The following is a 43,809-nucleotide window of genomic DNA, read 5'->3' as shown; positions in this document are numbered from 1 at the left end:
CCGCCCCCTCCGACGGGCACATCCCCGGAACCGGCAGAACCGGGTCGGGATCAGTGCGCGGCGAGGCGGGCGCGGAGCGCGTCGGCGACGGCCCGCTCACTGCGCTGCTCGGTGGCGTACGCCAGCCGTGCCGCCTCCTCGGCGCTGGCCAGCGCCTCGGCCGGGCGGCCGCAGGCGGCGAACGCCTCGGCCAGCACCATCCGCGCGATGACCTGGCTGCGCACGTCCTCGGCCGGGGCCGACACCGCCCGCTGCGCCCAGTCCAGCGCCTGCTCGCGCTGGCCGTGGGCGAGCAGCGCCGACGCGTACCGGGCCATGGTCTGGCGGCGGGAGAACAGCAGCGACGGGGTGTTGGCGGCGGTCGTGGCGACCGGAGCGAGCAGCCCCACCGCGGTCGCGGCGTCGCCGGCCGCGAGCCGGGCCATGGCGAGCAGCACCCGGGGCGCCACCTGGGCGGGGGCCTGCGGGTTGTGCGGCTCCACGGTGGTCAGCACCGACCGGGCCTCCCGTTCGGCCGTCCCGGCGTCGCCCATGTCCAGCGCCACGAAGCCGCGCAGCGTCCCGGCCATCCCGGTGAGCAGGGGGTGCGCGGTGCGGTCGGCGTACGCCAGGGCGTCGGTGAGCAGGTCGGCGGCGTGCTCCGGCTCGCCCAGCCCGCGCGCCACCACGCCGCGCACCACCAGCGCGAAGCCCTGCCCCCAGTCGTCGCCGACCTCGGCGAACTCCCGGTACGCCCGGCGTGCCGCCCGGTCCGCCTCGGCCAGCTCGCCCAGCTCGGCGGTGGCGTACGCCTCGACGGCGCGCAGCGTGCCCACCGCCCACGCCTCGCCGACCCGCTCGCCGAACGGCAGGAACACCTGCGCCATCCGGCACGCCTCGCGGAGCCGACCGGCGAGCAGCCGTGCGAACGCGGTGGTGCCACGCAGCCAGGCCCGGCCGTACGGGTCCTTCAGCTCGGCGAAGAGCCGGGCGGCCCGGCCGAGCACCGCGTCGGTGCCGGCGAAGTCGCCCCGGGTCGTGGTGACCCAGGCCAGGTTCTGCAACGACCAGGCCTGCCCGCGCGGGTCCTTCGCGGCGAGGCTGACCTGGTAGGAGGCCGCCAGGCGGCTGCTCGCCTGGCCCAGCCGGCCGGCGATGAAGTCGGCCATGCCGAGTCGGCGCATCGCCGAGGCGCGCATGGTCGGCAGGTTGGCCGCCGTGGCCACCTGCAACGCCTCCTGCCAGCTCCGCTCGGCCCGGGCGGCGTCACCCAGCGTCTGGTGGGCCTGCCCGGCCAACAGCAGGGCGCTGGTGCGGGTGGCCGCCGCGTCCCCGGCGTTCGCGGCGATCTTCTCGGCGAAGGCGAGCGCGTCGGCCGGGCGGCCGATCTGGAGCAGCGCGCGGGCGTGCACCACCCGGTCGGCCAGCGGCACCCCGTCGCGGGCCAGTTCGGCGGCGCGTTCGGCGTACTCGACGGCCATCGCCGGCTCCCCCGACCGCAGCGCGCGGCGGGCGGCCCGGCACAGCGCGGCCACGCCCAGCGGGGCCACCGCCCGGGCCGGCGAGTCCGGACGGAGCTTGACCGCGTCGGCGAGCGCGGCGGCCCGCTCGACGTGCTGGGCGACGAAGTCGTCCCGGGCGGAATCGGTGAAGCCGCCGGGTGGCGCGGTGGGGCCGTCGGCGCTCTCCGGGGCGGCCCAGCGGGCCAGCGCGGCGTGCCGCTCGGCCAGCTCGGCCTTGCTCACCCCGGCGTACGCGGCCTCGCGCATGAGCGGGGTGGCGAAGGCGAACCCGGTGCGGGTCCGGTGCAGCATGCGGCGTTGCAGCAGCTCCTCCACGGCCCGGTCCAGCTCGACCGCGGCCACCGCGGCCGGCCGGCCGTCCCGCCCGAGGCGCTGCTCGCGCAGCGCCTCCAGCGCACCGCCGGGCACGATGTCGCCGACCACCGCGGCGTCCCGCAGGACCGAGCGGGCGTCCGGCGGCAGGGCGTCGATACGCGCGGCGAGAACGGCGGCCAGGTCGCGGGAGAGCAGCCGGCTGCCCAGCGAGCCGGGCGCGAGCCGCCAGCCGACGTTGGCGTCCCGCCCCGGGCCGGCGGTCAGCGCCCCGCGCTCCATGAGCAGGGTGACCAGCTCGGCCAGGTAGAACGGGTTGCCCTGGGCGGTGGCGAGCAGCCGGTCGGCGTCGGCCGTGGACAGCTTGCCGCCGCTCAGATAGCTGGTGAGCAGCCGGGAGGCGTCGGCGCCGCGCAGCGGCGGCAGCGCGTGCACCTCGGCGTCCGCGACGCGGGTCAGCGCGCCGGCGGTCCGCACCAGCTCGGGCCGGCCGAGCAGCAGCACCAGCACCGGGCCGCTGAGCCGGTTGAGGGTCAGCGCGAGCGCCTTGATCGTCTCGGCGGTGGCGTCGTGCAGGTCGTCCACCACGATCACCAGCGGCGCCTCCAGGGCGAGCGCGCTGAGCAGCTCGGCGACCGCGTTGGGCACGGCCTCGGCGTCCGGCGGCGGGGCCGCGGCGTTCCACTCGCCGTTCTCGGTGGCGGCGGGGAGTTCGGCGTACCCGAGCAGGGCCAGGAGCTGGTCCACGGCGAGCGGGGGCAGGTCGCCGGGGAGCCGGCCGAGGCGCTGCCCGAGCCGGCGCAGCCGTTCCTCGACGGCGGGCCGGGTGAGCGCCGTGGCGGCGTCGTTGGGCAGGCCGACCGCCGCCCGGACCAGGTCGGCCAGGGGGGCGAGCCGGCGCCGCTCGCCGAACGCGGCGCAGCGGACGGAGAGCACGCGGGCGCCGGTGTGCGCGGCGTACCGGCCGGCGCCGACGTCGTAGCCGGCGGCGAGGCGTTCCACCTCGGCGGCGAACCGGGACTTGCCGATCCCCGCCTCGGCGGTCATCAGCAGCACCCGGGGCTCGCCCCGGTCGATCACCTCGGCGAGCCGGCCGGCGACCCGGCCGATCTCGGTCTCCCGGCCCACGAAGGGCGCCTCGTCGCCGAGGCCGGACCGGGTGCCCGGAGCGTCCAGCAGGCCCAGCAGCTCGTACGCCTCGACCGGCTCGCGCTTGCCCTTGAGCCGCAGCGGGCGCAGCGCCCGCCAGGAGGCGACGTGCCGGGTGGCGGCGGAGGTGCGCCCGCCGGCGTAGACCGCGCCGACGGCGGCGGCGTCGGCGAGCCGGGCGGCGGTGTTCACCGTGTCGCCGATGACCGTGTATTCGATCGCGGCCTGGATGCCGGCGATCACGTCGCCGGTGTTCAGGCCGACCCGAAGGCCGAGCGGCGCGCCGCCGCCCCGCTCGTCGTCGAGGACCCGGCGGACCGCCCGCTGCATGGAGAGCGCGGCCCGGACGGCGCGCTCGGCGTCGTCCTCGTGGGCCACCGGCGCGCCGAAGACCGCCATGATCCCGTCGCCGGTGAGCTTGTCGACGTGCCCGCCGAAGGTCTTGACCGCGCCCGCCAGGGCGGCCAGCACCCGGTCCGTGACGGCGCCGACCCGCTCCGGGTCGAGGTCCTCGGACCAGGAGGTGAAGTCGGAGAGGTCGCCGAAGAGCACGGTCACCACCCGCCGCTCGGCGGCGGGCAGCGTGGCGGCGGCCGGCAGGGCGGCCCCGCAGTTGTGGCAGAACCGCGCGCCGGGTACGGCGACGGTTCCACACACCGGGCAGGTCACGGCTGCTCCAACCCCGTACCCCCGGCGCCGGATTCCCGGGGGCTCACCCCGAGGTACTCCAACTGGGCCCGCACCGACCACTCGGCGGCCCACCACAGCGACCGGTCGACGTCCGCGTAGACCCGCTCGACGACCTCGGGCGCGGTGGTCGCGCCGGCGGCGACCGCCGCACGGACCTGGTCGAGCCGCGCCCGCCGGTGGGCCAGGTAGAACTCGGCCGCCACGCCGCAGTCGGCCAGCGCCGGGCCGTGGCCCGGCAACGCCGGGACCCCCCGGTACGTGGCGAGCAGCTCCAGGCTCGACAGGTAGTCGCCGAGGTGCCCGTCCGGGTGGGCGACCACGGTGGTGCCCCGCCCGAGGATGGTGTCGCCGGTGAGCACGACCCGCTCGTCGCCGTGCCCGACGAGGAAGCAGACCGAGTCGGCGGTGTGCCCGGGGGTCGTCAGCAGGCGGATGTCCAGGCCGGCGTCGAGCGCGGTGGCCGGGGTCAGCGGCGTGCCGCCGACGGTGTGCGCCGGGTCGGCGGCGAGGACGGGCACCCCGCCGAGCAGCTCGCTGAGCCGCGCCGCGCCCTCGGTGTGGTCGGCGTGCCCGTGGGTGATCAGCACGAAACCGACCGGGCCGTGCGCCGCGAGCGCGGCCAGGTGCTCCTCGTCGGCCGGGCCGGGGTCGACCACCACGGCGTGCTCGGCGCCCGGGGCGCGCAGCACCCAGGTGTTCGTGCCGTCCAGCGTCATCGGCCCCGGGTTCGGGGCACGCACCAGCGTCACCCACCCCGGCAGCTCGTCCGCGAGCGCCCCTGCGGCTCCGGTCACAGGCCCCATGGCAGCGATCGTACGACCCCGCCCGCCACTCCCCGCGATCTTGCCGTGCCGCCAGGGGTTATGTCCCCTTGCGGGTCGTCTGCCCCTCCGGCACCGGCAAGATCACGGGTACGCAGCGTCAGGCGACCTCGACGATGACCTCGACCTCGACGGGGGCGTCGAGGGGAAGCTCGGCGACGCCCACGGCGCTGCGGGCGTGCCGGCCGGCCTCGCCGAAGACGGCGCCGAACAGCTCGGAGGCGCCGTTGACCACGCCGGGCTGGCCGGTGAAGCCGGGCGCGCTGGCCACGAAGCCGGTCAGCTTCACGATCTTGACGACGTTCTCCAGCCCGACCAGCGAGTCGATCGCGGCGAGCGCGTTCAGCGCGCACCGCTGCGCCAGGTCCTTCGCCTGCTCGGCGGAGACGCCGTTGCCGACCTTGCCGCTGGCGAGCAGCTTGCCCTCGGCGATCGGGAGCTGGCCCGAGACGTAGACGTGCTGCCCGGACTGGACGGCCGGCACATAGCTGGCCAGCGGCGACGCCACCTCGGGCAGGGTCAGGCCGAGTTCCGCGAGCTTCGCGTGCGGTCCGTTACTCATGCCATGCCGTCCTTCGTTCGCGACTGCGGGGCTCGCAAACCCGGCTCACTCCTCGCGCTCACGGCCTCAGCCCTTCGGACGCTTCAGGTAGGCGACGAGCTGCTCCGGATTCGGGCCGGGAACCACGGAGACCAGCTCCCAGCCGTCCTCGCCCCAGTTGTCGAGGATCTGCTTGGTCGCGTGGACCAGCAACGGGACCGTGGCGTATTCCCACTTCTGCATCGGGTGAAGGCTCCCTTGCCTGGCATGGACTGCGGTCAGGCACAGCCTACGGTCCGCCGCCGTTACGGGGACGCGGGACGCTGCTCGGGCGTACCGGGGGGCTCGCCGCAGGGGCCCTCGTGCTCGTACCGCTGGGGGCACCGGCTGCGGTCGGGCAGCAGCAGGTCGCAGAAGACCCGGTGCCGGTTGTTCTGGTCGTCGGCCGTGGAGACCGTGGTCTCGCCGGCGTCCAGCTCGCCGAGGAAGCCCAGCGAGGTGGCCACGGTGCCGGCGAGCGCGGTGGCCGCCGCCAGGTCGGGGACCCGGACCGGCAGGTGGATGACGTAGCCGGGCTCCTCCTCGTCGCGGCCCCGACCGGCCGGCCGGGCCAGGGCGCGCACCACCTCGGTCGGCGGGCGGTAGGACCGCTCGTTGAACGGCGCTCCCGCGCCGGGCCCCTCGGCGTCGCCGGGCCCTCCCGCCCGCTCGCCGGGGAACTGGGCTCGGGGAATGTTCTCCGCGTCGCGCATCCGCTGCCTCCGGGCCTCGTACCTGTTCACCGTCACCACCATCCGGCTCGGAACCCGTCGCCGGTCCGGCCCCCGCGTCGCGACGAACGTAGGACCTGGGAAGAGTCCCGGCAACGGGACGCGCACAACCGGTCACCTCCAGTCACATATGCGACACATTCCCTCATCCGGGAGAGCGGCGGCAAGCACCCGTCCGGCGCGGCGCGGCACGGCGTACGCGGGGCTGGCAAGCCGTCCGCCGACCGCTACCCTTCCGGTCTGGGTGAGCGCCCGTGCTCACCCGCCACGCTCGATCACGTGTCCGTCGCCTGGGGCGGCGTCGGCGCGCCGCACCCCGGGGGAACGACATGACCCAACCGCCCATCGGTGGCGCCGCCGGCTCGCCCGGAGGTCCCGCCCACCAGGAACCGCCCGCCGGCGCCACGCCGGCACCCGGCGCCCTGCCGACGCCCGGCTCCCCGCCCTACCCGCAGCCGGCGGCCCCGAAGAAGCGGCGCGGCCTGCTCATCGCCTCCATCGTGCTGGCCGCGGCGATCCTGCTCTGCGGCGGTGGCGGCACGGCCGCGTTCCTCACCCTGCGCCAGGCCGAGGACGGCCAGGGCGCCAAGGAGCCGACGGTCGCGGTGGACGGCTTCCTCACCGCGGTCTACAAGGACCGGGACGCCCGCGCGGCGGCCACCTTCGTCTGCTCGGCGTCCCGCGACGACGAGAAGATCGCCGCCAAGGTCGCCGAGGTGCAGAAGTACGCCGGGCAGTACCAGAGCGCGCGGTTCCGCTGGACCACCCCGAAGGTCGACAACCAGACCGGGGACCGGGCGACGGTCAGCACCAGGGTCACCATGACGACGGCCGACGAGAAGACGGCCGACCAGGAACTGCGTTTCACCGTGGTGCGGAAGACGGGTTGGTGGGTCTGCGAGGTCGCCTGACGGCGGCGGCTGGATAGGCTCGACGGGTGGCAGCGACTGAGCAGCCGGCCGAGTCCGCCGGCAGATGGCCGGCCCGCCTGCACGTGGTGACCGGCAAGGGCGGCACGGGCAAGACCAGCGTGGCGGCGGCGCTGGCCCTCGGGCTGGCCGCCGGCGGCCGGCGCACCCTGCTGGTCGAGGTCGAGGGGCGGCAGGGCATCGCCCAGCTCTTCGGCACCGATCCGCTGCCCTACGAGGAGCGGCACCTGACCGACGCGCCGGGCGGCGGCGAGGTGCGTGCCCTGGCGGTCGACGCCGAGGAGGCGCTCCTCGAATACCTGGACATGTTCTACAAGCTCGGCGCGGCCGGCCGCGCGCTGCGCAAGCTCGGCGCCATCGACTTCGCCACCACCATCGCCCCGGGCCTGCGGGACGTGCTGCTCACCGGCAAGGTCAAGGAGGCGACCACCCGGACGACCGGGCAACGCCGGGCGTACGACGCGGTGGTGCTGGACGCGCCGCCGACCGGGCGGATCGGCCGCTTCCTCAACGTCACCGCGGAGACCGCCCGGCTGGCCAAGATGGGCCCGATCAAGACCCAGAGCGAGGGGGTCTCGGCGCTGCTCCGTTCGCCGATGACCGCGGTGCACGTGGTCACGCTGCTGGAGGAGATGCCGGTCCAGGAGACCGTCGACGCCATCGCCGAGCTGACCAAGCTCGGCTTCCCGGTCGGCCGGGTGATCGTCAACGGAGCCCGGCCCCCGGTGCCGGCCGACCGGCCGGTGACCGCCGCCGAGCTGAAGCGCGGGCTGGCCGCCGCCGGCCTGCCGACCGACGCCCGGACCGTGTCCGGCCTCGCCGCGGAGGCCCGTGACCAGCAGGTACGCCGGGAGCTGGAGGACTCGCTCCGCGCCGACCTCGTCGAGCTGGGCCTGCCCCTGACCGAGCTTCCACTGCTGCCCGCCGGGGTCGACCGGGCGGGGCTGGAGACGCTGGCCGAGACGCTCGTCCGGGCGGATTGACTCACACCTGCGGCCGGCACGGAGCAGAGAGACCCTCGAGACCGATACGCTCGATTGGTGCCTTCCGAAGACGCGGCGCCACCGCTGGACGTCGACCAGATCCTCGCCGATCCGGGCGTACGGATCGTGGTCTGCTGCGGGGCGGGCGGAGTGGGCAAGACGACCACCGCGGCGGCGCTGGCGCTGCGGGCGGCCGAGCGGCACGGCCGGCGGACGGTGGTGCTCACCATCGACCCGGCCCGCCGGCTGGCCCAGTCGCTCGGCCTCACCGAGCTGGACAACACCCCACGCCAGGTCAAGGGGATCGACGTCGAGTCCAGCGGCGGCCAGTTGCACGCCATGATGCTCGACATGAAGCGCACCTTCGACGACGTGGTGCTCCAGCACACCGACCCGGCGAAGGCGGCGGAGATCTTCGCCAACCCGTTCTACCAGGCCATGAGCTCCACCTTCGCGGGCACGCAGGAATACATGGCGATGGAGAAGCTGGGTCAGCTGCACGCCCGGGGCGAGTGGGACCTCATCGTGGTGGACACCCCGCCGTCCCGCTCGGCGCTCGACTTCCTGGACGCGCCGGCACGGCTCTCCCGCTTCCTCGACGGGCGGATGCTGCGGCTGCTGCTCGCACCGGCCCGCAGCGGCGGGCGGAGCATGTTCAGCCTGGTGACGGCCAGCTTCGGGATGTTCTCGAAGGTGGTGCAGAAGGTGGTCGGCGCGCAGCTGCTCACCGACCTGTCCGGCTTCGTGGCCGCGCTGGACTCCATGTTCGGCGGGTTCCGGCAGCGGGCCGAGCAGACGTACCGCATCCTCCAGGCCCGGGAGACGGCGTTCCTGCTGGTCGCGGCGCCGGAGCCGGACGCCGTCCGCGAGGCCGCCTACTTCGCCGGCCGGCTGGGCGCCGAGCGGATGCCGCTCGCCGGCCTGGTGCTCAACCGGGTGCACCGGCCGGCGGTGCCGGACCTGTCCGCGGCGGACAGTCTGGCCGCGGCCGAGCGGCTGGCGGGTGCGGGCGGGCACGAGCGCACCGCCGAGGTGCTGCGGGCGCACGCCACGCTCGCCGAGCAGGCGGCACGCGAGGAGCGGGTGGCGGCCCGGTTCACCGAGGCGTTCCCGGCGGTGCCGGCGGTGTCGGTGACGGCGCAGCCCGCCGACGTGCACGACGTCGACGGGCTGCGGACGATCGGCGAGGCGATCAGCCGGCACTGAGCGGCGCGACCGACCGGCGCGTCGGTCAGTTGGCCGTGGTCACGAGGACCTTGTCCCGACCGGCCTTCTCCTTGGCGTTCTTCTTCATGGCCGCCTCGAACATCTTGCGCCAGCTGGTGACCTGCGGATGGCGCCGCAGCAGCGCCCGGCGCTCGCGTTCGGTCATGCCACCCCACACACCGAACTCGATCCGGTTGTCGAGCGCGTCGGCCAGGCACTCGTACCGAACTGGGCAGCTCCGGCAGATCCTCTTCGCCACGTTCTGTTCGGCGCCCTGTACGAACAACGCGTCCGGGTCCCCGTTCTGACACGCCGCCAGTGACGGCCAGTCAGTGATCATGCCCATCTGTACACGTCCCCCCTTGCTGTACCTACCGACTTCGCGCGACCAGCCGTCGAATTTCCCCCCGGTCGTCCGGGCCGGCCTCCCCAGGGCGGCGCGGACGACGTGTGGCTGCTGTCGCCGCCACCATCATGCTGTGTAGTCGCCTGATTACGCAACGTTGTCGGCGAAATCCATCATTCCGGACACTCCCGGCTTCCCGGGCTTTCGCCCGCCGTCTACCCCGCCGGGGTAGGTGAAAACGCTGCGCCACTCCTCCGTTCGGAGGAGACTTCTGCCAGGTTTCACGCAACCACGCACCGGGGTTCGTGCGTTTAGCACAACGAGGCCGGCGCGCGCAGGAAATGGGGAAACTTCCCCGCGCGCCCCTCGTTCCCTACTCGCGTACCCTGTCGAGGTGACCTGGATGCGGAAACGTGACCACAACGTGCTGACCAACGCCGCATCGCTACTCATCTGTGGCCTGTTGGCCGGCGTGGTGGTCGCCGCGGCGGCCTTCCCCGCGGTGGCGATGTCCGGACTTGCCGCCAAGGCGGGGGCCGAAACCTTCGGCGCGCTCCCCACCGAACTGACGGTGGCCCGGGCCCCGCAGATCACCTACCTGCTGGCCTCCGACGGTAGGACGCCGCTGGCCACTATGTACGACGAGAACCGGCGCGACGTGAAGCTCAAGGACATCGCGCCGATCATGCAGAAGGCCATCATCGCGGCCGAGGACCACGACTTCTACAAGCACAACGGCGTGGACCTCAACGGTGTGGCCCGGGCGTTCGTCAACAACCAGTCCGGGACGAACTCGCGGCAGGGCGCGTCGACGCTCACCATGCAGTACGTCCGGCTCGCCATCTCCTACTCGGCCACCCACCCGGCCGACGTGGTGGCCGCGACCGAGGACACCAGCGCCCGCAAGCTCCGCGAGATGCGCTACGCGCTCCAGATCGACAAGGAGCTCTCCAAGGACGAGATCCTGGAGCGCTACCTGAACATCGCCGCCTTCGGCAACGGCGCGTACGGCATCTACGCCGCCAGCCAGGTCTACTTCAACAAGCCGCCGAGCAAGCTCGACATCCAGGAGTCGGCGATGCTCGCCGGCCTGGTGAAGGCGCCCACCGCGTTCGACCCCACCACCACGGCCGGCTACCCGGACGCGGTCGGCCGGCGCGACTACGTCATCGACAACATGGTGCAGACCGGCGCCATCACCAAGGAGCAGGCCGACCAGGCCAAGCAGATCAAGCTCAAGGTGGCGAAGAAGCGCACGCCGAACGGCTGCGTCGCCACCAACACCCGCTCCTGGGGCTTCTTCTGCGACTACTTCTACCGCTGGTGGCTGCAGCAGGAGACCTTCGGCGCCACCTCCTACGACCGGGAGCGGCGGCTGAAGAGCGGTGGCTACACCATCACCACCTCGCTCGACGTGCAGGCGCAGAAGGGCGCGGACAAGGCGGTCCGCAACCAACTGAAGGAGGACGCGACGGCCGCCCGGATGGTGGCCGCCGTCGAGCCGGGCAGCGGGCGGGTCCGCGCCATCGCGGTCAACCGGAACTTCAAGCTCGACGACCCGGACCACCCGCAGAACAAGATCTCCAGCGACCCGAAGAAGGCCAAGAAGAAGATCCGGGGCAGCCGCCCGAACACGGTCAACCCGCTGGTCAGCGGCGGCGGCGGCATCACCGGCTACCAGGCCGGCTCGACGTTCAAGATCTTCACGCTGGTGGCGGCCCTGGAGAAGGGCTACCCGCTCAGCTACACCATCAACGCGCAGCACCAGTTCAAGTCGGAATACATTATCGACTCCGGCAACCCGGCCGCCTGCAAGGGCACGCACTTCTACTGCCCGCAGAACGCCGGGAAGTCGATGGCGGGCGTGCACAACATGTGGAGCGCCTTCGGCGCCTCGGTCAACACCTTCTTCGTCGAACTCCAGCAGCGGGTCGGCGCGGAGAACGTGGTGAAGGCCGCCGAGAAGCTGGGCATCACCTTCCGCGCCTCCAACGACGCCAAGTTCGCCTCGAACAAGGACGCCGCGCACCAGTGGGGCGCGTTCACCCTGGGCGTCTCGCAGACCACTCCGCTGGAGCTGGCCAACGCGTACGCCACCCTGGCGGCCGACGGGAAATACTGCGAGCCGATCCCGGTCCAGGAGATCCGGGGCCCGGACGGCGAGAAGCTGGACATCGCCAACCCGCGCTGCGAGCAGCGGATCAGCACGCAGGTGGCCCGGGCCGCCGTGGACGCGGCGCGCTGCCCGGTGGGTGACCGCTCGTCGACCTCGAAGTGCAAGAACGGCACCGCGGGCAACGTCCGCGGCATCGTCGACGCCCCGGTGGCCGGCAAGTCCGGCACCACCGACGGGGACAAGACCTCCGCCCTGGTCGCCATGACCAGGCAGTACGCGGTGGCCGGCATCGAGGCCGACCCGGACTGGCCGCAGACCAACCAGCGGATGAAGCACAACGAGGTGGCCTGGGGCATCAACCCGGCGGTCTACCAGACGCTCCGCGACGCCATGAGGGGCAAGGAGCGGATGAACTTCACCCCGCCGAGCGGGAAGATCATCGAGGGCGACCAGCGCTCGATCCCCGGGGTGAAGTGCGAGTCCGTCGAAACCGCCAAGTCGCGGCTGCGCGGCGCGGGCTTCGAGCCGGTGGTCTCCGACGGCAAGGTCCCGTCGGAGTGCCCGGTGGGCACCGCGGCCGGCACCAGCCCGGACGGGCGCACCATCAAGGGCGGCGTGGTGATGATCGAGGTGAGCGCCGGCGGTGGCCAGCCGAAGCCCGGCACCAGCACCGGCCCCGGCGGGCCGGCGGTCCCACCGCCGCCCAACCAGGGCCGCCCGGGCCGACCGCGCGGCTGACCCGAGCAACGCCAGCGGGCGGGCACCCCACCGGGTGCCCGCCCGCTTCGTCGTCGAAGGGGTGCGGTCAGAGACCGAGCTGGCGGCGGACCTCCGCGGCGACCCGGCCACCCTCGGCCCGACCCGCCACCGCGGCCTGCGCCGCCTTCATGGCCGGGCCCATCTGCGCCTTGCCGGTGAAGCCGCCCGCGGCGAGCGCCCCCGAGACCAGCTCGGCCAGCTCGCCGTCGGAGAGCTGCTTCGGCAGGTAGCGCTCCAGCACCTCACCCTCGGCGGTCTCCTTGCCGGCCTGCTCCGCGCGACCCGCGTCCGCGAAGGCGGTCGCCGCCTCGCGGCGCTTCTTCGCCTCCTTGGTCAGCACCGCCAGCACCTCGTCGTCACTCAGCTCGCGCTTCTCCCGGCCGGCGACCTCGGCGTTGCCCACGGCCGCGAGGGCCATCCGCAGCGTGGAGGTGGTCAGCTCGTCGCGCGCCTTGAGGGCGGCGCGCATGTCGGCGGTGAGGCGGTCCTTCAGCGTGCTCATGGACGGTCAAACTACCCTGAACGCCATGCGAAAGCGCACACTATTCCGGCTCACGGCCGGCACCGTCGCCGCCGGGGCGGCCACCCTGGCGTACGCGTCGCTCATCGAGCGCAACATGTTCACCCTGCGCCGGTACGACGTACCGGTGCTCCCGACCGACGCCGAGCCGCTGCGCGTACTGCACCTGTCGGACCTGCACATGATGCCCGACCAGCGGCGCAAGCAGGACTGGGTGGCCTCGCTGGCCGCCCTCGACCCCGATCTCGTGGTGGTCACCGGGGACAACATGGCCCACCCGGAGGCCGTGCCGGGCGTGCTGCGCGCCCTGCAGCCGCTGCTCGACCTGCCCGGCGCCTTCGTCTTCGGCTCCAACGACTACACCGGGCCGGTCCTGAAGAACCCGTTCACCTACTTCCTGCCGGACCGGGAGTACACCGAGGGCGTGCCGCTGCCGTACGAGGAGCTGCGCGACGTCTTCACCGGCGCCGGCTGGGTGGACCTCAACAACGCGCGGACCACCCTGAAGGCCGGGGGCCGGGAGATCGAACTGGCCGGCGTGGACGACCCGCACATCGAGCGGGACGACTGGGCGGCCGTGGAAGGGCCGGTCAGCACGGGCGCGGCGCTCTCCATCGCCCTGGCCCACTCCCCGGAGCCGGCCGTGCTGGACCGGATGGCCGCCGACGGCTTCGGGCTCCTGCTCGCCGGGCACACCCACGGTGGACAGGTCTGCGTGCCCGGCTACGGCGCGCTGGTCACCAACTGCGGGTTGCCCCGGTCGATGGCGCGCGGGCTGCACCGCTGGCCCGGCTCCGACTCCTGGCTGCACGTCTCGGCCGGCCTGGGCACCCATCCCACCGCGCCGGTGCGCTTCGCCTGCCCACCCGAGGCGACCATCCTGACCCTGATCCCCCGCTGACCGCACCGGCTCGCAGATCTTGGTGGGAAACGGCCCCTTGAGGGGCCGGTAGCTACCAAGATCTGGGCCTGGGTCGGCGCGGGGGGTACGGAGTTTGACCATCGGAGCGGGTGGGCTACTATTTGTCGGCACGCCTCGGGGTGTGGCGCAGCTTGGTAGCGCGCTTCGTTCGGGACGAAGAGGTCGTCGGTTCGAATCCGGCCACCCCGACCAGAGGTAAGAGGCCGTATCCGGTTCACCGGGTGCGGCCTCTCTGCTTTGCGATCCCACCGGACACTGTGCCGGGGCTCACGGCAGCCCGTAGCCGAACCGGCGCCGGATCGCAAGCGTCTCGCCACGGGCAGTTGATCCGTCTTCCTGGCAAGGTTGATGCATGGCCGCCATGATCCGATCCCGCCTGACCGATTGGACCACCCTCCTACCCCTGATCGCGGTCCTGGTGCTCGCGGCCACCTGGGGTAGGGACCTGGCCGGCCCGCTGATCGTGGTGGTGGCCGCGCTGCTCGCCGGTGCGGTGCTCGCCGCCGTGCACCACGCCGAGGTGGTGGCGCACAAGGTGGGCGAGCCGTTGGGCTCGCTGGTGCTCGCCGTGGCGGTCACCGTGATCGAGGTCGGTCTGATCGTCACGCTGATGATCAGCGGCGGCGACAAGACGCAGGCGCTGGCCCGGGACACCGTCTTCGCCGCCGTGATGATCACCTGCAACGGGATCCTCGGCCTGTCGCTGCTGCTCGGCGCGTTGCGCCGGCGGGTGGCGGTGTTCAACCCCGAGGGCACCGGCGGGGCGCTGGCCACCGTGGCCACGCTCGCCACCCTCAGCCTGGTGGTGCCGACGTTCACCAGCCGGCCCGGCCCGCAGTTCTCCCCCGCGCAGCTCGCCTTCGCGGCGGTCGCCTCGCTCGCCCTGTACGGCCTGTTCGTGATGGTGCAGACCGGCCGGCACCGCGACTACTTCCTGCCGGTGACGCAGGAGGGCAGCATCATCCCCGAGGACGCCGACGGCGACGGGCACGCCGACCCGCCGTCCACGCGTACCGCCCTGGCCAGCCTGGTGCTGCTCGTGGTGGCGCTGGTCGCGGTGGTCGGCGACGCGAAGACCATCTCCCCGGCGATCGAGGCGGGTGTGGAGGCGGCGAACCTGCCGCAGGCGTTCGTCGGCGTGGTCATCGCCCTGCTGGTGCTGCTGCCGGAGACCCTTGCCGCCGCCCGGGCGGCCCGCCGGGACCGGGTGCAGATCAGCCTCAACCTGGCGCTCGGTTCGGCCATGGCCAGCATCGGCCTGACCATCCCGGCCATAGCGCTGGCCTCGATCTGGCTGGAGGGCCCGTTGCTGCTGGGCCTCGGCGGCACCCAGATGACGCTGCTCGCGCTGACCGCGGTGACCGGCGTGCTCACCGTGGTGCCGGGCCGCGCGACCGTGCTCCAGGGCGGTGTGCACCTGGTGCTGCTCGCCGCGTTCGTCTTCCTCGCGGCCAGCCCGTGACCGTCCTGGACGGTGCGGGCGACCTCGGCGAAAGCGGCTGACAGGTAGTCGGCCAGGGGCCGGCCGGTGGCCGCCAGCAGGTCGGCGACGAGCAGCGGGGCGTGCCGGGCGATCGCGGCCGGGTCCGGCGGCGCGTCGTCGTCGCCCGGGTCGTAGACGCCGAGCGCGCCCGCCAGCAGCACGAGCAGCACGTGCGGGTCGACGTCGGGCCACCAGGCCGCGGTGGACCGGACGCACCGCTCCAGCACCTGACGGACGTCGTCGCCGTCCAGCCCGTCCGGGTGGCTCTCCTCGAGCAGCAGCCGGACCACGCCGCCGAGCACCAGCCCGGCCCGGTCGGCGGAGGCGAGCCGTTCCACCGCGGGCGCGTATGTCTCACCGTCCCGTTCGGCGGCGGCGGTCACGGCCCCGGTGGCGGCCTCGGCGATCTCCCGGGCGGAGGCGGGGAGGTGGCGCCAGGTCGTGGTCACCGGGCCAGCATGGCAGACCCCACCGACAGGGCGCCGACACCGTCGGGCAGCACAGTCAGCCCGTCGGCAGATGAGACGCACCTCACCCCGTGAACGGCTGGGTGAGGTGGACCACCCGAAAACCGTTCGCCGCCTGTCGTACCCCGGCAACAGAATCCAGCCATGCTGCGCCGCGCCCTGCCCGCCCGTCCCGAAGCCCGCCGCCTCCTGATCGGCACCCTGCTGTCGGCCGTCGGGCGCGGCCTCACCCTGCCGTTCCTCTTCATCTACCTCACCGACGTCCGCGGGTTGAGCGATGCCCGCGCCGGTCTGGTGATCGGCTGGTTCGGCGCGGTGACGCTGGCACTGTCGCCGCTGGGCGGCACGCTGATCGACCGGTTCGGCGCCCGCCGGGTGGTGCTGCCCTGCCTGGCCGTCGAGGCGATCGGCACCGGCTCGCTGGCGCTGGTCGACTCGACCGCGTCGGCGTTCGGCGTGATGACGCTGATCGCGGTGGGCAGCTCGGCGATCTGGTCCGGCCAGAACACGATCCTCGCCTCGCTCACCGGCGACGGTGAGCGGCAGCGGGTGTTCGGGTTGAACTTCGCGCTGCTCAACCTGGGCATCGGCGTGGGCGGCCTGATCTCCGGCGCGGTGGTCGACGTGGCCCGGCCGGTCACCTTCCAGGCCATCTACGTGCTGGACGCGGTGAGCTACCTCATGCCGGGCCTGATCCTGCTGACCCTGCCGCACGTCGGTCACCGGCTGGTCCAGGAGCGGGCGGCGGACGCCGCGCCGGGGGCTGGGGGTTACCTCGCCGTGCTGCGGGACCGGCCGTTCCGCCGGCTGGTCATCTTCGGCCTGGTCCTCACCACCTGCGGCTACGCGCAGATCGAGGTGGGCTTCGCCGCGTACTCGGTGCGGGTGGTCGAGGTGTCGCCCCGGGTGGTGGCGTGGGCACTCGCCGGCAACACCGTGATGATCGTGCTCTCCCAGCTGCTGGTGATCCGCCGGATGGAGGGCCGGAGCCGGACGGGCGCGCTCGCCGCGGTGGGCGCGGTCTTCGCGACCGCGTGGCTGGTCCTGGGCGCGGCCGGCCTGGTGGGCACGGGCAACGCGCTGCTCGCGGCGCTCGGCGTGGTGGCCTGCTCGGCGATCTTCGGGTTCGGCGAGACGATGCTGTCGCCGGTGATGCCGGCCCTCACCAATGCGCTGGCCACCGACGAGCTGCGCGGCCGGTACAACGCCATGAGCTCGATGATCTTCGGGATCAGCGGCGTCATCGGCCCGGTCACCGCGGGTCCGCTGATCGGCGCGGCACACGGCCGGCTCTGGGTGGCGGTCGTGGTGGGCGGGTGCCTGACCGCCTCGGTGCTGGCCCTGTCGTTGCGCCGACTGCTCACCGGCGCCCAGGACGGCCGCATCGCCGCCGTGGTCGGGGAGCCGGCGCCCGCGCACGCCTGAGCGCTGCCGCGACACACGGACGGGCCCCGGAGCATCCGCTCCGGGGCCCGTTCGTCGTACGGGTCGGCCGTCAGGCGGCCGGGACCTCCGCCGTGGTCTGGATCCGGTCCAGCGCCGGCGCGGAGACCGGCGACTTCTCGGTCAGGTACGCGGTGAAGGCGTCCAGGTCGATCAGGCCGGTGACGGCGTTCGTGCCACCGGTGAGGACACTGAAGCCGTCGCCACCGCCGGCGAGGAAGTTGTTCACCGTGACCCGGTAGGTCGCGGTGTCGGTGACCGGGGTGCCGTTGATGGTGAGGCTGCCCCGGACCACGCGGGTGCCGGTGCACGGCGACGCGGCCGGCGCGGTGGTGCCGTTGACGTCGACGACGTAGTGCACGGTCGAGGACGCGTACAGCACCTTGGCGGTGGTGAACTGCTGCTCCAGCATGCAGTAGAGCTGCGCGCCGGTCAGGTCCAGCGTCACCAGGTTGTTGGCGAACGGCTGGACGGTGAACGCCTCGGCGTAGGTGACCGGGCCGGCGTCGAGGTCGGCGCGGACACCACCGGGGTTCATGAACGCGGCGACGGCGTTCTGCTCGTTGTCGGTGGCCGCGAGCTGGGCGTCGGCGATCACGTTGCCGAGCGGCGACTCACCGGTCTGGTACGTCGGCTTGCCGTTGACGTCGACCCCGGTCTGGTACAGGTTCTCCTGGGTCTTGGTGAGCACGCTGGTGGTCTCGCCGACCACCTTGTCGGCCACCGGGCCGAGGGCGGTCTTGTAGTGGGTGATCAGGTCGTTCGTGGCCTGGTTCGAGTCGACGGTCCGGGTCACCACGACGTTGTTCGCCGACGCGCTGACGATGTCCTTGCTGCGCCGGTCGATCTTCAGGTCGATGTCGGTGACCAGGCGACCGAAGGAGCTGGCGCTCGTGACCAGCTTGCCGTTGATGTTGCAGTTGTACGCGGCGTGGGTGTGCCCGCTGACGATCACGTCGATGGACGGGTCCATCCGGTTGGCGATGTCGACGATCGGGCCACTGAAGCCGACGCAGTCGTTTATGCCGCCGCCGTTCTGCACGCCGCCCTCGTGCAGCAGCACGACGATGGCCTGCACGCCCTGGGCGCGCAGGATGCGGGCGTACTTGTTGGCGGTGTCCGCCTCGTCGACGAAGGACAGCCCGGCGACGCCCTGCTGGCTGACGATCTGCGGGGTGCCCTCCAGGGTCATCCCGATGAAGCCGATCTTGACGCCGTCGATCTTCTTGATGCCGTACGGCGGCAGCAGCGGCTTGCCGGTGGCGGTCTTGAAGGCGTTCGCCGAGAGGTACTGGAACTTGGCGCCCTTGAACGGGGTGCCGTCGGCGCAGCCGTCGACCGGGTGGCAGCCGCCGTTCTGCATCCGGAGCAGCTCGGTGGCGCCCTCGTCGAACTCGTGGTTGCCGACGCTGGTGAACTCGAGCCCGGCGAGGTTCATCTCCTCGACGGTGGGCTCGTCGTGGAACGCGGCGGAGAGCAGCGGCGAGGCGCCGATCAGGTCACCGGCGGCGACCGTGATGGTGTGCTCCCGCTCCTTCTTCGTGGTGCCACGCAGCGCGTCGAGGTGGGCGGCCAGGTATGCCGCGCCACCGGCGGGCTGCCCGTCGATGGTGCCGCTGGAGCCGGTCGGCGGCTCCAGGTTGCCGTGGAAGTCGTTGATGGCGAGCAGCTTGACGTCGATCGGCTTCGGACGGGCCTCGGCCTGGTCGGGGTGTACGGCGACCGCGGTGAACGCGGTGGCGGCGAGTGCGGCCAAACCGACGGCGGCCCGGCGGCGCATCCCGGGGACGGACATGGAACTCCTCGTGAGATACCGGCGCGTGGTGTCCGGACGATGGTTCGCCCGGGTGACCCTGATCCGTGCCGTGACAGGGGTCGATCGCGGAAGGCGGCAGTCGGGGGACACCGCCCCGCCGGGGGCAAGCTTCTCATCCGGCGGCCGGGAGGTCGACCGGAGAGCACACGGGAATGGTGAATATGGACGGCGACCTGTACCGGCCTGCCCGACGAGTCGGACATGACGGGCAGGTGAAATCCTTCACGGCTCTCCGCTGTCGCGGTCCGGCGCCCACGGTGCCGGCCCCCAGGGACCAGGGAGCCGGCGCCGCGCGTCGGGTGGACCAGCAGGAGGGTGCGGCGCCTGCTGGTCCACGAACAACCGCCGGCGGGCACGCCCGTCGACGCTGCCAATGTCACCGAGGAACGCTTGCGCCGACAACCTCTGCGCAGGCAAATACAACCACCGGGCGGCCGATCCCGACCGAACGGCGGCCCGTTCTGCCGGTCCGCCCGGTAGCGCTCCCGGTCAGGCCGCCGACGCCTCCGCGACCAGTCGCCGCACCCCCGAACGGGACCAGTGTCCGGCGACTCCGGGCCGCGCCGCCAGGTACCCGGTGGTGCGGCCGACGTCCCAGCCGTGCGCCTCACGCAGCCCGCGGGCGAGCATGCCCAGGTAGACGGGGGCGGGCGGGGCCCACTCCACCTCGGACGCCGCGTGCGGAGCCGTGAAGGTGAGCATCGGCAGGCCGTCGCGCACCCCCACCCGGAGCAGGGTCTCGTAGCGGCCCGGGCCGAGGGTTGCCCGGCCGGCCTCCGCCGCCACCCGGATCAGGTCCAGGTCCGTGCCGGGCGGCCGGTACATCTCCTGCGCCGCGATGTCGGCGAACTGCTCGACCGTCACCAGGTAGCCGCGTACGGCCGCCTGACCGGGCAGCTCCGGGTCGTAGAACGCCATCCCGCCGGTCCAGGCCCGGGACTCGCCGGCGAAGTAGACGCCGCCGGGGATCGACCCGGCGACCGTGCGGCGCGGTGGTCGGCAGTCCCGGCAGCCCGGGTACGTGCGCAGCCCGCCGGGCGGGCGCCCGCCGCGCAGGTACCGGTCGAGCCGCGCCGCGTGCAGGTTCGAGCCGTACGCGACGTACCAGAGAAGCCGCTCCACGCCGGTTCAGAACCAGCAGGTCCGCCCGGCCGCGTGGCTGACCTGGACGGTGTGCGTCACGCAGCCGCCGTCGGCCACCCGGTGCAGCAGGAAGGCGGTCGGCTCGGCCACCCAGCCGATCTCCTCCTCCTCGGTCATGGCCAGGCTGACCTGCATCCAGGTGCTCGGCGCGGTGGTCAGCACCGTGCCCGCGAAGGCGCTGGTCACCGGCCGGTGCAGGTGCCCGGCGGCGACGCGGACCACATGGGGGTGGCGCCCGATCACCTCGGCGAGCGCGTCGGCGTCGGTGAGCCCCATGGCGTCCATGACCGGGACGCCGACCGCCACCGGCGGATGGTGCAGGCACACCACGGCGGGCACCTCGGTGCGACCGGCGAGCACCCCGTCGAGCCAGCCGAGCTGATCGTCACCGAGCCGCCCCCCGGCGTTGCCGGGGGCGTGCGAGTCGAGCACCACGAGCGTGCCGTCCGGCTGGTCCACGTGGTAGTGGGCCGAGAAGCCGCCACCCAGGTACGGGGTTCCACCGAAGGTGTCGAGGAGGGACTCCCGGTCGTCGTGGTTGCCCGCGGCGAGGTGCACGGGCAGCGGGAAGCGCGCGACGATCTCGCGCAACGCCAGGTACTCGTCGGGGCGGCCGTTGCCCACCAGGTCGCCGGTGATCACCACGCAGTCCGGCCGGGGCCGGAGGGCGAGCACCCGGCCGAGCGCCCGGTGCAGCCCGGACGCCGGCTCGGCCGCGAGCGGGCCGGTGGTCACGTGCGGGTCGCTGAGCTGGGCGATGAGCATCGGCGCCTCCTGACGAGCCCGGGACCCTCACGCTATCGCCGCCGCACCCCACTGCGGGGCCCCGTCGCCCACAGGCCGCGTCCACAGCCTGTGGATAGCACATGTGTACGAAGGTCGCCGGCTCGCCCGCTGGGTACCCTTGATCGCGCCCCGCCCCCTCCGAGCAGGAACGACGTGGATCACGAGCGAGTCGTCCGGGACGTCACGGTCCGCCTTCCGATGGCGTCGACCGCGCTGGAGGCGTGCCAGTGGACCGTCGCGGCGCTGGCCCGGCACACCCCGGCGACGATCTCGATCCTGCTCCAGGTCCACGACCGGCTGCGCTGCGTCGCGGCCACCGGCGCGTGGCAGGTCTTCTCCACCGTGCCGTTGAAGACACCGAGCGGGAACTCCGGCCCGGCCCGGCGCGACCAGAAGCGGTCGATCGTGGCCCGGGTGTACGACTCTGGCGAGCCCGCCACCGTCCCCGACGTCACCGCCGATCCCGACTACCTGCCGGTACGCCCCGATGTCACCGCCGAGATCTGCGTGCCCGTGCGGGATCAGGCAGGCCGGCCGCTCGGCGTGCTGGACCTCCAGTGGAGCGGCCCGGTCGGGACGGACCGGTGGCGGGAGACCGCCCAGCGGCTGGCCGACCGGCTCGGCGCCCGGATCGCCGCGCTCGACGGGCCGCCGGCCGAGAGCCGCAGCGAGAAGCTGCTCCGGCACGCCGCCGCGATGACCACCGCACCCACCGACTGGGACCTGATGACCGCCGCGATCGCCGCGGCCCGGGACGTCTCGGCGCTCTCCGCCGCCGTGCTGATCCTTCCCGGCCCGCGCGAACCCCGGCTGGGCACGCCGACGGGCACCCCCGGAGCGTTGGAGACCCGGATCCGGGCCGAGCTGGCCGAGGCCGGCCCGGCGGCGCTCGCCCGGATGATCGCCCGCGCCCACCGGCACGGCTCGGCGTACACGCTGGGCGAGGAGGGGCATCCGCCGACCGTGGACTACCTGCCGCTGACCCGGGCCGGTGCGCGCACCCTGGTGGCGGTGCCGGTCGGCCCCACGGAGGGCGGCGGTGTGCTGCTGGCCGCCGACGAGCGGCTGCTGCGCCCCGACCCGACCACGGTCAACCTCATCGAGCTGCTGGCCGGGCAGGCGTGGATCTGCCTCGACCGGCTGCGTACGCTCGCCCGGCTGCGCGAGCAGGCCAGCTCGGATCCGCTCACCGGGCTGCGCCACACCGGGCCGTTCGGGCAGCGGATCGCGAGCGCCACGCCGGGGCGTACCGCCCTGCTGGCGATCGACGTGGACGGCTTCAAGGACGTCAACGACACGTACGGCCACCAGGCCGGCGACCAGCTTCTCGTGGGGCTGGCCCGGGCGCTGGAGGGGGCGCTGCGCCAGGGCGACGAGCTGTACCGCACCGGCGGCGACGAGTTCGTCGCGGTGATCGAGGTGAGCCGCCCCGAGGAGGCCGTCCGGATCGCCGAGCGGCTCACCGAGGCCGCCCGCCGCACCGGCCGGACCATCAGCGTCGGCGTCGCCCTCCCGCGGCCCGGCGAGACCCCGGAGCGGACCCTGCGCCGCGCCGACCAGGCGCTCTACGCCGTCAAACGGGACGGCCGCGACGGCGTGCACCTCTCCGCCGCCTGACCGGCCGGCCGCCCCCAGCAGCCGGGCGGAGCGGACGGCCGGCCGCGGATCAGCGGGTCAGCTCCCTGGCCAGCAGCTCGGCGATCTGGGCGGTGTTCAGGGCGGCGCCCTTGCGCAGGTTGTCGCCGGTGACGAAGAGGTCGAGGGCGCGCGGGTCGTCGACGGCCCGGCGGATCCGGCCGACCCACGACGGGTCGGTGCCCACCGCGTCGATCGGCATGGGGAACTCGCCGGCGGCCGGGTCGTCGACCAGGATCACGCCGGGCGCGTTGCGCAGCACCTCGCGGGCGCCCTCGGCGTCGACCTCGGTGGCGAAGACCGCGTGCACCGCGACCGAGTGACCGGTCACCACGGGCACCCGGACGCAGGTCGCGGAGACCTTGAGGTCGGGCAGCCCGAGGATCTTGCGCGACTCGTTGCGCATCTTGAGCTCCTCGGACGACCAGCCGCCGTCGGCGAGCGAGCCGGCCCAGGGCACCACGTTGAGCGCGAGCGGCGCCGGGAACGGGCCCAGCTCGTCGCCGACCGCCTGCCGGACGTCGCCCGGCCGGGAGCCGAGCACCCGGTCCCCGGCGATCTTGCCGAGCTGGGCGTGCAGCGCGTCCACGCCGGCCTGCCCCGCACCGGAGACCGCCTGGTACGAGGCGAGCACCAGCTCGCGCAGCCCGTACTCGCGGTGCAGCGGGGCGATCGCCACGATCATCGCCAGGGTGGTGCAGTTGGCATTGGCGATGATCCCCTTCGGCCGGTTGCGGACCTGCTCGGGGTTGATCTCGGGGACGACCAGCGGCACGTCGCGGTCCATGCGGAACGCGCCCGAGTTGTCCACCGCGACGGCGCCCCGGCTCACGGCGACCGGCGCCCACTCGGCCGAGACCGCGTCCGGGACGTCGAACATCGCCACGTCCACACCGTCGAACGCCTCGGCGGTGAGCGCCTGGACGGTCAGCGACTCGCCCCGGCACTGGATCTGGCGGCCGGCCGAGCGCGCGGAGGCGAGCAACCGGATCTCGCCCCACACGTTGCGGCGGGAGGAGAGGATCTGGCACATCACCGTGCCGACGGCACCGGTCGCTCCGACCACGGCGAGGGTGGGCAGCGACGACATCCGCGCTACCGCCCCGTGCCGGCGTAGACGACTGCTTCGGTGTCACCGCCCAGTTCGAAGGCGTCGTGGATGGCCCGGACCGCCTTGTCGAGGTCGGTGTCCCGGCAGACCACGGAGACCCGGATCTCCGAGGTGGAGATCATCTCGATGTTCACCCCGGCCGCGCCGAGGGCGGCGAAGAAGCCGGCCGCGACACCCGGGTGCGAGCGCATGCCCGCGCCGATCAGGGAGACCTTGCCGACGTGGTCGTCGTAGAGCAGGCCCTTGAACTTGACCTGCTCCTGGATCTTGCTGAGCGCGGCCATGGCGGTCGGGCCGTCGGTCTTGGGCAGCGTGAAGGAGATGTCCGTGCGGCCGGTGCCCTCCGTGGACACGTTCTGCACGATCATGTCGATGTTGATCTCGGCGCCGGCCACGGTGTCGAAGATCCGCGCGGCGGCACCCGGCTCGTCGGGCACCCCGACGATGGTGATCTTCGCCTCGCTGCGGTCGTGGGCGACCCCGGTGATCAGTGCCTGTTCCACAGGAAGGTCCTCCATCGATCCGGTGACCATCGTGCCGGTGTTGGTCGAGTATGACGAACGGACGTGGATCGGCAACCCCGCGCGCCGGGCGTACTCGACGCTGCGCAGGTGCAGCACCTTGGCGCCGCAGGCGGCCAGTTCCAGCATCTCCTCGTAGGTGATGTGCTTGATGTGCCGGGCGTTCGGCACGATCCGCGGGTCGGCCGTGAAGACGCCGTCCACGTCGGTGTAGATCTCGCAGACGTCCGCGTCGAGCGCGGCGGCGAGGGCCACGGCGGTGGTGTCCGACCCGCCCCGGCCCAGCGTGGTGACGTCCTTGGTGTCCTGCGAGACGCCCTGGAAGCCCGCCACGATGACCACCGCGCCCTCGTCCAGCGCGCCCTTGAGGCGGCCCGGGGTGACGTCGATGATCCGCGCCCGGCCGTGCACCGAGGTGGTGAGCACGCCGGCCTGCGAGCCGGTGAACGAGCGGGCCTCGTAGCCCAGGTTGTGGATGGCCATGGCCAGCAGCGCCATGGAGATCCGCTCCCCGGCGGTGAGCAGCATGTCCAGCTCGCGGCCGGGCGGCAGCGGGCTGACCTGGTTGGCCAGGTCGAGCAGCTCGTCGGTGGTGTCTCCCATGGCGGAGACCACCACGACCACGTCGTCGCCGGCCTTGCGGGCGGCCACGATGCGCTCGGCCACCCGCTTGATCCGCTCGGCGTTGGCGACGGAGGACCCGCCGTACTTCTGCACCACGAGTGCCACGACGGTGCACTCCCTCCCAGCGACGACCCTGAGCGTGCCGGCGCCGCCGGTTTCTTCGGTCCGGCGGCGCGTGTCAGACCTCCCCAGGGTATCGGGCGGCCCGCGGCGCCGGGTCGGGTGATCCCACCATCCGGCCCGGCCTGCGCGGCTCACCGGCACCGGCCCGGCCGGACGACACGCCGGCCGGAACACCCGCACGGCGGGCTCCCCGGAGCCCGGGCGGCACCGCAGAATGTCCCGGTGCACGCACACCGACGCGCGGCCCGGCGACTGACCGGCACCCTGGCGCTCACCCTGCCCGCGCTCCTGGTCGCCTGCACCGCCGACCCGCCGAGCCCGGCCCCGACCGGCACGGCCGACCCGGTCCCCGCCGAGGTGGACGCCGCCCGGGACGAGATCGCCGCGCTGGCCGCCGCCGCCCAGGACCGGCACCTCACCGCCACGTACACCTACGAGCCGGCCGACGGCGCGACCCGGACGATCACGGTGACCAGCGCGAACGACGGCACCTGGCGGGTGGACGTGCCCGGTTGGGGTCAGGGCGGCACGGTCGACGTCTCGCTCGCCGCCACCGGCGACGGGCTCTTCCAGTGCGCCCTGCCCTCGGCCGGTTGGGCGCAGCCGGCGGGCTGCGTACGCCTCGGCGACGCCGACGACGCCGTGCCCCGCAGGCTGGACCCGCGGGTGCAGCACCCGTTCACCGACTGGCTGGACGTGCTCACCGACCGGCGCGCCCCGCTCGCCGTCTCGCCGGCCACCCCGCTGCCCGGGGTGAGCGGCGAGTGCTACTCGATCGAGTCGACCTCGGCCTCGCTGAACGCCCCGCTGGACGTGGGGATCTACTGCTACCTGCCGGACGGCACCCCGGCGGCGGTCCGGGCGGCCTTCGGCACGCTGAAGCTGGCCGGCGAGCCCGGCGCGGCGCCAGCCACCGTGCCGCTGGCCGGGCCGGTCACCGAGGGCGAGCCGGTGAGCCGGGACCTGCCGTCGCCCACCGACAGCCCGAGCGCGGGAACGCCCTGACCCGATGTCCGTTACGGGTGCTCTTGGCCACATCTGCCGGGGGTCGGGTGCGAGAGCAAAACGCCCATCAGGGATGCTTCTCCGCATGCCCGACCTCACCCCGCTGCTCGCCTTCCGCTGGAGCCCCCGCGCCTTCGACCCGGCCGCCGAGCTGAGCGGCGACGAGGCCACCTCCCTGCTGGAGGCCGCCCGCTGGGCGCCCTCGGCCGGCAACGCCCAGCCGTGGCGCTTCGCGCTCGGCCACCGCCAGGACGACACGTGGAAGCGCATCCTGGTCAACCTGCCCGAGGGCGACCAGCGCTGGATCCGGCACGCCTCCGCCCTGGTCGTCGGCGCGCACACCGGCGGTGACCCGGAACGGGGCGCGTACGACCTGGGCCAGGCCGTCGCCCACCTGACCGTGCAGGCCACCGCGCTCGGCCTGCACGTCCACCAGATCACCCGCTTCGACCGCGCCGGCCTCGCCACCGAGCTGGACCTCGCGATCGAGGTCCGGCCCCTGGTGGTGGCCGCGGTCGGCCGGCTCGGGGACCCGTTCGCGCTTCCGGAGGACCTGCGGGACCGGGAGACGGCACTGCGCCGCCGCCGCCCGCTGGCCGCCCTGCTGCTCGCCTGATCCGCCCCCACCGGCCGGGTCACCCGCCGCGGCTGGCCCGGACCAGGACCGTCGCGACGTCGGTGTTGCGGTAGAGGACGTGCCGGCCCTGCCGGGACCGGGACACCAGCCCGGCGGCGTGCAGCGCGGCCAGGTGTTGCGACACGTTCCCGCCCGACATCCCGGTGCGCCGGGCCAGGTCGGTGGTGGTCACCGCCGAGTCGAGCAGGTGCAGCAGCGCGGCCCGGCCGGCGCCGACCACCCGGGCCAGCGGGTCCCCGGGCGGGGCCGGTACCGGCTCCCAGAGCGTCCCGACCGCCCGCACCGGGTACGCCCCGGCCGGCAGCGAGTCCTCCAGCAGGTTCCACAGCACCCTCCGGTCGGTGAACACACTCGGGTTCAGCGCCAGCCCGCGCCCACGGAGGTCGAAGTCCCGCTCGAACGGGTCGTCGCTGACCACCCGGTCGCCCAGCCAGCGCAGGCTCGGGTGGAGCTGCGCGAACAGCCGACCGGCACCACCCTCGGCGAGCTGGGCGGCACGGTACGCGACATCGGCGTCGAGCAGCGCCCGCATCCGCGTCCAGTCCGGGGCGATCGCCTCGTCGTACCAGATCCGCAGGGCGTCGACGAGCTGCGGCAGCAGCGCGCGGGGATCGGCGAGCAGCGCCTGCCCGAACGGGCTCAGCGGTCCTCGCGCGGTGGTTGCCAGCAGGTCCTGGACCACCACGCCCGGCGGCGTCGCCGCGATCTGGTCGAGCTGCTCGGTGATCTCCACGCCCGGTCGGGCGGCCGGGGTGAGGAAGTCGGGCAGCCAGCGGCGCGGCCGGGTCAGCTCCCGCAGCGGACGGACCCGGTCGGCCACCTCCGGCCGCCCCAGCGTCGCCCGGGCCCGGTCGATCCACGGCAGGTGCACGGCATAGCGGACCGGATCGGCCAGCGCCCACATGCTCATGACCGTCTCGTTGACCGGTGAGACGGCGAACCGCACTCCCGCGACGTCGGCCAGGCTGAACCGCAACTCGGACACGTGCACCCCCCGACGCAGGATTCGCCACAGACTAAAAGGCTCGACGGGCTCCGTGGGGGCGCGGTTCACTTCCCGGCCATGGGGGCCAGAGACACCATCCGCACCGCCGTCCGGCACGTCGTACCGCCGGCCGGGCTGACCCGCGCCCTGGCCGTGCAGGCCATGGTCTACGCCGTTGGCGGCGGACTGTTCCAGGCGGGCAGCGCCGTCTTCTTCACCCGGGCGCTCGGGCTCAGCGCCGCCCAGGTGGGGCTGGGCCTGTCCATCGCGGCCGGGGTGTCGCTGCTGGGCACGGTGCCGCTGGGCGGGCTCACCGACCGGTACGGGCCGCAGCGGGTCTGGGTCGTCGCGCTCGTGCTGGACGGGGCGCTCTTCGCGACGTACCCGTTCGTGGGCGGGTTCGCCGGGTTCCTCGCCGTGGTGGTGGCCCTGGCCGCCGTGGACGCGGCGGCCGGCGTGGCCCGGCAGGTCTACTCGATCAACGCGCTCCCCCCGGCCGAGCGGGTCACCGCGATGGCCTACCAGCGCTCGCTGCTGAACGTCGGGTTCGGGCTCGGCGCGGCCATCAGCGGTCTGGTGCTGGCGGTGGACACGATCGCCGCGTACCGGGGGATGGTCTGGTTCATCGCGGCGGTCTTCCTGGTGACGGCGCTGTTCGTGCGGCGGCTGCCCCGGCTGCCGCAGGCGGCCCGCCCGGTGGAGCCGATGAGCCGGCTCGCCGTGCTGCGGGACCGCCCGTTCATGGCGGTGTCCCTGCTGTCGGGGCTGCTCACCGCGCACCAGACGCTCTACCTGACGGTGCTGCCGCTCTGGATCCTCACCCGCACCGACGCGCCGAAGGCGGTGATCGCCGGGCTGGTGGTGCTCAACACGGTCCTCATCGTGCTGCTTCAGGTGCGCGCCAGCCGGGGCGCCGACACCGCGCCGGACGCCGCGCGGGCGTCCCGCCGGGGCGCCCTGCTGATCGCCCTGTTCTGCCTGGTCCTGCCGATCTCCGGGGCGACCCGGGGCACGCTCACCCTGGTGGTGCTGGTGGCCGCCGCGATGCTGCTGATCGTCGCCGAGCTGGTCGAGTCGGCGGGCACCTGGGGGCTCACCGCCGCCCTGCCGCCGGCCGCCCAGCGCGGCGCGTACGTGGGGGCGTTCCGGCTCGGCACGCAGTTGCAGTACCTGATCGCCCCGGCGGGGCTCACCTTCCTGGGGGTGACCACCGGCGGCTGGGGCTGGTACCCGACGGCGGCCGTCTTCGCGCTGGTCGGGCTGGCGATCGTGCCCGCGGTGGCCTGGGCCGGGCGGACGCCGCGCCTGGGTGCCGTGGCACCGGAGGAGGCCGTGACACCGGTCCCATAGTCCGGACCTGGCTTCCCACCGACGATCTCACCACGTAGGGTGACCTTGTCATGTGGCGCGCGTACCTTCTCCTTGGCTGCCGCGACGAGGCCTGACCGGCCGGCACCTCGTCGCGGAGTTGAACCGCGCCGTCCAGCACATCCGATCTTCTTCTCGGCACCGCCGCGCACCGTCGCCCGGCATCCGCCGACACCTTCCGATCTGCTGACGCCACATGTTCCCAGGGAGCACTCCGAGATGGCTCAACCTGTCACCGATGCCGAGACCGATCCGATCGCCCGGCAGCGCCCCAGCCGGATGCCGTTCCAGCGTTACCTGCCCTACCACCAGCAGTTCCGGTTCGACCTGCCGGACCGCGCCTGGCCGACCCGCCGCGTCGAGGCCGCGCCCCGCTGGTGCGCCGTGGACCTCCGCGACGGCAACCAGGCCCTGATCGACCCGATGTCGCCGGAGCGCAAGCGCCGGATGTTCCAGCTCCTGGTGCAGATGGGCTACAAGGAGATCGAGGTCGGCTTCCCCTCGGCCAGCCAGACCGACTTCGACTTCGTCCGGCAGCTGATCGAGCAGGACCTGATTCCGGAGGACGTCACCATCCAGGTGCTGACCCAGTGCCGGGAGCACCTGATCGACCGGACCTTCGAGTCGCTGCGCGGCGCGCGCCGGGCCATCGTGCACTTCTACAACTCCACCTCGACGCTCCAGCGCCGGGTGGTCTTCGGCCTGGACCGCGACGGCATCACCGACATCGCCACGACGGGCGCGCGGCTCTGCCAGAAGTACGCGGAGATCCACACGCCGGACACCGACATCCACTACGAGTACTCGCCGGAGTCGTACACGGGCACCGAGCTGGAGTACGCGCTGGAGGTCTGCGCCAAGGTCATCGAGGTGGTCGACCCCACCCCGGACCGGAAGCTGATCGTCAACCTGCCGGCCACCGTCGAGATGGCCATGCCGAACATCTACGCCGACTCGATCGAGTGGATGCACCGGCACCTGCCCCGCCGGAACAGCCTGGTGCTGAGCCTGCACCCGCACAACGACCGGGGCACCGGGGTGGCCGCCGCCGAGCTGGGCCTGCTGGCCGGCGCCGACCGGATCGAGGGCTGCCTGTTCGGCAACGGCGAGCGCACCGGCAACGTCGACCTGGTCACCCTGGGGCTGAACGTGTTCTCCCAGGGCATCGACCCGATGATCGACTTCTCGAACATCGACGAGGTCAAGCGCGCCGTCGAATACTGCAACCAGCTGCCGGTGCACGAGCGCCACCCGTACGCGGGCGACCTGGTCTACACCGCCTTCTCCGGCTCGCACCAGGACGCGATCAAGAAGGGCTTCGACGCGCTGCACACCGACGCGGCGGCGGCCGGGGTGCCGGTCGACGAGTTCACCTGGGCCGTGCCCTACCTGCCGATCGACCCGAAGGACCTGGGCCGCACCTACGAGGCGGTCATCCGGGTCAACTCGCAGTCCGGCAAGGGCGGCGTCGCGTACATCATGAAGTCCGAGCACCAGCTCGACCTGCCGCGCCGCCTCCAGATCGAGTTCTCCGGCGTGGTCCAGCAGGTCACCGACCACGACGGTGGCGAGGTCGAGCCGGGCACCATGTGGGAGATCTTCGCCCGCAACTATCTGGTCGACCACCAGGTCGACCCGGCGGTCACCCTGGCCGGCTACGCCATCGGCACCGCCGAGGGCAAGGTCGAGATCGAGGCCCGGGTCGGCTACGACGGCGAGGTCCACCCGCTCACCGCGGTCGGCAACGGCCCGATCGACGCGTACGTCAACGCGCTGCAGTCGCTGGGCGTGGCCGTGCGGGTGCTCGACTACCACGAGCACGCGCTGTCCTCCGGCGGGGACGCGCAGGCCGCCGCGTACGTGGAGTGCGAGGTGGACGGCCGGACCGTCTGGGGCGTCGGGATGGACGCCAACATCGTGACCGCCTCGATCAAGGCGGTCACCAGCGCGGTCAACCGCGCCCGCGCCTGATGTGAAAGGAGGGGTCCCCTGTCAACGCCTCGTGCATAACAGGGGGCCCCTCCTAACCGCGGGCCGGCTGGCGGGGGCGGTGGATCAGCAGCCCGGCCAGCACCGCACCGGCCAGCAGCAGCCCGGCGCACCAGAACATCGCCCCGCGGAACGCGCCGGCGAGCGCCGTCTTCTGCTCGTAGCCGCTGCCGGAGAGGCCGACCAGCAGCGGCAGCGCAGCCACCGCGAGCAGGCCACCGGCCCGCGCGGCGGCGTTGTTGAAGCCGCTCGCCACCCCGGCGAACCGGTCCGCCACCGCGGCCAGCACGGACGCGGTCAGCGGGGCGACCACCAGGGTGAGCCCCGCGCCGAACAGGAGCACCCCGGGCAGCACGTCCGCCCAGTACGACGCCCCGGGGCCGACCCGGCGCAGCAGCAGCAGGCCGGCCGCGGCGACCACCGGGCCGACGGTGAGCGGCAGCCGGGGGCCGATCCGGGCGGCGAGCGCCCCGGCCCGGGCCGAGCCGACCAGAAGCAGCAGGGTCATCGGCACGGTGGCCAGGCCGGTGAGCAGCGCCGACCAGCCGACCACGTTCTGCAGGTAGACGGCGAGGAAGAAGGTGAAGCCGCCGAGGGCCGCGTAGACGATCACGGTGAAGATGTTCAGCACCGAGAAGAGCCGGCTGCCGAACAGCCCGGTGGGCAGCATGGCGGTGTCGCCCCGGCGCCGCTCGACCAGCACGAAGACCACCGCGCCGAGCACCCCGAGCACCGCCGCGGCCACCACCGCCGGAGAGCCGGCGCCCCGCGCCGGCGCGTCGATCAGGGCGTACGTGATGCCGCCGAGGGCCAGCGCGCCGAGCAGCGTGCCGGCCACGTCGAACCGCCGGCCGGCTCCGGTACGCGAGGCGGCCTCGTCCCGGCTCTCCGGCACCCAGCGCAGCACGGCGAGCACCACCCCGACGGCCAGCGGCAGGTTGACGAAGAAGATCCACCGCCAGGAGAACGCGTCGATCAGCCAGCCGCCGAGGAGCGGGCCGAGCGCCGTGGACACCCCGGAGAGCCCGGACCAGGTGCCGATGGCCCGGGCCCGGTCGTCCGGGTCGAAGCTGGCCTGGAGCACGGAGAGCGAGCCGGGGGTGAGCAGCGCCCCGCCGGCGCCCTGGAGGAACCGGGCGGCGATCAGCCAGCCGGTGCCCTGGGCCAGCCCGCACAGCATCGACGCCACGGCGAACCACACCACGCCGAGCAGGAAGACCCGCCGCCGCCCGAACCGGTCGCCGAGCGCGCCGCCGAGCAGCACGAAGGCGGCCAGCATCAGCAGGTACCCGTTGACCGTCCACTGGAGACCCGCGACGCTGGCGTCGAGTTCGGCGCCGAGCCGGGGCAGCGCCACGTTGACCACGGTGCTGTCCAGGAAGACCATGCCGGAGGCGAGGATCGCCGCGAGCAGGGTGCCGCGACCGGCGGCGGTGCCGATACGCAGCGCGGGAGCGGGTGCGGTCATGGGTAACCACTCTGCCCGGCCCTCCACTTCCGACGCCACGAATCACGGAAACCGTCGCCGGGTACTGTGCGGACTCGCCGGGAGCACGCAAGCTGGAGAGGTGTCGTCTGTGCGTACGAGATCAGGAGCCCGTGCCGGGATGGCCGCCGCGCTCACCGCGGTGCTCGCCCTCGGCGCCACCGGATGCGTGCCCGTCGACGAGCCGGACACGCCGCCCAGCGCCGCCGGCAACGTCGACCAGCAGCTCGGTCAGCTGACCGTGGCCGCCGCCGGGTCGATGAAGGGCTACAGCCGGACCCGCTTCCCGCACTGGCGGGACACCGGCAAGAACTGCGACGTGCGGGACAGCGTGCTGCAACGGGACGGCGAGGGCATCAAGCTCTCCGGCTGCAACGTGGTGGGCGGCCGCTGGGAGAGCGCGTACGACGGGCTGGCGCTGACCGATCCGGCCGACGTGGACATCGACCACATGGTGCCGCTGGCCAACGCCTGGCGCTCCGGCGCCGACGAGTGGGACGACTCGAAGCGCGGCGACTTCGCCAACGACCTGACCCGGCCGCAGCTCATCGCGGTTTCCCTCCGCTCCAACCGGGCAAAGGGTGACCAGGACCCGTCCCAGTGGAAGCCGGCGAACCGGTCGTACTGGTGCCAGTACGCGGCGGACTGGGTGACGGTCAAGCACTACTGGCGGCTGACGGTGACCGGTGCCGAGAAGGCCGCCCTCACCGACATGTTGGAGGGCTGCACATGGGCGAACAAGCCGTGACCGGGGTCGGTGGCGCGCCGGCGCCGGAGGGAACGCCGGACACCACCGGCGGGGCCGCCGCGGCGGCGCCGGGCGGCGCGACCGAGCCCGGCCCGACCTCGGCCGGGATGACGGCCGACGGCACGCCGGCCGCCCCCGCCGACGTCTCCGGCGCCGGGATGTCCGCCGACGCCACCCCGAGCGCACCCGCGGCGGCCCCGCCGGCGCCCGGAACCCCGGAACGGACCAGCGACATCACCGCCGGCCCGGGCGGGGTGATGACCGACGAGGTGGGCGTGGTGACCGGCGACCTGACGCTGCGCACCGAGTACGCCGACGGCCAAGTCACCCTGCGGGTGCAGTACAAGGACGCCGACGAGTGGTACGCGGTGACCGGTGGCCGGGTGCCGCTGGCCGACCCGGCCGCGCTCGACGCCGTGCACACCGTCGCGGTGGCGCTGCTGAACCGCCCCGAGGGCTGAGACTCCGAACGCGACGAGGCCCCTTCCCCGCCCGGGGAAGGGGCCTCGCGTCGTCACGTCACGGGGTCGGGATCAGCTCTCCGGTGTCGCCCGGCGCCGCGCCGTCGTCGGGCCGGACCAGTTCCGGCTCCACCTCGTGCGGCCGGATCCGGCCGGCCGCGATGTCCTCCGCGTAGTGGCAGGCCACCCGGTGCCCACCGAGCACCTCGCGCAGCGCCGGCCGCTCCTCGGCGCAGCGGGTCGGCTGGGCCCACGGGCAGCGGGTGTGGAACCGGCAGCCGGCCGGCGGGTTCGTCGGTGAGGGCAGGTCGCCGGCGAGCAGGATCCGCTCCCGCCGGTCCTCCACCTGCGGGTCCGGCACCGGCACGGCCGACATGAGCGCCTTCGTGTACGGGTGCATCGGCTCCCGGTAGAGGTCGTCGCTGGACGCCTCCTCCACCAGGCCGCCGAGGTACATCACCCCGACCGTGTCGGCGATGTGCCGGACCACCGCCAGGTCGTGGGCGATGATCAGGTACGTCAGGCCGTGCTCGTTCTGCAGCTCCTCCAGCAGGTTGATCACCTGCGCCTGGATCGACACGTCCAGAGCGGAGACCGGCTCGTCGGCGACGATCAGGTCGGGGTCGAGCACCAGCGCCCGGGCGATGCCGATGCGCTGCCGCTGCCCGCCGGAGAACTCGTGCGGGTACTTGCTCAGCGCCGAGGCGGGCAGGCCGACCGCGGCGAGCGCCTCCCGGAGCCGCTTGGCGGTGGCCGCCTTGTCCTTGGCCAGGCCGTGCGCCTTGAGCCCTTCGACCAGCAGCGACTCCACCGACTGGCGGGGGTCGAGGCTGGACAGCGGGTCCTGGAAGATCATCTGGATCCGGCGGCGCATCCGGCGCATCGACTCGCCCTTGAGCGCGCGGATGTCGGTGCCGTCGAAGACGATCTCGCCGTCGGTCGGCTCGACCAGCCGCAGCAGGCCCCGGCCCAGGGTGGACTTGCCACACCCCGACTCGCCCACCAGCCCGTACGTCTCGCCCTTGTTGATGGAGAGCGAGACGCCGTCGACGGCGTAGACGTGACCGACGGTGCGGTCGAAGAGCACGCCGCTCTTGATCGGGAAGTGGACCTTGACGTCACGCAGTTCGACAAGTGGTCCGGTCCGCTCGGTCGACTCGGTCACGGCACCGCCACCTCCTCGGAAACGGGGTTGTTGCAGCGCAGGTCGCCGCCGGTCGCGGTGGGTTCGAGCGGAGGGGTGCCCTCCAGGCAGGCGTCCACCACGTTGTCGCAGCGGGGGGCGAACGCGCAGCCCTCGACCCACGGGATGTTGTCGGCCACCGAGCCGCGGATGGCGTGCAGCCGCTCGCCCCGCGGCGAGTCCAGCCGCGGCACCGAGTTGAGCAGCCCGTGCGTGTACGGGTGCCGCGGCCGGGCGAACAGCTCGTGCCGGGCGGCCCGCTCGACCACCTTGCCGCCGTAGAGCACGTTGACCGTGTCGCAGAGACCGGCCACCACGCCCAGGTCGTGCGTGATCATGATCAGGGCGGTGCCGGTCTCGTCGACGAGCTGCTTGAGCAGGGTGAGGATCTGCGCCTGGATGGTCACGTCCAGCGCGGTGGTCGGCTCGTCCGCGATGAGCAGCCGCGGCTTGCAGGCCAGCGCCATGGCGATCAGCGCGCGCTGCCGCATGCCGCCGGAGATCTGGTGCGGGTACTCCTTGAGCCGCCGCATCGGGTCCGGAATGCCGACCGCGTCGAGCAGCTCCCGGGCCTCCTTCATGGCCGCCTTGCGGTCCATCCCGCGGTGCCGCTCCAGCACCTCGGCCACCTGGACGCCGATCGGCACGACCGGGTTCAGCGAGGAGAGCGGGTCCTGGAAGATCATGCCGATGTCCCGGCCGCGCCGGTCCCGCATGTCGTCCGGGCGCAGCTTCAGCAGGTCGGCGCCGTCGAAGTTGACCTTACCGGTGACCTTGTTGCCCCGCCGGGGCAGCAGGCCCATGATCGCCAGGCTGGTCACGCTCTTGCCGCAGCCGGACTCGCCGACCAGGCCCACGGTCTGCCCCGGCTCCACGCTGAAGCTGACCTTGTCGACCGCCGTGAACGGCCGCTCACCGCGACGCTGGAACACCACGCTCAGATCGCGTACGTCGAGCAGGCTCATCGGGTCACTTCCTCACCGTGCTGGTCCTTGGTCCGCATCGCCGTCACCGCCGGCTCTTCGGGTCGATCGCCTCGCGCATGCCCTCACCCAGCAGGGTGAAGCCCAGCGCGACCACGATGATCGCGACGGCCGGGAAGTAGGCCAGTTCCGGCCGCACCTCGAAGTAGCGCTGCCCGTCCACACCGAGCATCAGGCCCCACTCGGCGCGGTTGATGTCGGGGTCACCGAGACCGAGGAAGGAGAGCGACGCCGCCTCCAGGATCGCGGTGGAGAGGGTCAGCGTGGCCTGCACGATCACGGCGGTCATCGCGTTGGGCAGCATGTGCCGCAGCACGATCGACCCCTGCTTGACGCCGAGCGCCCGGGCGGCCAGCACGTGGTCGCTCTCCCGTTGGGCGAGCATCGAGCCGCGCAACAGCCTTGCGAAGATCGGCACGTTGACGATGGCGACCGCCAGGATGACCGTCCACTGGCTGGACCGGCTGGCCATGGCCACCAGGCTGATCGCCAGCAGCAGGGCCGGCAGCGCCAGCATCACGTCGGTGAAGCGCATCAGGATGTTGTCGACCCAGCCGCCGAAGGCGCCGGCGATCGCGCCGACCAGCACGCCCAGGGCCAACCCGATGAGCGTGGCGAACACACCGACGAAGAGGGTCTGCCGGCTGCCGTGGATCATGCGGGACAGGAAGTCCCGGCCCAGCGGGTCGGAGCCGAGCGGGAACTCGCTGCTGGCGCCGGGGATGCTGTCGACGGTGAGGTTCTTCGTCAGCTCGTCGAAGCGCTGCGCGGGGTCGTGCGGCGCGAGCAGCGGCGCGAAGATCGCGACCAGGACGAAGAGCGCCACGATGGACGCGCCGACGATCGCCGTCGGGTTACGCCGCAGCCGGCGGAACGCGTCCCGGACCAGGCTCACGCCGCCCTTGTCGGCGGTGGTCTGGGCCAGTTGCTCCAGCCGGGCGCGCTTGCGCTCGCCGAGCCGGTCGATGCCGCGCGGCAGGGTGCCCTCGCGCTTCTCCTCGACGGCGGCCGGGTCCACGCTCTCGCGCGGGGTGCCCACCGTGGGCCGGGTGATCGGGTCACTCATCGCACACGCACCCTCGGGTCGATGAAGGCGTAGGAGAGGTCGACCAGGAGGTTGACCACCACGAAGACCAGCGCGGCCAGCAGGATCAGCGCCTGGAGCACCGGGTAGTCGCGGCCGCCGCTGATCGAGTTGTAGATCAGCGTGCCGAGGCCGCCCCAGTTGTAGACCCGCTCGGTGAGCACCGCGCCGGAGAGCAGCGCACCGGTCTGCAGGCCGATGGTGGTGACCACCGGCAGCAGCGCGTTCCGCAGGATGTGCCGGCCCCGGATGGTCTTGTGCCGCAGGCCCTTCGCCTCGGCGGTGCGGACGTAGTCCTCGTTGAGCACGTCGAGCACACTGGCCCGGGTGATCCGGACGATCACCGCGAGCGGGATGGTGGCCAGGGTGAGCGCCGGCAGGATGAGGTGCCACAGCGCGTCGCCGGCGGCGTCGAACTCCCGCGTGAGCAACCCGTCGAGGACGAAGAAGCCGGTCACGTCGGTGTTGTCCACCCCGGTGCTGATCCGGCCCGAGGGCGGGAACCAGTGGATGTTCTGGGTGAAGACGTCCTTGAGCAGGTAGCCCAGGAAGAAGATCGGGATCGAGATGCCGAGCAGGGTGCCGGCGATGCTCATGTTGTCGAGGAGCCGGCCGCGGTGCCGGGCCGCGAGGTAGCCGAGCGGCACGCCGAGCCCGATCGCGATGATCATGGCGGCCGCGGCCAGCTCGATGGTGGCCGGGAAGGCACGCCCGATCACCTCGGTGACCGGGTCGCCGCTGCGGATCGAGTTCCCGAAGTCGCCCGTCAGCAGCCGCTGCATGAACTTGCCGTACTGCACCAGGATCGGCTGGTCGTAACCGAGCGCCTTGATCAGCAGGGCGCGTCGCTCCGGCGTGGCCCGCTCACCGAGCAGCGCCTCGACCGGGCCGCCGGGGAGGTTCCGCAACCAGATGAAGACCAGCGCGGACAGCCCTATCAGGGTCACCACCAGCTGCAGCAGGCGGCGGACTATGACTCGCAACATCTCTCACACACCAGATTCTCGGTAACAGCGGGTCGGCCCGGGCCGGGAGAGCAAGCCCGGCCCGGGCCGATTCCGCGTACGGCGTCAGCGGTCAGAAGCGCTTCAGCCGACGCTGACGGTGTTGAACCGCTCGTCGGTCAGGGGGCTGGCGACCAGACCCTTGACGTCCTTGGTGACCACGATGGCCGGCGGGGCGTGCCAGACCGGCACGGCCGGCAGCCACTTGGCGGCGATGTCGCGGTTGACCTGCTCCCACGCGGTCTTCTTGCCGGCGTCGTCGACCGTGGCGTCAGCCTTGGTGATGGCGTCGAACATCTCGGTCATCGCCTGGTCGCCGAACTCGACCTTGGCGCGGCCGAAGAAGGTGCCGACGAAGTTGCCCGGGTCGTTGTAGTCACCGGTCCAGCCGAGGATGTGCAGGTCGTGCTTGCCGAACTGCTGCACGTCGTCCTTGTAGCCACCGTTCCACGGGCGAGCCACACCGTTGACCTTGATGCCGACGGCCTGCAGGTCGTTGGCCAGGACGGTGAAGATCTCCTGCGGGTTCGGCATGTACGGCCGGGAGACGTCGGTCGGGTAGTAGAAGTTGAGCGTCAGGTTCTCGGCGCCCGCCTCCTTGAGCAGCTGCTTGGCCTTGTCGACGTTGTAGTCGTACTTCTGCACGTCCGCGGCGTAGCCGAGCACGGTGTCCGGCATGAACTCGTCGGCGACCTTGGTGCCACCCGGGCCCTTGGTCTGGACGAGCTGCTGGCGGTTGAGGGCGTAGGCGATCGCCTGGCGCACCCGCAGGTCCTTCAGCTTCGGGTTCTTCTGGTTGAAGCCGAGGTAGAGGATGTTGAACGCCGGGCGGTCGAGGACCTGGAAGCCCTCACCCGAGAGCGCCTTCCGGTCGGCCGGGGCCGGGAAGTCGATGCCCTGGACGGTGCCCGCCCGCAGCTCCTGCTTGCGGGTGTTCTCGTCCTCAATGATCTTGATGACGAGCTTGTCGACCTTGGCCTTCTCGCCCCAGTAGTCGGGGTTCCGGTTCAAGGTGATCTCACCCTTGGCCTTGTCCCAGCCACCGAAGGTGAACGGGCCGGTGCCCACCGGGTGCTCGTTGGCGAACGCGCTGTACTCGAACGAGTCGCCGTTCTGCTTCACCGTGTCGGCGTCGTACTTCTTCAGCGCCTCGGGGCTGGCGATCGAGAGCGCGGTCAGCGCGAAGGCGCCGGGGAAGGCACCCTTGTAACGGTTCATCGTGACGACGGCGGTGCCGTCGTCCTTCGCCTCGCACTTGTTGTAGACCGGGTCGCCCGCACCCTCGGCCTCGTTCTTGGCGTAGCCGCCGAAGACGTCCGAGTAGTAGATCATCTGCGACTGGGCGGCGGCGCCCTTCATGTTGAACCAGCGGTCGAAGTTGAAGCAGACCGCGGCGGCGTTGAACGGGGTGCCGTCGTGGAACTTCACGTTCTTGCGCAGGTGGAAGGTCCAGACCTTGCCCTCGGGGTCGTGCTCCCAGCTCTCCGCCAGGGCGCCCTGCAGATCGGCCGTGCCCGGCTTGTTCTGCACGAGGGTGTCGTACATCTGCCGGATCGGCCGGAAGGACTCACCGTCGTCGTTGAAGATCGGGTCGAAGTTCTTCGGGTTACCGGCGCCCGCGAAGACGAAGGTGCCGCCGGTCTTGGCCCCACCGCTGTCGTCGTCGCGCTCGCTCTTCGCGCAGCCGGACGCCCCGACCGCCAGAGCGGCGGCGGCCGCGAGGGCCACGGCCGCTTTAAGCCTGCTCGCCTGCATCTCTCACCTCTGTCATGCGCATGTGTCCACGCCGAGCTGTGACTCAGTCCGTGTGCGGGAGGCTATGACACGACACACAGAATGCGGAACGCCCGCGAGGCAATCGCTATCAAGCCGACACCAAGTGGCCGGGTCTGACAGCGTGCGATCTCCCGACAAACAGGACTGTCACAGCCGGGAGCAGATAGTGGGATCGGACGTGTCACCGCAAACCGGCGAGTCGCCGGTCGGGTGGCGCGCACGTGGCGAATCGCACGCGTCCCACATTCCGGATGCCCGAACGACGCCGGCCGGCCCCGTGTCACGGGACCGGCCGCCTGGTCGTCGCTCCGGTCAGACCGCCCGGCGGCCCTCGAACGCGCGGCCCAGGGTGATCTCGTCGGCGTACTCCAGGTCGCCGCCGACCGGCAGGCCGCTCGCCAGCCGGGTCACCGCGATGCCCATCGGCTTCACCATGAGCGCCAGGTAGGTCGCGGTCGCCTCGCCCTCGGTGTTCGGGTCGGTGGCGAGGATCAGCTCGCGGACCGCGCCCCCGCCCAGCCGGGTCATCAGCTCCCGGATCCGCAGATTGTCCGGGCCGATGCCCTCCAGCGGGTTGATGGCGCCGCCGAGCACGTGGTAGCGGCCGCGGAACTCGCCGGTCCGCTCGATCGCCACGACGTCCTTCGGCTCCTCGACCACGCAGAGCACCTCGTCCGTGCGCCGCGGGTCACGGCAGATCCGGCACTGCTCCGACTCGGCCACGTTGTAGCAGGTCGTGCAGAACCGCACCAGCTCCTTGACCTTGCGCAGCGCGCCGGCCAGCCGGTTCACGTCGGCGGGATCCGCCGAGAGGACGTGGAAGGCGATCCGCTGGGCGCTCTTCGGGCCCACGCCCGGCAGCCGGCCCAGCTCGTCGATCAGGTCCTGGATGGCACCCTCGTACATCTGCCGGCTCAGAAACCGGGCAGGCCGAGGCCGCCCATCCCGCCCGCAACCGGGCCCATCTTCTTCTCGGTCAGCTCCTTGGCCGCCTCGGCGGCGTTGTGCACGGCGGCGACGACCAGGTCCTCCAGCGTCTCCACGTCCTCCGGGTCGACCGCCTTCGGGTCGATCTTGATCGCCTTCAGCTCACCGGTGCCGGCGACGGTGGCGGTGACCAGGCCCCCACCGGCGGTGCCGGTCAGCTCGGCCTCGGCCAGCTCGGCCTGCGCCTTGGCGATCTGCTGCTGCATCTTCTGCGCCTGCTTCAGCATCTGCTGCATGTTCGGCTGTCCACCTGGGCGCACGGATGGCTCCTTCTCGCACTCGTCTGATCGGCCGCGCCCAGCCTAGTCGGGCGGCGGCACTGCTCCTCGGCGGTCGACGCGCGCTCAGCGCGCGTCCACCTCGTCGATCTTCTCGGCCCCGAACGCCTCGCGGAGCAACTGCACCGCCTGCTCCTCGCTGGACTGCCGGGCGGTCCGCTCGTCGATCACGTCATCCAGCGGTTCGTCTCCCGGGTCGAAGCCCTCGTAGGCGGATACGGCCGGGGCCGCGACCGCCGACCGGCCGCTGACCGGTCCGTCGTAGTCGGGGTCGTAGGGCGGCTCGCCGGCCCAGTCGGCGTCCGCGGTCTTCCGGCTCGCCTGCGCGGCCCGCGGGCCCTTGCTCGGCCCACCACCGGCGGCGGCCGCCGCCGCGGCCGCCCGGGCCGCCGCGATCGCGCTGTTCTTCGGCGTGCCACCGCCCGCCGGAGACGGCGCCGGGCCCGGCGGTCCGGCCGGCCTGGGTACGGCCGGCGCAGCGACGCCCGACGCAGCGACGCCCGACGCAGCGACGCCCGACGCAGCGACGCCCGAAGCGGTGGCGGCCGGCGCGGGGGCCGTGGCCACGGCTGCCGCGCCACCCGGGCGGGCGGCCTCGGGCCAGTCGTCCCCGCCCGCACCGGCCGTCGCGGCAGCGTCGTTCCCCGCCGGCTGCCCGGCGCCTCCCGGTCGGGCCGGTTCCGGCCAGTCCTCGTCGTCGTCCCCGCCAGCACCCGTGCCGCCAGCACCCGTCCCGCCCGCGGCCGTCCCGTGTGCGGCCGTCCCGTGTGCGGCCCTCGCGGAAGCGGCCGGACTGGCCTGGGGGCGGGCCGGACCACCGGATGGCTCCGACGCGCGGGCAGCTCCACCGGACGGGCCGGCGGTGTTCCCGGGCCGGCTCCCGGTCGAGCCACCGGCATGGTTCGCCGGGGAGCCGGACGGACCGGCGTCGTCCCCTGGCCGCCCTCCGACCGAGCCACCGGCGTGGTTCCCCGGCGTGTCGGACGGGCCGGACGGACGGGCCGGCGCGGCATCCGGACCGGACGTCGGGCGTGCCGGGGTCACGTCGGTGGACGCCGTGCGGGACGAACCGGAGGGCCGGGCCGGGCCGCCGAGCGAGGCCGCACCGCGCTCACCGGCCACCTCGCAGCGGATCTGCCAGCGACCGCCCAGCTCCTCGTAGAGCGCGTCGGTGAGCACCGCCGCGTGGTCGGCCATCATCTTCGCCAGCACCGTCGACTTCACGGTCAGCACCAGCGTGTCGCCGTCCAGGTCGCGGACCACCGCGTCGCGCATCAGCGCCGCGATCCGCTTGTTGCTCCGGTTGACCTTGCCGACCACCTCGGCCCAGACCCGGCGCACCGCCACGGCGTCCAGCGCGCCGGCCGGGGCCGCGCCGGGGCGCGGCGGCTCCGGGGTGGCCGGATCGGGCAGCACCGCCGAGGCCGGGACCGGTCGCCGGGCGGGAGCGCCGGACACCGGACCGTCGGCCGCGGGGCCTGGCCCCGAGGCGCCGGGGCCGCTCGCGGCCGGGTCCGCCGGGCGGGCAGCCGGGGTCGCGCGGGCACCGGCCGCCGCGGCGGCCGCACGCGCGGCGGCCGGCCCGGTCGGGGCGCCGCCAGCCGCCGGCGTGCCGGCGGTCTCCGGGTCGGGCGCGGCGGCAGCCGCGGTCTGGGTGGGAGCCGCCGGGCGTACCTCCGGGGCGGAGGCGGCCGGCGCGGAGCCGGCGGCCGCCGGCGGCAGCTCGGCGCCACCCAGGGTGAGCCGGCGCTCCATGCGCTCCAGACGCTGGAGCAGGCCACCGGACGAGTCGTCCACGCCGGGCAGCAGCATGCGGGCGCAGATCAGCTCCAGCAGCAGCCGGGGCGCGGTGGTGCCGCGCATCTCGACCAGGCCGTTGTGCACGATGTCGGCGCAGCGGGACAGGGTCGCCGGGCCGAGCCGCTGGGCCTGGGCGGCCATCCGCTCGACCTGGTCGTCGGGGCCGTCGATCAGGCCCTTGGCGGCGGCGTCCGGCACCTGCTGAATGACGATCAGGTCGCGCAGCCGCTCCAGCAGGTCGGAGGCGAACCGGCGGGGGTCGTGCCCGGCCTCCGCGACCCGGTCGACGGTGGCGTACGCGGCCGCGCCGTCCCCGGCGGCGAGCGCGTCGCACATCTCGTCGATCAGTGCGGAGTCGGTGACGCCGAGCAGCGCGGCGGCCCGGGCGTAGCTGACCCCCTCCGGGCCGGCGCCCGCGATGAGCTGGTCGAGCACGGAGAGACTGTCCCGGGCGCTGCCGCCCCCGGCGCGCACCACCAGCGGAAAGACCGCCGGCTCGACCGTCACCCCCTCGGCCTCGCAGAGCTGCTCCAGGTACGGCCGGAGCACGTTCGGCGGGAACAGCCGGAACGGGTAGTGGTGGGTCCGCGACTTGATCGTGCCGAGGACCTTCTCCGGCTCGGTGGTGGCGAAGATGAACTTGACGTAGTCCGGAGGCTCCTCGACCAGCTTGAGCAGGGCGTTGAAGCCGGCCGACGAGACCATGTGCGCCTCGTCGATGATATAGATCTTGAAGCGGCTGCGGGCCGGCGCGAAGAACGCCTTCTCGCGCAGCTCCCGGGCGTCGTCGACGCCGCCGTGGCTGGCCGCGTCGATCTCGATGACGTCGATCGACCCGCCGCCGTCGGGGGCCAGCGAGCGGCACGACTCACACTGCCCGCACGGCTCGGGAGTGGGCCCCTGCTCGCAGTTGAGCGAGCGGGCCAGGATCCGGGCGCTGGAGGTCTTGCCGCAGCCCCGGGGACCCGAGAAGAGGTAGGCGTGGTTCAGCCGCCCGCTGCGCAGTGCCTGCGACAGCGGCTCGGTGACGTGCTCCTGGCCGATGACCTCGGCGAACGTACGGGGCCGGTACTTGCGGTAAAGGGCCAGTGCCACCCGTCCCGCCTCCTCTCGACCGAGCCATTCTGCGCCGGTCGGCCCCGGGTGACCACCCACCACCCCGTGACCTGACCCGCAGGGACGTTACCGGCACCCGGAGACAGAAAGGCCCCCCGTGCACCCGTCAGAGCCCGCTTATCCTTGCTGCCTTCCGGCCCTGGGGAGGTTCACGAGATGCACGCCGCACGGGGGGTGCCGCCAAGCCTACCCGACGCGGGG

General features: G+C 73.2%; 36 protein-coding genes, 1 tRNA gene, 1 other RNA gene and 1 pseudogene. 15 read left to right on the top strand and 24 right to left on the bottom strand.

What is annotated here, in order from left to right; genetic code table 11:
- Positions 1–50: 50 nt before the first annotated feature.
- From F8274_RS11810 to F8274_RS11790, 5 genes are all read right to left on the bottom strand, one after another.
- Positions 51–3,632 (bottom strand): adenylate/guanylate cyclase domain-containing protein, encoded by a 3,582-nt coding sequence (locus tag F8274_RS11810; RefSeq protein WP_151462341.1) that lies wholly within the window; start codon positions 3,630–3,632, stop codon positions 51–53.
- Positions 3,629–4,456 (bottom strand): MBL fold metallo-hydrolase, encoded by an 828-nt coding sequence (locus F8274_RS11805; RefSeq protein ID WP_151462340.1) that lies wholly within the window; start codon positions 4,454–4,456, stop codon positions 3,629–3,631. Before F8274_RS11805 ends, F8274_RS11810 begins: the two co-directional genes overlap by 4 nt.
- 118 nt (positions 4,457–4,574) lie before the next feature.
- On the bottom strand, positions 4,575–5,036 hold the full coding sequence (locus F8274_RS11800; RefSeq protein WP_151462339.1) for a RidA family protein: 462 nt from the start codon (positions 5,034–5,036) through the stop codon (positions 4,575–4,577).
- Between the two features lie 66 nt (positions 5,037–5,102).
- Complete coding sequence (locus F8274_RS11795; RefSeq protein ID WP_013289021.1) at positions 5,103–5,258, bottom strand: DUF4177 domain-containing protein; 156 nt, start codon at positions 5,256–5,258, stop codon at positions 5,103–5,105.
- 62 nt (positions 5,259–5,320) lie between these two features.
- Positions 5,321–5,767 (bottom strand): hypothetical protein, encoded by a 447-nt coding sequence (locus F8274_RS11790; protein ID WP_151462344.1) that lies wholly within the window; start codon positions 5,765–5,767, stop codon positions 5,321–5,323.
- 347 nt (positions 5,768–6,114) lie between these two features.
- On the opposite strand from F8274_RS11790, the gene F8274_RS11785 reads away from it, so the two are divergent.
- From F8274_RS11785 to F8274_RS11775, 3 genes are read left to right on the top strand one after another with little or no spacing between them, the layout of a single operon-like run.
- Positions 6,115–6,696, top strand: coding sequence for a hypothetical protein (locus F8274_RS11785; RefSeq protein WP_151462338.1), 582 nt, complete (start codon positions 6,115–6,117; stop codon positions 6,694–6,696).
- A 26-nt stretch (positions 6,697–6,722) separates the two neighbouring features.
- Positions 6,723–7,697: an ArsA-related P-loop ATPase gene (locus tag F8274_RS11780; protein ID WP_151462337.1), complete on the top strand. Its 975-nt coding sequence runs from the start codon at positions 6,723–6,725 to the stop codon at positions 7,695–7,697.
- A 54-nt stretch (positions 7,698–7,751) separates the two neighbouring features.
- On the top strand, positions 7,752–8,903 hold the full coding sequence (locus F8274_RS11775; RefSeq protein WP_192579795.1) for an ArsA-related P-loop ATPase: 1,152 nt from the start codon (positions 7,752–7,754) through the stop codon (positions 8,901–8,903).
- Between the two features lie 25 nt (positions 8,904–8,928).
- Here the strand turns inward: F8274_RS11775 and F8274_RS11770 are convergent, their stop codons facing one another.
- Positions 8,929–9,249, bottom strand: coding sequence for a WhiB family transcriptional regulator (locus tag F8274_RS11770; RefSeq protein WP_091266889.1), 321 nt, complete (start codon positions 9,247–9,249; stop codon positions 8,929–8,931).
- Positions 9,250–9,652: 403 nt separating this feature from the next.
- Between F8274_RS11770 and F8274_RS11765 the strand changes: the two genes are divergently transcribed.
- Complete coding sequence (locus tag F8274_RS11765; RefSeq protein WP_151462335.1) at positions 9,653–12,103, top strand: transglycosylase domain-containing protein; 2,451 nt, start codon at positions 9,653–9,655, stop codon at positions 12,101–12,103.
- A gap of 67 nt (positions 12,104–12,170) precedes the next feature.
- Here the strand turns inward: F8274_RS11765 and F8274_RS11760 are convergent, their stop codons facing one another.
- Positions 12,171–12,626: a GatB/YqeY domain-containing protein gene (locus F8274_RS11760; protein WP_151462334.1), complete on the bottom strand. Its 456-nt coding sequence runs from the start codon at positions 12,624–12,626 to the stop codon at positions 12,171–12,173.
- 25 nt (positions 12,627–12,651) lie between these two features.
- Between F8274_RS11760 and F8274_RS11755 the strand changes: the two genes are divergently transcribed.
- From F8274_RS11755 to F8274_RS11745, 3 genes are all read left to right on the top strand, one after another.
- Entirely contained in the window at positions 12,652–13,545 is an 894-nt protein-coding gene (locus F8274_RS11755) for a metallophosphoesterase (protein ID WP_151462333.1), read from the top strand.
- A gap of 136 nt (positions 13,546–13,681) precedes the next feature.
- Positions 13,682–13,758, top strand: a tRNA-Pro gene (locus tag F8274_RS11750).
- A 169-nt stretch (positions 13,759–13,927) separates the two neighbouring features.
- Positions 13,928–15,028, top strand: coding sequence for a calcium:proton antiporter (locus tag F8274_RS11745; RefSeq protein WP_151462343.1), 1,101 nt, complete (start codon positions 13,928–13,930; stop codon positions 15,026–15,028).
- An 11-nt stretch (positions 15,029–15,039) separates the two neighbouring features.
- On the opposite strand, the pseudogene F8274_RS31905 reads toward F8274_RS11745, so the two are convergent.
- Positions 15,040–15,498 (bottom strand): annotated as a pseudogene (locus F8274_RS31905) (hypothetical protein); the annotation flags it as partial.
- A 162-nt stretch (positions 15,499–15,660) separates the two neighbouring features.
- Between F8274_RS31905 and F8274_RS11735 the strand changes: the two are divergent.
- Positions 15,661–16,941: an MFS transporter gene (locus tag F8274_RS11735; protein ID WP_151462332.1), complete on the top strand. Its 1,281-nt coding sequence runs from the start codon at positions 15,661–15,663 to the stop codon at positions 16,939–16,941.
- Between the two features lie 70 nt (positions 16,942–17,011).
- On the opposite strand, the gene F8274_RS11730 is transcribed toward F8274_RS11735, so the two are convergent.
- From F8274_RS11730 to F8274_RS11720, 3 genes are all read right to left on the bottom strand, one after another.
- Positions 17,012–18,754, bottom strand: coding sequence for a bifunctional UDP-sugar hydrolase/5'-nucleotidase (locus F8274_RS11730; RefSeq protein WP_151462331.1), 1,743 nt, complete (start codon positions 18,752–18,754; stop codon positions 17,012–17,014).
- A gap of 510 nt (positions 18,755–19,264) precedes the next feature.
- The gene (locus F8274_RS11725) at positions 19,265–19,897 is read right to left on the bottom strand and encodes a histone deacetylase (protein ID WP_151462330.1); all 633 of its coding nucleotides are present in this window, start codon (positions 19,895–19,897) and stop codon (positions 19,265–19,267) included.
- Positions 19,898–19,903: 6 nt separating this feature from the next.
- Positions 19,904–20,683: a phosphodiesterase gene (locus F8274_RS11720; RefSeq protein ID WP_151462329.1), complete on the bottom strand. Its 780-nt coding sequence runs from the start codon at positions 20,681–20,683 to the stop codon at positions 19,904–19,906.
- A 174-nt stretch (positions 20,684–20,857) separates the two neighbouring features.
- On the opposite strand from F8274_RS11720, the gene F8274_RS11715 reads away from it, so the two are divergent.
- The gene (locus F8274_RS11715) at positions 20,858–22,321 is read left to right on the top strand and encodes a diguanylate cyclase domain-containing protein (RefSeq protein WP_151462328.1); all 1,464 of its coding nucleotides are present in this window, start codon (positions 20,858–20,860) and stop codon (positions 22,319–22,321) included.
- 49 nt (positions 22,322–22,370) lie between these two features.
- On the opposite strand, the gene F8274_RS11710 is transcribed toward F8274_RS11715, so the two are convergent.
- Positions 22,371–23,429 carry an aspartate-semialdehyde dehydrogenase gene (locus F8274_RS11710; RefSeq protein WP_151462327.1) on the bottom strand — a complete coding sequence of 353 codons (1,059 nt, stop codon included), beginning with the start codon at positions 23,427–23,429 and terminating at the stop codon, positions 22,371–22,373.
- Between the two features lie 5 nt (positions 23,430–23,434).
- Positions 23,435–24,700 (bottom strand): aspartate kinase, encoded by a 1,266-nt coding sequence (locus tag F8274_RS11705; RefSeq protein ID WP_151462326.1) that lies wholly within the window; start codon positions 24,698–24,700, stop codon positions 23,435–23,437.
- Positions 24,701–24,940: 240 nt separating this feature from the next.
- Here F8274_RS11705 and F8274_RS11700 point away from each other — a divergent pair, with 240 nt between their 5' ends.
- Together F8274_RS11700 and F8274_RS11695 are read left to right on the top strand one after the other, a co-directional pair.
- A complete protein-coding gene (locus tag F8274_RS11700) occupies positions 24,941–25,723 on the top strand; it encodes a hypothetical protein (protein ID WP_225853735.1) in 783 nt (260 codons plus the stop codon).
- 85 nt (positions 25,724–25,808) lie between these two features.
- A complete protein-coding gene (locus tag F8274_RS11695) occupies positions 25,809–26,339 on the top strand; it encodes a nitroreductase family protein (protein ID WP_151462325.1) in 531 nt (176 codons plus the stop codon).
- A gap of 19 nt (positions 26,340–26,358) precedes the next feature.
- On the opposite strand, the gene F8274_RS11690 is transcribed toward F8274_RS11695, so the two are convergent.
- Positions 26,359–27,345: a DUF5937 family protein gene (locus tag F8274_RS11690; RefSeq protein ID WP_151462324.1), complete on the bottom strand. Its 987-nt coding sequence runs from the start codon at positions 27,343–27,345 to the stop codon at positions 26,359–26,361.
- 78 nt (positions 27,346–27,423) lie between these two features.
- Between F8274_RS11690 and F8274_RS11685 the strand changes: the two genes are divergently transcribed.
- Positions 27,424–28,695, top strand: coding sequence for an MFS transporter (locus F8274_RS11685; RefSeq protein ID WP_151462323.1), 1,272 nt, complete (start codon positions 27,424–27,426; stop codon positions 28,693–28,695).
- Between the two features lie 237 nt (positions 28,696–28,932).
- Positions 28,933–30,684 (top strand): 2-isopropylmalate synthase, encoded by a 1,752-nt coding sequence (gene leuA, locus F8274_RS11680; RefSeq protein ID WP_151462322.1) that lies wholly within the window; start codon positions 28,933–28,935, stop codon positions 30,682–30,684.
- Between the two features lie 52 nt (positions 30,685–30,736).
- On the opposite strand, the gene F8274_RS11675 is transcribed toward leuA, so the two are convergent.
- Complete coding sequence (locus F8274_RS11675) at positions 30,737–32,170, bottom strand: MFS transporter (RefSeq protein ID WP_151462321.1); 1,434 nt, start codon at positions 32,168–32,170, stop codon at positions 30,737–30,739.
- A gap of 139 nt (positions 32,171–32,309) precedes the next feature.
- Here F8274_RS11675 and F8274_RS11670 point away from each other — a divergent pair, with 139 nt between their 5' ends.
- Entirely contained in the window at positions 32,310–32,936 is a 627-nt protein-coding gene (locus F8274_RS11670; RefSeq protein WP_225853737.1) for an HNH endonuclease family protein, read from the top strand.
- Positions 32,918–33,397, top strand: coding sequence for a hypothetical protein (locus F8274_RS11665; protein WP_151462319.1), 480 nt, complete (start codon positions 32,918–32,920; stop codon positions 33,395–33,397). Before F8274_RS11670 ends, F8274_RS11665 begins: the two co-directional genes overlap by 19 nt.
- A gap of 58 nt (positions 33,398–33,455) precedes the next feature.
- On the opposite strand, the gene F8274_RS11660 is transcribed toward F8274_RS11665, so the two are convergent.
- From F8274_RS11660 to ffs, 9 genes are all read right to left on the bottom strand, one after another.
- Entirely contained in the window at positions 33,456–34,562 is a 1,107-nt protein-coding gene (locus F8274_RS11660) for an ABC transporter ATP-binding protein (RefSeq protein WP_151462318.1), read from the bottom strand.
- Positions 34,559–35,545: an ABC transporter ATP-binding protein gene (locus F8274_RS11655; protein ID WP_151462317.1), complete on the bottom strand. Its 987-nt coding sequence runs from the start codon at positions 35,543–35,545 to the stop codon at positions 34,559–34,561. The genes F8274_RS11660 and F8274_RS11655 overlap by 4 nt, the downstream gene beginning before the upstream one ends.
- A gap of 43 nt (positions 35,546–35,588) precedes the next feature.
- Complete coding sequence (locus F8274_RS11650; protein ID WP_151462316.1) at positions 35,589–36,629, bottom strand: ABC transporter permease; 1,041 nt, start codon at positions 36,627–36,629, stop codon at positions 35,589–35,591.
- Positions 36,626–37,633, bottom strand: coding sequence for an ABC transporter permease (locus tag F8274_RS11645; protein ID WP_151462315.1), 1,008 nt, complete (start codon positions 37,631–37,633; stop codon positions 36,626–36,628). The genes F8274_RS11650 and F8274_RS11645 overlap by 4 nt, the downstream gene beginning before the upstream one ends.
- Positions 37,634–37,735: 102 nt before the next feature.
- Positions 37,736–39,406, bottom strand: a complete 1,671-nt coding sequence (locus F8274_RS11640; RefSeq protein WP_151462314.1) for an ABC transporter substrate-binding protein — start codon at positions 39,404–39,406, stop codon at positions 37,736–37,738.
- 333 nt (positions 39,407–39,739) lie between these two features.
- Positions 39,740–40,333, bottom strand: a complete 594-nt coding sequence (gene recR, locus F8274_RS11635) for a recombination mediator RecR (RefSeq protein WP_151462313.1) — start codon at positions 40,331–40,333, stop codon at positions 39,740–39,742.
- An 8-nt stretch (positions 40,334–40,341) separates the two neighbouring features.
- A complete protein-coding gene (locus tag F8274_RS11630; protein ID WP_225853736.1) occupies positions 40,342–40,650 on the bottom strand; it encodes a YbaB/EbfC family nucleoid-associated protein in 309 nt (102 codons plus the stop codon).
- Between the two features lie 108 nt (positions 40,651–40,758).
- Positions 40,759–43,587 carry a DNA polymerase III subunit gamma and tau gene (locus tag F8274_RS11625; RefSeq protein ID WP_151462311.1) on the bottom strand — a complete coding sequence of 943 codons (2,829 nt, stop codon included), beginning with the start codon at positions 43,585–43,587 and terminating at the stop codon, positions 40,759–40,761.
- Positions 43,588–43,694: 107 nt separating this feature from the next.
- Positions 43,695–43,785: signal recognition particle sRNA small type (gene ffs, locus F8274_RS11620), an RNA gene on the bottom strand.
- Between the last annotated feature and the right edge of the window lie 24 nt (positions 43,786–43,809).

It is taken from the genome of Micromonospora sp. AMSO31t, from assembly GCF_008868175.1.
Lineage (GTDB): Bacteria > Actinomycetota > Actinomycetes > Mycobacteriales > Micromonosporaceae > Micromonospora.
This window is presented reverse-complemented; position numbering and strand designations above follow the sequence as displayed.

Excerpts from the sequence above, each read along its gene's own strand:
- F8274_RS11805 (WP_151462340.1), bottom strand. The coding sequence starts at position 4,456 with ATGGGGCCTGTGACCGGAGCCGCAGGGGCGCTCGCGGACGAGCTGCCG.
- F8274_RS11800 (WP_151462339.1), bottom strand. The coding sequence starts at position 5,036 with ATGAGTAACGGACCGCACGCGAAGCTCGCGGAACTCGGCCTGACCCTG.
- F8274_RS11795 (WP_013289021.1), bottom strand. The coding sequence starts at position 5,258 with ATGCAGAAGTGGGAATACGCCACGGTCCCGTTGCTGGTCCACGCGACC.
- F8274_RS11790 (WP_151462344.1), bottom strand. The coding sequence starts at position 5,767 with ATGCGCGACGCGGAGAACATTCCCCGAGCCCAGTTCCCCGGCGAGCGG.
- F8274_RS11785 (WP_151462338.1), top strand. The coding sequence starts at position 6,115 with ATGACCCAACCGCCCATCGGTGGCGCCGCCGGCTCGCCCGGAGGTCCC.
- F8274_RS11770 (WP_091266889.1), bottom strand. The coding sequence starts at position 9,249 with ATGGGCATGATCACTGACTGGCCGTCACTGGCGGCGTGTCAGAACGGG.
- F8274_RS11765 (WP_151462335.1), top strand. The coding sequence starts at position 9,653 with ATGCGGAAACGTGACCACAACGTGCTGACCAACGCCGCATCGCTACTC.
- F8274_RS11760 (WP_151462334.1), bottom strand. The coding sequence starts at position 12,626 with ATGAGCACGCTGAAGGACCGCCTCACCGCCGACATGCGCGCCGCCCTC.
- F8274_RS11755 (WP_151462333.1), top strand. The coding sequence starts at position 12,652 with ATGCGAAAGCGCACACTATTCCGGCTCACGGCCGGCACCGTCGCCGCC.
- F8274_RS11745 (WP_151462343.1), top strand. The coding sequence starts at position 13,928 with ATGATCCGATCCCGCCTGACCGATTGGACCACCCTCCTACCCCTGATC.
- F8274_RS11735 (WP_151462332.1), top strand. The coding sequence starts at position 15,661 with ATGCTGCGCCGCGCCCTGCCCGCCCGTCCCGAAGCCCGCCGCCTCCTG.
- F8274_RS11730 (WP_151462331.1), bottom strand. The coding sequence starts at position 18,754 with ATGTCCGTCCCCGGGATGCGCCGCCGGGCCGCCGTCGGTTTGGCCGCA.
- F8274_RS11720 (WP_151462329.1), bottom strand. The coding sequence starts at position 20,683 with ATGCTCATCGCCCAGCTCAGCGACCCGCACGTGACCACCGGCCCGCTC.
- F8274_RS11710 (WP_151462327.1), bottom strand. The coding sequence starts at position 23,429 with ATGTCGTCGCTGCCCACCCTCGCCGTGGTCGGAGCGACCGGTGCCGTC.
- F8274_RS11695 (WP_151462325.1), top strand. The coding sequence starts at position 25,809 with ATGCCCGACCTCACCCCGCTGCTCGCCTTCCGCTGGAGCCCCCGCGCC.
- F8274_RS11685 (WP_151462323.1), top strand. The coding sequence starts at position 27,424 with ATGGGGGCCAGAGACACCATCCGCACCGCCGTCCGGCACGTCGTACCG.
- leuA (WP_151462322.1), top strand. The coding sequence starts at position 28,933 with ATGGCTCAACCTGTCACCGATGCCGAGACCGATCCGATCGCCCGGCAG.
- F8274_RS11675 (WP_151462321.1), bottom strand. The coding sequence starts at position 32,170 with ATGACCGCACCCGCTCCCGCGCTGCGTATCGGCACCGCCGCCGGTCGC.
- F8274_RS11670 (WP_225853737.1), top strand. The coding sequence starts at position 32,310 with ATGGCCGCCGCGCTCACCGCGGTGCTCGCCCTCGGCGCCACCGGATGC.
- F8274_RS11665 (WP_151462319.1), top strand. The coding sequence starts at position 32,918 with ATGGGCGAACAAGCCGTGACCGGGGTCGGTGGCGCGCCGGCGCCGGAG.
- F8274_RS11655 (WP_151462317.1), bottom strand. The coding sequence starts at position 35,545 with ATGAGCCTGCTCGACGTACGCGATCTGAGCGTGGTGTTCCAGCGTCGC.
- F8274_RS11650 (WP_151462316.1), bottom strand. The coding sequence starts at position 36,629 with ATGAGTGACCCGATCACCCGGCCCACGGTGGGCACCCCGCGCGAGAGC.
- F8274_RS11645 (WP_151462315.1), bottom strand. The coding sequence starts at position 37,633 with ATGTTGCGAGTCATAGTCCGCCGCCTGCTGCAGCTGGTGGTGACCCTG.
- F8274_RS11640 (WP_151462314.1), bottom strand. The coding sequence starts at position 39,406 with ATGCAGGCGAGCAGGCTTAAAGCGGCCGTGGCCCTCGCGGCCGCCGCC.
- recR (WP_151462313.1), bottom strand. The coding sequence starts at position 40,333 with ATGTACGAGGGTGCCATCCAGGACCTGATCGACGAGCTGGGCCGGCTG.
- F8274_RS11630 (WP_225853736.1), bottom strand. The coding sequence starts at position 40,650 with ATGCAGCAGATGCTGAAGCAGGCGCAGAAGATGCAGCAGCAGATCGCC.